General features: G+C 49.1%; 56 protein-coding genes, 1 tRNA gene and 2 pseudogenes (1 of these 59 running past the window's edge). 25 read left to right on the top strand and 34 right to left on the bottom strand.

All coding sequences use genetic code 11. The features are described from left to right. On the top strand, positions 1-410 hold the 3' end of the coding sequence (locus KZ771_RS03945; protein WP_133538537.1) for a DMT family transporter. It extends 448 nt beyond the left edge of the window; the window shows 410 of its 858 coding nt (coding positions 449-858); its start codon lies beyond the left edge, outside the window; the stop codon is at positions 408-410. Positions 411-615: 205 nt separating this feature from the next. Beyond that, on the top strand, positions 616-825 hold the full coding sequence (locus KZ771_RS03940) for a CPXCG motif-containing cysteine-rich protein (RefSeq protein WP_290654422.1): 210 nt from the start codon (positions 616-618) through the stop codon (positions 823-825). Here KZ771_RS03940 and KZ771_RS03935 read toward each other — a convergent pair. Beyond that, positions 822-1442 carry a riboflavin synthase subunit alpha gene (locus KZ771_RS03935; RefSeq protein WP_290654421.1) on the bottom strand — a complete coding sequence of 207 codons (621 nt, stop codon included), beginning with the start codon at positions 1440-1442 and terminating at the stop codon, positions 822-824. The genes KZ771_RS03940 and KZ771_RS03935 overlap by 4 nt on opposite strands. 93 nt (positions 1443-1535) lie before the next feature. Between KZ771_RS03935 and KZ771_RS03930 the strand changes: the two genes are divergently transcribed. The 3 genes from KZ771_RS03930 (at position 1536) to KZ771_RS03920 (ending at position 4410) form a co-directional block, all read left to right on the top strand. Then, complete coding sequence (locus KZ771_RS03930) at positions 1536-2522, top strand: DUF3080 family protein (protein WP_290654420.1); 987 nt, start codon at positions 1536-1538, stop codon at positions 2520-2522. Positions 2523-2570: 48 nt separating this feature from the next. Further along, complete coding sequence (locus KZ771_RS03925; RefSeq protein WP_290654419.1) at positions 2571-4232, top strand: isovaleryl-CoA dehydrogenase; 1662 nt, start codon at positions 2571-2573, stop codon at positions 4230-4232. Positions 4233-4333: 101 nt separating this feature from the next. Next, positions 4334-4410, top strand: a tRNA-Val gene (locus tag KZ771_RS03920). A 30-nt stretch (positions 4411-4440) separates the two neighbouring features. Here the strand turns inward: KZ771_RS03920 and KZ771_RS03915 are convergent. The 4 genes from KZ771_RS03915 to KZ771_RS03900 form a co-directional block, all read right to left on the bottom strand. Further along, the gene (locus KZ771_RS03915; protein ID WP_290654418.1) at positions 4441-6489 is read right to left on the bottom strand and encodes an EAL domain-containing protein; all 2049 of its coding nucleotides are present in this window, start codon (positions 6487-6489) and stop codon (positions 4441-4443) included. A 131-nt stretch (positions 6490-6620) separates the two neighbouring features. After that, positions 6621-8069: a trehalase family glycosidase gene (locus tag KZ771_RS03910; protein WP_290573637.1), complete on the bottom strand. Its 1449-nt coding sequence runs from the start codon at positions 8067-8069 to the stop codon at positions 6621-6623. After that, positions 8066-9304, bottom strand: coding sequence for an MFS transporter (locus KZ771_RS03905; protein ID WP_290573639.1), 1239 nt, complete (start codon positions 9302-9304; stop codon positions 8066-8068). The genes KZ771_RS03910 and KZ771_RS03905 overlap by 4 nt, the downstream gene beginning before the upstream one ends. Positions 9305-9394: 90 nt before the next feature. Further along, on the bottom strand, positions 9395-10417 hold the full coding sequence (locus KZ771_RS03900; RefSeq protein ID WP_290573636.1) for a substrate-binding domain-containing protein: 1023 nt from the start codon (positions 10415-10417) through the stop codon (positions 9395-9397). A gap of 294 nt (positions 10418-10711) precedes the next feature. On the opposite strand from KZ771_RS03900, the gene KZ771_RS03895 reads away from it, so the two are divergent. Continuing rightward, positions 10712-12988 (top strand): TonB-dependent receptor, encoded by a 2277-nt coding sequence (locus KZ771_RS03895; RefSeq protein WP_290654417.1) that lies wholly within the window; start codon positions 10712-10714, stop codon positions 12986-12988. A 53-nt stretch (positions 12989-13041) separates the two neighbouring features. Here KZ771_RS03895 and KZ771_RS03890 read toward each other — a convergent pair whose 3' ends face one another. The 4 genes from KZ771_RS03890 to KZ771_RS03875 form a co-directional block, all read right to left on the bottom strand. After that, positions 13042-13365, bottom strand: coding sequence for a helix-turn-helix transcriptional regulator (locus KZ771_RS03890; protein WP_290654416.1), 324 nt, complete (start codon positions 13363-13365; stop codon positions 13042-13044). Positions 13366-13368: 3 nt separating this feature from the next. Beyond that, a complete protein-coding gene (locus KZ771_RS03885; protein WP_290654415.1) occupies positions 13369-13764 on the bottom strand; it encodes a hypothetical protein in 396 nt (131 codons plus the stop codon). A gap of 309 nt (positions 13765-14073) precedes the next feature. Continuing rightward, positions 14074-15333, bottom strand: a complete 1260-nt coding sequence (locus tag KZ771_RS03880; RefSeq protein WP_290654414.1) for a type II toxin-antitoxin system HipA family toxin — start codon at positions 15331-15333, stop codon at positions 14074-14076. Between the two features lie 3 nt (positions 15334-15336). Beyond that, complete coding sequence (locus KZ771_RS03875) at positions 15337-15657, bottom strand: helix-turn-helix domain-containing protein (protein ID WP_290654413.1); 321 nt, start codon at positions 15655-15657, stop codon at positions 15337-15339. A gap of 166 nt (positions 15658-15823) precedes the next feature. On the opposite strand from KZ771_RS03875, the gene KZ771_RS03870 reads away from it, so the two are divergent. Then, complete coding sequence (locus tag KZ771_RS03870) at positions 15824-16822, top strand: NADP-dependent oxidoreductase (RefSeq protein ID WP_290654412.1); 999 nt, start codon at positions 15824-15826, stop codon at positions 16820-16822. 20 nt (positions 16823-16842) lie between these two features. On the opposite strand, the gene KZ771_RS03865 is transcribed toward KZ771_RS03870, so the two are convergent. Continuing rightward, positions 16843-17547: a uracil-DNA glycosylase family protein gene (locus KZ771_RS03865; RefSeq protein ID WP_290654411.1), complete on the bottom strand. Its 705-nt coding sequence runs from the start codon at positions 17545-17547 to the stop codon at positions 16843-16845. A 101-nt stretch (positions 17548-17648) separates the two neighbouring features. Here KZ771_RS03865 and KZ771_RS03860 point away from each other — a divergent pair, with 101 nt between their 5' ends. Further along, on the top strand, positions 17649-19667 hold the full coding sequence (locus KZ771_RS03860) for an AAA family ATPase (RefSeq protein WP_290654410.1): 2019 nt from the start codon (positions 17649-17651) through the stop codon (positions 19665-19667). A gap of 261 nt (positions 19668-19928) precedes the next feature. Further along, positions 19929-20054: a hypothetical protein gene (locus tag KZ771_RS03855; RefSeq protein WP_290654409.1), complete on the top strand. Its 126-nt coding sequence runs from the start codon at positions 19929-19931 to the stop codon at positions 20052-20054. 9 nt (positions 20055-20063) lie between these two features. Here KZ771_RS03855 and KZ771_RS03850 read toward each other — a convergent pair whose 3' ends face one another. Next, positions 20064-20393, bottom strand: coding sequence for a hypothetical protein (locus KZ771_RS03850; protein WP_290654408.1), 330 nt, complete (start codon positions 20391-20393; stop codon positions 20064-20066). Between the two features lie 142 nt (positions 20394-20535). Here KZ771_RS03850 and KZ771_RS03845 point away from each other — a divergent pair, with 142 nt between their 5' ends. The 5 genes from KZ771_RS03845 (at position 20536) to KZ771_RS03830 (ending at position 22502) form a co-directional block, all read left to right on the top strand. After that, positions 20536-20766 (top strand): CopG family transcriptional regulator, encoded by a 231-nt coding sequence (locus tag KZ771_RS03845; RefSeq protein ID WP_290654407.1) that lies wholly within the window; start codon positions 20536-20538, stop codon positions 20764-20766. Positions 20767-20768: 2 nt separating this feature from the next. Then, positions 20769-21056, top strand: a complete 288-nt coding sequence (locus KZ771_RS03840) for a type II toxin-antitoxin system RelE/ParE family toxin (RefSeq protein WP_290654406.1) — start codon at positions 20769-20771, stop codon at positions 21054-21056. An 8-nt stretch (positions 21057-21064) separates the two neighbouring features. Beyond that, on the top strand, positions 21065-21280 hold the full coding sequence (locus tag KZ771_RS03835; RefSeq protein WP_290654405.1) for a hypothetical protein: 216 nt from the start codon (positions 21065-21067) through the stop codon (positions 21278-21280). Beyond that, a complete protein-coding gene (locus KZ771_RS14315; protein ID WP_365996502.1) occupies positions 21277-21534 on the top strand; it encodes an addiction module protein in 258 nt (85 codons plus the stop codon). Before KZ771_RS03835 ends, KZ771_RS14315 begins: the two co-directional genes overlap by 4 nt. Before the next feature lie 113 nt (positions 21535-21647). Next, complete coding sequence (locus KZ771_RS03830; protein ID WP_290654404.1) at positions 21648-22502, top strand: restriction endonuclease; 855 nt, start codon at positions 21648-21650, stop codon at positions 22500-22502. 33 nt (positions 22503-22535) lie between these two features. Here the strand turns inward: KZ771_RS03830 and KZ771_RS03825 are convergent, their stop codons facing one another. Then, on the bottom strand, positions 22536-24143 hold the full coding sequence (locus KZ771_RS03825; protein ID WP_290654403.1) for a zincin-like metallopeptidase domain-containing protein: 1608 nt from the start codon (positions 24141-24143) through the stop codon (positions 22536-22538). 223 nt (positions 24144-24366) lie between these two features. On the opposite strand from KZ771_RS03825, the gene KZ771_RS03820 reads away from it, so the two are divergent. Next, positions 24367-24969: an outer membrane beta-barrel protein gene (locus KZ771_RS03820; RefSeq protein ID WP_290654402.1), complete on the top strand. Its 603-nt coding sequence runs from the start codon at positions 24367-24369 to the stop codon at positions 24967-24969. Positions 24970-25014: 45 nt separating this feature from the next. On the opposite strand, the gene KZ771_RS03815 is transcribed toward KZ771_RS03820, so the two are convergent. The 5 genes from KZ771_RS03815 to KZ771_RS03795 all read right to left on the bottom strand — a co-directional run bounded on the left by KZ771_RS03815 (position 25015) and on the right by KZ771_RS03795 (position 29143). Next, entirely contained in the window at positions 25015-26391 is a 1377-nt protein-coding gene (locus KZ771_RS03815) for a HipA domain-containing protein (RefSeq protein ID WP_290654401.1), read from the bottom strand. Then, positions 26375-26686 (bottom strand): helix-turn-helix transcriptional regulator, encoded by a 312-nt coding sequence (locus tag KZ771_RS03810; protein WP_290654400.1) that lies wholly within the window; start codon positions 26684-26686, stop codon positions 26375-26377. Before KZ771_RS03810 ends, KZ771_RS03815 begins: the two co-directional genes overlap by 17 nt. Positions 26687-26802: 116 nt before the next feature. After that, positions 26803-28518, bottom strand: coding sequence for a methyltransferase domain-containing protein (locus KZ771_RS03805; RefSeq protein WP_290654399.1), 1716 nt, complete (start codon positions 28516-28518; stop codon positions 26803-26805). A gap of 62 nt (positions 28519-28580) precedes the next feature. Then, positions 28581-28970: a type II toxin-antitoxin system death-on-curing family toxin gene (locus tag KZ771_RS03800; protein ID WP_133540432.1), complete on the bottom strand. Its 390-nt coding sequence runs from the start codon at positions 28968-28970 to the stop codon at positions 28581-28583. Beyond that, positions 28970-29143, bottom strand: coding sequence for an acetyltransferase (locus KZ771_RS03795; RefSeq protein WP_290654398.1), 174 nt, complete (start codon positions 29141-29143; stop codon positions 28970-28972). Before KZ771_RS03795 ends, KZ771_RS03800 begins: the two co-directional genes overlap by 1 nt. A gap of 236 nt (positions 29144-29379) precedes the next feature. Between KZ771_RS03795 and KZ771_RS03790 the strand changes: the two genes are divergently transcribed. Next, on the top strand, positions 29380-30411 hold the full coding sequence (locus KZ771_RS03790) for an IS110 family transposase (RefSeq protein WP_290654397.1): 1032 nt from the start codon (positions 29380-29382) through the stop codon (positions 30409-30411). A 282-nt stretch (positions 30412-30693) separates the two neighbouring features. Here KZ771_RS03790 and KZ771_RS03785 read toward each other — a convergent pair. Beyond that, positions 30694-31576: pseudogene (locus KZ771_RS03785) on the bottom strand (WYL domain-containing protein). A 193-nt stretch (positions 31577-31769) separates the two neighbouring features. On the opposite strand from KZ771_RS03785, the gene KZ771_RS03780 reads away from it, so the two are divergent. Next, the gene (locus KZ771_RS03780) at positions 31770-32051 is read left to right on the top strand and encodes a hypothetical protein (protein ID WP_290654396.1); all 282 of its coding nucleotides are present in this window, start codon (positions 31770-31772) and stop codon (positions 32049-32051) included. Between the two features lie 54 nt (positions 32052-32105). Here KZ771_RS03780 and ssb read toward each other — a convergent pair whose 3' ends face one another. Then, complete coding sequence (gene ssb, locus KZ771_RS03775; protein ID WP_365996501.1) at positions 32106-32489, bottom strand: single-stranded DNA-binding protein; 384 nt, start codon at positions 32487-32489, stop codon at positions 32106-32108. 167 nt (positions 32490-32656) lie between these two features. Between ssb and KZ771_RS03770 the strand changes: the two genes are divergently transcribed. The 3 genes from KZ771_RS03770 (at position 32657) to KZ771_RS03760 (ending at position 35772) form a co-directional block, all read left to right on the top strand. Then, positions 32657-32782: a type II toxin-antitoxin system CcdA family antitoxin gene (locus KZ771_RS03770; protein WP_290654395.1), complete on the top strand. Its 126-nt coding sequence runs from the start codon at positions 32657-32659 to the stop codon at positions 32780-32782. A gap of 121 nt (positions 32783-32903) precedes the next feature. Next, complete coding sequence (locus KZ771_RS03765) at positions 32904-33542, top strand: heme-binding protein (RefSeq protein ID WP_290654394.1); 639 nt, start codon at positions 32904-32906, stop codon at positions 33540-33542. Between the two features lie 76 nt (positions 33543-33618). After that, a complete protein-coding gene (locus KZ771_RS03760) occupies positions 33619-35772 on the top strand; it encodes an EAL domain-containing protein (RefSeq protein WP_290654393.1) in 2154 nt (717 codons plus the stop codon). A 2-nt stretch (positions 35773-35774) separates the two neighbouring features. On the opposite strand, the gene KZ771_RS03755 is transcribed toward KZ771_RS03760, so the two are convergent. The 7 genes from KZ771_RS03755 to KZ771_RS03725 all read right to left on the bottom strand — a co-directional run bounded on the left by KZ771_RS03755 (position 35775) and on the right by KZ771_RS03725 (position 44535). Beyond that, positions 35775-36479 carry a dUTPase gene (locus tag KZ771_RS03755; RefSeq protein ID WP_290654392.1) on the bottom strand — a complete coding sequence of 235 codons (705 nt, stop codon included), beginning with the start codon at positions 36477-36479 and terminating at the stop codon, positions 35775-35777. A 47-nt stretch (positions 36480-36526) separates the two neighbouring features. Next, on the bottom strand, positions 36527-37351 hold the full coding sequence (locus tag KZ771_RS03750) for a Wadjet anti-phage system protein JetD domain-containing protein (protein ID WP_290654391.1): 825 nt from the start codon (positions 37349-37351) through the stop codon (positions 36527-36529). Positions 37352-37434: 83 nt separating this feature from the next. Beyond that, positions 37435-37755: a type II toxin-antitoxin system RelB/DinJ family antitoxin gene (locus KZ771_RS03745; protein ID WP_290654390.1), complete on the bottom strand. Its 321-nt coding sequence runs from the start codon at positions 37753-37755 to the stop codon at positions 37435-37437. A 132-nt stretch (positions 37756-37887) separates the two neighbouring features. Further along, on the bottom strand, positions 37888-39141 hold the full coding sequence (locus tag KZ771_RS03740) for a hypothetical protein (RefSeq protein WP_290654389.1): 1254 nt from the start codon (positions 39139-39141) through the stop codon (positions 37888-37890). Next, a complete protein-coding gene (locus KZ771_RS03735) occupies positions 39142-39768 on the bottom strand; it encodes a hypothetical protein (protein ID WP_290654388.1) in 627 nt (208 codons plus the stop codon). It lies immediately after the preceding gene. Further along, the gene (locus KZ771_RS03730; RefSeq protein WP_290654387.1) at positions 39765-43424 is read right to left on the bottom strand and encodes an ATP-binding protein; all 3660 of its coding nucleotides are present in this window, start codon (positions 43422-43424) and stop codon (positions 39765-39767) included. Before KZ771_RS03730 ends, KZ771_RS03735 begins: the two co-directional genes overlap by 4 nt. 106 nt (positions 43425-43530) lie before the next feature. Then, positions 43531-44535, bottom strand: a complete 1005-nt coding sequence (locus KZ771_RS03725) for a WYL domain-containing protein (protein ID WP_290654386.1) — start codon at positions 44533-44535, stop codon at positions 43531-43533. Between the two features lie 145 nt (positions 44536-44680). Here KZ771_RS03725 and KZ771_RS03720 point away from each other — a divergent pair, with 145 nt between their 5' ends. Then, positions 44681-45961, top strand: a complete 1281-nt coding sequence (locus KZ771_RS03720) for a serine hydrolase domain-containing protein (protein ID WP_290654385.1) — start codon at positions 44681-44683, stop codon at positions 45959-45961. Here the strand turns inward: KZ771_RS03720 and KZ771_RS03715 are convergent. Next, entirely contained in the window at positions 45958-46962 is a 1005-nt protein-coding gene (locus tag KZ771_RS03715) for a hypothetical protein (protein WP_290654384.1), read from the bottom strand. The two genes, KZ771_RS03720 and KZ771_RS03715, sit on opposite strands and share 4 nt — an antisense overlap. A gap of 109 nt (positions 46963-47071) precedes the next feature. Between KZ771_RS03715 and KZ771_RS03710 the strand changes: the two genes are divergently transcribed. The 3 genes from KZ771_RS03710 to KZ771_RS03700 are packed head-to-tail and all read left to right on the top strand — an operon-like array spanning position 47072 to position 50396. After that, the gene (locus KZ771_RS03710; RefSeq protein ID WP_290654383.1) at positions 47072-47728 is read left to right on the top strand and encodes a c-type cytochrome; all 657 of its coding nucleotides are present in this window, start codon (positions 47072-47074) and stop codon (positions 47726-47728) included. An 11-nt stretch (positions 47729-47739) separates the two neighbouring features. Then, positions 47740-48729, top strand: coding sequence for a c-type cytochrome (locus KZ771_RS03705; protein WP_290654382.1), 990 nt, complete (start codon positions 47740-47742; stop codon positions 48727-48729). Positions 48730-48773: 44 nt separating this feature from the next. Then, the gene (locus KZ771_RS03700; protein ID WP_290654381.1) at positions 48774-50396 is read left to right on the top strand and encodes a methyl-accepting chemotaxis protein; all 1623 of its coding nucleotides are present in this window, start codon (positions 48774-48776) and stop codon (positions 50394-50396) included. Between the two features lies 1 nt (position 50397). Here the strand turns inward: KZ771_RS03700 and KZ771_RS14310 are convergent, their stop codons facing one another. The 4 genes and pseudogenes from KZ771_RS14310 to KZ771_RS03685 form a co-directional block, all read right to left on the bottom strand. Next, positions 50398-50775: a hypothetical protein gene (locus tag KZ771_RS14310; protein WP_365996722.1), complete on the bottom strand. Its 378-nt coding sequence runs from the start codon at positions 50773-50775 to the stop codon at positions 50398-50400. A gap of 72 nt (positions 50776-50847) precedes the next feature. Next, positions 50848-51267, bottom strand: a pseudogene (locus KZ771_RS14305) (cytochrome-c peroxidase); the annotation flags it as partial. Between the two features lie 17 nt (positions 51268-51284). Continuing rightward, complete coding sequence (locus KZ771_RS03690) at positions 51285-52157, bottom strand: thioredoxin family protein (protein WP_290654380.1); 873 nt, start codon at positions 52155-52157, stop codon at positions 51285-51287. Positions 52158-52288: 131 nt separating this feature from the next. After that, the gene (locus KZ771_RS03685) at positions 52289-53182 is read right to left on the bottom strand and encodes a LysR substrate-binding domain-containing protein (protein WP_133540452.1); all 894 of its coding nucleotides are present in this window, start codon (positions 53180-53182) and stop codon (positions 52289-52291) included. Positions 53183-53286: 104 nt separating this feature from the next. On the opposite strand from KZ771_RS03685, the gene KZ771_RS03680 reads away from it, so the two are divergent. After that, complete coding sequence (locus KZ771_RS03680) at positions 53287-54126, top strand: DMT family transporter (RefSeq protein WP_290654379.1); 840 nt, start codon at positions 53287-53289, stop codon at positions 54124-54126. 134 nt (positions 54127-54260) lie between these two features. On the opposite strand, the gene eda is transcribed toward KZ771_RS03680, so the two are convergent. Genes eda through edd form a run of 3 tightly spaced genes read right to left on the bottom strand, consistent with a single transcriptional unit; the run spans position 54261 to position 57660 of the window. Beyond that, entirely contained in the window at positions 54261-54809 is a 549-nt protein-coding gene (gene eda / locus KZ771_RS03675) for a bifunctional 4-hydroxy-2-oxoglutarate aldolase/2-dehydro-3-deoxy-phosphogluconate aldolase (RefSeq protein ID WP_290654378.1), read from the bottom strand. A 9-nt stretch (positions 54810-54818) separates the two neighbouring features. Then, on the bottom strand, positions 54819-55835 hold the full coding sequence (gene glk / locus KZ771_RS03670) for a glucokinase (RefSeq protein WP_290654377.1): 1017 nt from the start codon (positions 55833-55835) through the stop codon (positions 54819-54821). Beyond that, complete coding sequence (edd, locus tag KZ771_RS03665; RefSeq protein WP_053952283.1) at positions 55825-57660, bottom strand: phosphogluconate dehydratase; 1836 nt, start codon at positions 57658-57660, stop codon at positions 55825-55827. The genes glk and edd overlap by 11 nt, the downstream gene beginning before the upstream one ends. Between the last annotated feature and the right edge of the window lie 11 nt (positions 57661-57671).

Here is a 57671-nt window from a genome sequence, read left to right as displayed (position 1 = left end):
GTGGCGCGGCCGTCTGCCAGGCCAGCGGCTTGGTGATGGCATTTTCGGTACTGCAAACCGAGTCGGTCAATGCCATTGACGCCGCTTTTGTGCGCTTAGCAGCAGGCTCGGTATTATTGGCTATTATCGTCGGCTTATCACAGCGCAAAGCCTACGGAGCTATTGTTAGCCAGCTGCGTTCGATTAATCCGCTTCCTTTACTTGGTGCCATCGTTTTTGGGACCTTCCTAGCGATTTGGCTACAACAGATTTCCATCGCTAATATCAACCCGGGCCTAACACAAACCTTGCTATCAACCGCCCCGCTATTTTTAATCCCGATATCTTTGCTGAAAAAACAAAAGATTACGCCCCGTTCGGTCATCGGCGCACTGATCTCACTGGCTGGAATAGCGATTCTTTTCCTATAGTTTGAGTAGGCGTGCAAAGCGTAGGGGTGTCGTTCGCTGGGAGCTCGGTGGGGGGGGGCTGACACAGACACGCTACAAGTTCATCCCTGAACGCTTATCTCAGGCCATCCCTGGCCTTCGATAGTCTGTGTCAGCCCCCCACCAAACTCCTTTACGCGAACGGCACCGCTACGCTTTGCGGATACATCTTTTGGAGGAAATGATTATGCACGAAGAAGATCTTAACAGCGTGGTGGTGCGCTGCCCGCATTGCGGGAAAAGCACAGCACTGGATATTGATACCTCGGCGGGTAATCAGGATTATCAGGACGAATGCGCAGCCTGTGGTGATTTAATTCATGTGCAGTTGCAGGTTGACGAAATGAATCAGAAAACCCGCGTGCGCATTGACGGCAACGACGAGCAGTTTTATTAGCTCATTTGTTGTCCGCGCTGTTGCAGCACCCGCTCTACCGTTTCGACAATAGTGATGGTTTGCTGATCAAACTCGATATTGAGCTGCGTACCCGGTTGCGCTTGCGCCAAGTTGGTCAACCGCAGTGTTTCCGGGATTAAATGCAGGCTAAAACGGTTATCCAGCACCTCACCAATGGTTAAGCTGGCACCGTTAACCGCAATGAAGCCTTTAGCAAACAGATACGGCATAAACTGTTCCGGCACTTCAACCCAACCAGCCCAATTTGTCTCACTTTGCTCTACTTCCACCAGTGAGCCCTGACAATGAATATGGCCCGATACGTGGTGCCCACCAATTTCGTCACCGACCTTTAACGACCGCTCCAGGTTAACCAGGCTACCTTTGCCTAAATCGCCTAAATTAGTTAATCCTAGGGTTTCATCGATAACATCAAACTCAACCGTATCTTCGGTATAGTGAACCACCGTTAAGCAACAACCGTTTATAGCAATACTGGCGCCAATTTCCAGCTCGCGTAAAAACTGCGGTGCAACTTGCAACGTGATGTGGCGAAACTCATCGGAATCCTTAATATGAGCAACTTGCGCCTGAGTTTGTACAATACCAGTGAACATATGCGTTCCTAAACAGCTAAAGGGTCAATCATGCGAGGCAGTTTACTGAGGTTCATTAAAAGATGCCAGCCTTTATGGCGTCTCGGTTTCGCCTTGGGTTTGATCTGCATTAATGTATCGCTACCGGGCTGTTCGCAGCCGGATAATGTCGTCAGCTCAGTGCATACACTTAACCAACGTATTGCCAGTACATTAAACACCCCGCCCGCTACGCTGAACTACACGCCGCGGCCTGAGCCAATGCCAGCGGTGCGTGAACTAAAACCGACTGGCGAGCCCGCCGGCATGAGCTTTTTAATCAGCCTGCAGTTAGGCCACTGCAGCGCTGGTCAACTCATTGCCGAGCGCAATAGCTCGCTGGGGCGCCTGGAAGATGGCTTAATGCGCTATCAGGACGACCTGGCATTGTTAACCGCACTTAAATCTTGTGCAGAACACTCCGACTCAGCGCCGATCAAAACAGAACTAGAACAGGCCATCGCAGATAAACGACAACAACTGGCGTACGACAAAGCACAAGGTTTTGCGACTGATAAGGCGTTGCGGCATGCACTGACAGTAAGCAACACGCCACTCTCTGTTATTAGCGATAGCCGCTTTGAACCGCCCCTTAATGCCCTTAAACATCTGACTGAGTGGTTGAAACAGCCAACCGCCGATGCACAATTAGCCAACTGGCGGCAGCAATTAGCGCAATCAGACTACCTACCCCGCCTTATGCGTTCGACCATCGAAATGCGGTTGAAACTACAACAACTGCAGCAACAATTGCCATCACTAACCCAGGCGGCCGGTTGCAATGCCAAGGGCGTACCCGAGCGCGCGAGTATTCTACAAAACGTTTTTATGCAGTTTTTTATCAGCGATGTACAAGTCACGCTGGCGGCACTGACAACCCAATACCAGCAACTAAAACCCGTGTTAGAAAACCTTGCAGATCAAACGCCGCAGACGGCTTTGAAGCAATATTTAACTGAATTAAGTTTACAAGGCGAACAACTGACCGAAACCAGTAAAGCCTTTGTGCAGCCCTGGCAACAATTATTTGCTGACTGTGGCTTTACACCCGGCACCGATTAATCCTAAGCTGGGTTAATAAGCAACTGGTCTGACCGGAGTCATGCCATTATGAGCAAAACTGATAACTATTATGCACAAACCCATGAGGTGACTAACCAACCGCCGGCGTTAGAGGATTATAATCTGTACGCTGCAGACATCGCGCTACAAGAAGCTGTTGTACGCGAAGGTGCCGGCTGGGCCGAAACCGACATCGCCCGGTTTGGCGCCGAGTGTGGCTTCAGTGAACGGATTAAACTGGGCTTTGACGCCAACGCTAACAAGCCGCAACTACAAACCCACGACCGCTTTGGTCATCGTATTGATCAGATCGATTATCATCCGGCCTATCATCAATTGATGGATATCGCCATCACTGAGGGATTGCATTCCAGCCCCTGGCGCCAGCCGGGCAAAGGATCGCAGGTTGCACGAGCGGCCAAGTACTATCTGCATACCCAGGTTGAAGCTGCGCATGGTTGCCCGGTTACCATGACCTTTGCTGCTATTCCAGCGCTCCAACACCAACCTGAGCTGTACCGACAGTTTGCCGATAAGATCATGGCACCGTACTATGACTCGAATAACATACCCGACAACCGTAAAAACGGTCTAACCGTCGGTATGGCCATGACCGAAAAGCAAGGCGGCTCTGATGTTCGTGCTAACAGCACCACCGCCTACCCCATCGGTGCAGAAGGCCCGGCACAAGCCTATGAATTGGTCGGTCACAAATGGTTCGTGTCCGCCCCCATGTGTGATTTGTTTTTAGTGCTCGCACAAACGCCCGGCGGCTTATCCTGCTTTTTGGTGCCCCGTTGGCGGCCCGACGGCACCAAGAACGCGCTGCAGATCCAGCAGCTGAAAAACAAAATGGGCAATGTCGCCAATGCCTCCAGCGAGTGTGAACTGCGGGGCGCATTAGGCTGGATGGTCGGTAAACCCGGCCGTGGCGTGCGTACCATTATCGAAATGGTCGCCATGACCCGCTACGACTGTATGATCGGTTCGTCTTCGGGTATGCGCCAGGCTACCGTGCAGGCCATTCATCATTGCCGTCACCGTCGGGCATTTGGTAGCTCACTAGATAAACAACCGTTGATGCAAAACTTACTGGCCGACTTAGCACTTGAAAGCGAAGCGGCAATGACCTTAACCCTGCGAATGTCACGTGCCTTTGATCAGCAAAATGACGAACACGAAAAATTGTTCGCCCGCATAGCCACCCCGATTGGTAAATACTGGATCTGTAAAAGAACAACGCAGCACGCCTACGAGGCGATGGAAGTTATCGGCGGCATGGGTTTAATGGAAAACACCATCATGCCGCGGCTGTTGCGCGAGGCGCCGGTTAACAGCATTTGGGAAGGCAGCGGCAACGTACAATGTTTAGATATATTACGTGCCGTCCAAAAGGAGCCAAAGGTACTTGAGGCGTATTTTAACGAAGTGAGCAAAGCCGCTGGCAAACATCCGCTTTTAGATAAATTTGTTAATGCACTGCACAATGACTTTGAACAAACACCCAAAGACGACTGGCAATACCATGCGCGGAGTTTTGCTGACCGTATGGCGCTAGCACTGCAAGGCGCACTGTTGTTACAACATGCACCGGATTATATCGGCGAGGCATTTTGTGAAGCTCGGTTAAGCACCGGTCAGGCCGTGAATTACGGCACTTTGCCCGCTTCAGTTAACGCCCAAGGCATTATTGAACGCGCATTTGCCTAAAACATCGCCAGTCAGGCGGTTGCGGGTTAAAAAACACTTGCACCGCCTGCACTAAATGAATAATATAGCGCCCGTCTTCACGACACAGCACACCAAAATGTGCGTCCTTAGCTCAGTTGGTTAGAGCGCTGCCTTGACATGGCAGAGGTCGGTAGTTCGAGTCTACTAGGACGCACCACTTTACTTCCCCTGTTTATTTTATTGTCGACTAGCCCATTTGCGGAGCGGTTAATTGTTCACGTTCAACCGGTCTGCCAAAGTAGTAACCCTGATAATACACACAGCCTAATCGTTTTAGCAAAGCCAGCTCCGCCTCAGTTTCTACGCCTTCAGCAATAACATTAAGACCCAGACTCTGGGACAATAAAATAATGGCTTCAACAATGCGATAATTGCTGCTAGTCGGCTCGAGGTTACGAACAAAACTCTTGTCTATTTTTAGTTCCGCCAGTGGTAAACGACTAAGGTAACCTAACGATGAATAGCCGGTACCAAAGTCATCCAGCGAAAAGGTAATACCTAGCGCACTTAATGCCGACATTTTCTCGACGATATGATCAGTACTTTCTATCAACAAACGCTCAGTTAACTCGAGGTGTAAAAAGCGCGCATCAATGCCTGTGCGTTTAACCGCTTCGGCAATTATTTGCACAAAATTAGCTTGTTGGAACTGTACCGGCGAAATATTAATGGATAGCCGAGTTTCCCGAGCAGGAAAAGTCCGTTGATGCCACAATAAAAACTGACAAGCTTGCTCTATCAGCCACTCGCCAATAGTAACAATGGCACCGTTGCGTTCGGCAATCGGAATAAACTCATCGGGGCGAATCAAATCACCGTCACTGCGCCAGCGCAATAGCGCCTCATACCCCAGAGCAATGCCGTCGGCCTGCATCTGCGGTTGAAACTCTAAAAATAATTCACTAAGTAAATAAGGTGATTTTAACTTTTGATCAATAAGCGCCGAACTGCGGTAAGAGTCCCCTAACGAAGCTTCATAAAAATTAAGCCCACCACGATTACGCTGTTTTGACAGACCTAAAGCCACCTCGCAGTGGTGCAAGACATCCATCGAAGTCATATCACTCGAAACCAATACACAGGCGCCCGCTGATAAACGAATTGAACTATCCGCCACGCCCAGATCAATAGGGGCTTGTAACTCGTCTTTTAGCCGTTCGTAATAAGCTTCCACCTGCGCTCGGTTCTGCACCCCGTTAATTAAAATACCGAACTCATCTTCTTGTATACGGGCAATACAAATCGCATCCGCTGCAACGCGCTGTAAGCGCTGGCCAATTTCTACCAGCACGTCATCACCGCGATTAACGCCAAAGCCTTCGTTAATAAAGCGGAAATCATCAACATCTAACGACAACAAACAATAATGACCAGAAGTCTTACTGGTTGGTGCATTAAGGCAATAAGTAATATGCGATAGCAGCGCCGAGCGGTTTTTTAACCCAGTTAAGGGATCGGTGCTGCGTAAACTATCCAGCGCTTCTTTAGAAGCAATCGTTGGCCGCAAATCACGTAACGTACCCATAAAACGAAGCGCACCGTTTTCTACATATTCACAAATCCGCAACTCAACCGGAATATATTCCTGGCTTTTAGACACCACCTCGACCGAACGTGTCGAGCCAATAATTTGAGCCTGACGCGTTTCACGGTAGCTAGCCATATAATTATCGTGACGGCGTTTATGGTGTTGCGGCATCACCTGCTTAATGTTTTCGCCCTTAAGCTCCGACAGCTGAAACCCTAACAACTCTTCTGCCGACTGATTAAGGTAAAGTACTTTGCCGTGGGCATCGGTGGTAATGATCGCATCATGCATATTGTTTAATACATGATTCACATTACTCAAGTGGCTATTTAGCTTTTCCGTGGCGCGCTCGCGCGCTGTCACATCATAAACAAAGCCAGTCCATAACACGTCACCGTTAGCTTTTAGTTCAGGGGTAGAGCGTGCTTCCAGCCAAACTGTCTTACCGTCTGGGCGTTCAACGCTAAATACATAGTGAAACTCAGCTTGTTGCTGCGCAGAGTCGACAACACGTTGAAATAATTCCTGTTGATGTTCAGATGGTAGGCGATTGAATAATAGATTCGCATCCTTGAGGAGTTCAGACTTATCTACCCCGACAAATTGCTCTATACGGTCACCTAATTCAACAAAGTAATGATCACCATCGGGCCTGATAGCATAACGATAAAAAGCACCCGGCGTCAGGGCCGCAAAATTTTCCAGCATAGCAATTAATCCGTTAATCAACGATAAAGCACACTATTGCGCTTTTGACACGTCGTTAGAATAACGTAGCGCGACTAAATAAAGTTAAGCAAAACACCTTAATTTACTACATTTTGATTTAGATCATTTTATTAACGAAAAGCTCGATATACCCCATTGGTCCAACCGAAGCCCAGTTGTACTTCGTACTCACCACCGCTGGCCGGATTACTCGTGTCACACACGTTATACTTCTCTAACACTGCGCGGTTTTTGTCATAATAGTCACGAACCAGGTTAACCCAGCGCTGTTTAATATCTTTTGCTAAAGCGTCAAAGCCGTAATGTTCTAAACCCTTTGCGGCAAACCACTGCAGCGGCGCCCAGCCATTAGGTGAGTCCCATTGCTGCTGCGTTGACGTTAAGGTAGTGACCAAACCACCCGGGCGCAAAAACTTGCTTAGGTTATCTGCCACAACATCAGCTTGTTGCTGGCTTGCTAATTGCGTAAACAACGGCACCACAGCTGCTAGTGACCATATCGGCGTCTGCTGTTGTTGTTTGTGATCATAGTCAAAATAAAATCCCTGCTCGGCGTTATAACAGTATTGACTCAACGCCTGTTGACGCTTTGCCGCAGCCTCGGCATAAGCGTGCTGCTGGGAACGGTCTTCGACCAGTTGACTTAATCGGTCCTCCAACCGGTATAAAAGCGCGTTCAGGTCCACCGGCACAATATCGGTGGTTTTGATGCTGCTAAAATCATCGACATCGTCAAACCAACGCGAACTAAAGTCCCAGCCTGATTCACAAGCGGCGCGAATATGTCGCAAAAATTCCTGTGCCTGCTGACTGCTGAATCCTTTAACCTCGGAGGCGTCCTCACGAAATGATTCAGGCCTTGGCGAGTCGTCGGTATCGTAATAACGGTTTAAAATACTGCCGTCCGGCAACCGCACGCCACGCTGTTGCATCCAGAAACGATATTCCGTCTCAAGTCCTTTTATAGCCCGCTGGCGCTGCAGCCCGGTTAACTGGTCCTGCACCAAGTCAAATAACAGCACCAACACCGGCGGCTGGCTGCGGGTATGATAATAGGCGCGATTGCCGTTAGGTATGCAGCCGACCTGTGCCTGGATATCTAAAAAGTTTTCCAGCATGCTAACGACCAGATCATCATAACCGTCGGCCATCAGGCCCAAAGCGGTAAAATAGCTGTCCCAATAATAGATTTCACGAAAACGCCCGCCGGGTACTAGATAGCGATGGTGTAGCGGGATTAAACTATCATAACGATGAGTATCAGGGCTGCGCTGAAGTATCTGCCACATCGACGTAATGTATTGGTCGACATTATCCTGTTGAGCAGCGCTTAAATCGGTGTCTGCCGGCAACTGAAAGAGCCTATCCACAAAGGCCGCCAAATCAAACCCCGGCTGACCGCACTGCTGTCGATATAACGCACAAATATCAGGTAATGGGCGCTTGCCCTCCGCATCCGCAAAGGTTTTACTGTCGCTAAACAAACCTGCCATTTGCACGTCGTGAAATAACTCGCTGTTAAAAAACGTCAGCGCATCCTGCCAGCGACCGCTTCTCATAAAACGCCCCCTTCCGCCTTAACGGCCCGCGATGCACGCTTAAAGAAAAACAGCGTTAGCATGATTAGCGCAATCGGCACCAACAATAAATAAAACGCCTGTTGCCCGCCCATTGAATCAAATATCAAACCCGTAACAATCGAGCCTGTGGTGCCACCAAGAGCCGAGAAAACCACAATCAAACCGGTCATAGGCGCATGCTGTACGTTGGGCAACGAGCTCAGCATTACCGAATTAATAACCGGATATATCGGCGCCATGGTTAAACCAATCAACGGCACCAAAAATGCTGCCAAGGGCGCGTCCGTCCAGCTTAAAATGGGTGTGTCCCCAACGTGCTGTGCCAGCGGCAGGCTCAACAACATGGTTGCGCCCATGGCAAGCAGGCAGAGCATTAAAAACGGATACCAGTTCATCCGTTTAAGCACCGCACCGGCAGCCAAACGCCCGACCGCTAGTGAAATAGCAAAGATACTGGTAATTTGTACGCTGACCGCCACCGGCAACCCAAGCACCTCGCGGTTGAAGGTTGGCAGCCAGGAGCCGATGCCCTGTTCTATGAGCACATACAAAAATACCGATAAGATAAAAATCAACACCAGCGGCTGGTAAGTCAGCTTAAGCATGGTGACAAATTCTGATAACGGGTTGGCCGGTGCGACCTTGGGTTTTTCGACCGGTGCAATCAAGACCAGAACAAAGGTCACCGCCACGATCGCGGCAAGTAAATAATAGACATTAAGCCAGCTCAGCGAAGCCGCATTAGCTTCGTCAATAAAAGCAGCAAACACCCAATAGCCCGACAGCACACCAAGCATGAAAATGCCTTCAATGACGTTCATCAACGAGGAATGTGAGCGGGTATCCGGCGATAATTGCCCGATAATGGCGTAAACCGATACTTTAACCAGAGCAAATGCGGTGCCGACCCCGGCAAACAGTAATTTAATCGACCAGAACTCGGCAATACCCGGCGTGATCGCACAGAGCGCAGTAACCAGAGCCAGACCAATCAGCAACGCCAGTTTGTAACCCACACGCGGTATAAATGACGCCACCAAAAACGACACAATCGCGATGGAAAGATCTTTAAAGCCTTCCAGCGTACTTGCCTGCGGCTTGGATACGTCAAAGCTGGTAATGGATTGGAGAATAACCGTGCCGACACTATTCAACAATATCGCAAACACGTAATAACTTGCAGCAATCGCCGCAATAATCAGCAGTCTTGGCATCATAGCAGTAACTTTTTATTAACGTTATCCGCTGAGTCTAGCGCTGCTGAATCTGGATTGCAAACGATTGCATTTGTTTGTGGTAAATTCTTATTGCGCAGTCGAACGGCGCACAATCAGCCGCGTATCGACCACTTGTGATGCCCCGCTATGGCCTTCCAATTGATTAATCAGCTCACTGACCATCATCTCAGCCGCTTGTTGCGTGTTCTGCCTAATGGTCGTCAGCGAGGGATGCATCAGTTCAGCCAGCGCAATATCGTCATAACCGATAATACTGACATCCTGGGGGATATTGACGTAGCGTTCTTTCAGCGCTTTCAACGCACCCAGCGCCACCATATCACTGACACAAACAATGCCGTCAAAGTTAAGGCCATGCTGCAGAATGTGTTGGTTAACATAGTCATAAGCCGCTTTAGAGGTAATATCTATTGCGCCAAGCAACGCCGCATCAGGCTCAATGCCACGCTCTTTTAATGCATTAACATAGCCCTGATAGCGCTGGTTCATCTCGGCATGTTCGGGATCGCCTAAAAACAAAATACGCTCGCAGCCATGATTAAGCAGGTACCAGGTACTTTCGTGCCCGCCAAATAAATTGTCACCGCCCACCACCGGATACCGTGACGGTGTTTTCGGCTCACCCCATACCACCAGCGGTACGCCCGCTTCCGCCGCGGCATCGATCTTCGCCGTAGTTTTACCCTGGCCAATGACAATAATGCCGTCAGCACGCTGGCTACTAATAAAGTAATTGGCCCAGTCGTCGGTTGCCATAAACGAGTTCGACAACAATAATTCATAGCCGCGCGCGTTAAGCGCCATATTCAAGTCGCCCACGATTTTTAATAAAAACGGATCGGTAACGCTTTGTTCAGTGTGCTCAGCCAGGTTAAGAATAACCGCGATAACATGGGTTTTCTGCGTGCGCAGACGGCTAGCCGCGGTATTAATGCTAAAGTTATGTTGCCGCGCCAACGCCTGGATCTTATCCCGCGTTTGCTGTTTTATCAGCGGGTTATCCTTTAATGCACGCGATGCCGTCGAGGTAGACACACCCGCCAGTTCCGCCAGTTTTGCTAATGTCAGCCGAGATTCTCTTTTAGCCATAAATTATTATTCGAAATTTTTCATCACTATAGCCGTTATAACGACGTGTTCCTACCCCAGCTACTCGTAGTAGCCTTTATGTCACTTATGTTGCGACCTGCAGCAACAGTTGTAAACACTGATTAACAAAATGCGAATAAAAAAACTGCAATCGATTGCATTTTGGCTATTGCATACGATTGCAAGGCGTTCTATGTTGACGTCACGGTTTTGATGAGCGACCAAAAAACAAACAGAAAGCGCATCAGCAATAACAAAAAATTTACTAAACAGAACATCAGTCAGGAGCACACCATGAAAACGTTGTTCTCGAAAGGTCTGGTTGCCAGCGCCATCTCTCTGGCACTAGCGGGCACCGCAACGGCACAAGATAGCCAAAACGACACTGAACAGAAGCAAGCAGAAAAGCCCGAAGTCATCGTGGTTAGTGGTACCCCCGGCGGTGCCGGTATCCGAAAAATCGATGCCAGTTTCGCGGTCACTAACATTGATGCCGCCGACATTGATAAGATCTCGCCGAAATCAACCGCCGACTTGTTAAAAGCGATTCCCGGCGTATGGATAGAGAGTTCCGGTGGTGAATCCGGTGCCAACGTCTGGGTTCGCGGTTTTCCAGGCGGTGGTGACGCCCCCTTCCTAACCATTGCTTTAGAAGGCTCACCTGTTTACCCGCCATCGACCTTGTCATTTTTAGAGAACACGCAAATATTCCGCATTGACGAAACCATTCAAATGGTCGAAGGTCTGCGCGGCGGTCCGAACCCCATCGTCAGTAACGGTCAGCCCGGCTTAACAACCAATTTCCGCTTAAAGCAAGGCAGTGAAACCACCGAGGCCATGGCCAAATACTCAATTTCTGATTACGGCCTGAACCGTCTGGACATGGTAATGAGCGGCGAACTGGCTGATGATCTATTTTACATGGTCGGTGGTTACGTTAAAAGCTCAGAAGGCATTCGCGAAGCGGGCTTTAACAGCGAGGAAGGTAATCAATTTACCATTAACCTGACCAAGAAGTTTGATAAAGGCGAGTTGAACGTATACACCCGCCAAACCGATGATCATGGCAGCTGGTACCTGCCTACCCCGCTTAATATCGACGGCATTGATGCAAGCTACACGCAAATCGGTCCGCTCAACCGTCAGGCCAGTATTAGTTACGGTCCCGATAACGGCACCACCGAAATGTTCGATTTTGGCGACGGTCGCGGCTGGGACGGTCACATCAGCGGCGGTAGTTTAAAACTTGAACTGCCTAACGACTGGCGTCTAATCGATCGTTTTAATCTAACCAAAGGCGAAGCCAATACCTACGGCCTGGTGCCTGCAGGCGGTGCTACCACCGTCGGCGCAGTCGCTGATAACGGCACCTCAGCAACGGGAACAGTAACCGGTACAGAATACGGCGCCGATACCCCCGTACAGCAAATCGGTCGCTGGGTGGTATTAAAAGACATCCAGTCTTTTACCAACGATTTGGCTATATCCAAACGCTTTGACCTCTTTGATGTGTCATTCGGTTTGTACACCGCCAACACCAAAGCCGACGACTGGTGGAGCATTGGTAACGAAGCTTACTACGTATTGCAGCCGGGTGGCGAAATGCTTAGCGGAATCGCCTGTAACGACGACCCAGCGGTCAGTTGCGGCTTCAATTACGACATCAGCTCGGTTGGCGATGCCCAAACCACCGCGTATTACACCACCGGCTCGTGGTACGCCACCGATGATTTAACCATCGACGCCGGCCTGCGCCGCGAAAATCACGAAGTTAATTATACCGTTGACGAAGGCTTAGACGGCACTATCGATAAGCCGGTAACCTACGACGAAGACAAAACTTCCTGGACCTTGGGTGCAAACTACGCGTTAAACGACTTTAGCGGTGTGTTTTTGCGCGCCAACCGTGGTTACAAAATGCCCTATTTTGACGACTTCCGCGACAACTACGGCGCTTACACCAACGACAACAACCCGTTGATCAAAGAAGTCACCCAGGGTGAGCTGGGCTATAAATTCATGAACGATGAAATCCGCTTCTTTGCTACTGCTTTCACCAACGAGGTCAAAGGCGACACCTTTGTACGTCGCCCGGGTGTGCCGGCCGAGATCTTAACCAACGAAGCTTACGGTATCGAGCTGGATGGCCGCTATGACCACCGCTCAGGTTTCTCACTGGCCGTTAACGCCACGTTCCAGGAAACTGAAATTACCGAAAGCCCCAGCAACGAAGGCAACGAAGCGCAACGTCAGCCAGGCTGGCAGCTGCGCGTAACGCCAAGCTATGCCTTTGACTTCGGCGATATGCCGGCTTCAGTCTACGGGACGTTAACTGCCGTTGATGACCGTTTTGGTAACAACGAAAACACCGTGGTGCTGGAAGGGTATGAGAAAATCGACCTGGGTTTGATGTTTGAGCCTACGTCTTCAATGCGCGTGCAATTGGCGGTGGATAACCTTACCGATGAACTCGGCGTAACCGAAGGTGACCCGCGCAACCCGGACGCACCTAATGGCCGTTACATCATGCCGCGCAGCATCAAACTGAGCCTGTCTTATCAGTTTATGTAAGCGCGCTTACGGTAATATGCCGACATGTAGCTTGCGCCTTTGGCGCAAGCTTTTTATTTCGACAACACTAACACCGCCAACAAAGCCCCCAGAAAAATTCCCGTCACTAAGGCTACCATCAAAGGTAGTGCCTGTAGCCAAACCGGTTTGTCAATCTGCGCCTGGTGCGTTGCTTTTTTTGTTATATCTTGGCTTTGCTGACTAAGCTCAATGTCTAGCACCGCATTTAACGCCTGCACGGTCTCGTTTGACGCTTGGCCATCACGCTCAACACGCTGTACAGTGCGCAAACTAATCCCACAGGCATCGGCTAAGTGTTGTTGCGTCCAATTACGCTGCTTACGCTGGTCGATAATAAGCGACTGATCAACTACCATCACTCACCCCATCATCATCAGCGCGACTTTTGTCACAGAAAAGCCACTGATTAAACCCAGCCCGAATAGAATAAGTACCATCTTAACCAGGTCAGCTTTACTCTCAATCGAACGCATGTGTTGGGATTCAATCAGCTCGCCATTTTTAAATAACTCGCAAGTGACCTCGCAAAAGACCGAACCGGTGACCACAAAGCGGATTTGATAGTCATCATCCCCGACCGTAAAACTATGTTCACTGCGCTTCGCTATGACCCGTTGTTCACAAACAACCTGGTCATCAACCCGCACTACCTCGTTACCTGTGATGCTGTTGGCCGATGCGGTAATACGGCGGCCGTTATCCAAAAAGTTAAAGTTAAAGCGAAAAGTTAATTGTTCAATTAGGCTACGTTTCATTTTGTGCTCGTGTTGGTGAATGTCGGCAAAACATTAGCAGCCCGATGGTAGCCTTGATACGACAGTTTTGCGACTGTCGGGTGGCGGGCGGTTTGTTTCTTCCGCACTCGGTTAAACGTAGTCGTTCGCTCACGCCATCAATGCTGCGTAGGGTTCGGCAATCATGCGCTATAACAGACGTAGGATTCATTCCTTCAAAGGTTATTTTTTCCGTACCCTTAAGAGCCACTAGACTAACCTGTGCCGGGGTTCGGAGATGTGTTTATTGCAGACATAACACTGCGACACTTTATGTCGCAGTGTTAGTCATCATTCGATTTTAAAATCCTGGTTGAGCAAACGCCAGTGCTGCCGAAGCTTCGCTTTATGTTCATCAAGCATCGGTAAATCGTTCAGCATCGTCGGCCAGAATTCGCGCACACGTTCCATAACGTCCAGTAAATGAATCTTTATCGCCGACCAAGGAACATCAATACGTTTTGCCCAAGCCTCAAACGATGCCATTGTCATGCTGTACCACTGCTTATTTTTAGCCATATTTAATGCCAAATAGTCATTATCAATATAAGCCTGGGTAAAAACTATATCGTATGCCGGAGAAAGCAACGGCCCCGAACCAGTTGGGTAGAACATTGACCAGTTTTTAATATGTGCATCTCCGTTAGCCAGCAAAATATTCACTAACAACCGGCGCGCTAACTGCTGAGTATCTTTTAACCCTTTTTCACCCGCTCGATAAATTGCAGCGCCAATTTGCTCATAATTCACCCTGTCGTATTTGTGCAAAGGATAATGACCCATTATCTGAGCAAAGTCCTCAGCATGTACTCTACCCGTTGGCGTTCGATCAAAACGTTTAATGGCATAGACATGTGGCTCGTCAGGCATTGGTATGTCTGGCATATCAACGAGGTTTTTGCGGGGTACCAACCTGACTTCCGGGATATCTATACCCACGGCTGCGGCAAGTAACATAGCGGAGTATTCGTTTTGCACCACACCCTTATGAGTGACTGAAGGTGTTTTTATGATCCAGCTATCGCCATCAGAAGCGTCGCTAACAGCAAATCTCGAGCCGTCACGCAGGGACGAAAATTTCATTTGAACGCCGGCTAGTGAAAACTTCCTAGCCGTTTGCGAAACAGGCACCCTCACCGCTTCTACTTTATCTCTTGGCGATAACGCCCAATCGGGGATCGCGTCTGGTGCCAATGCCGATGCGCATAACGCACCGGGTAAATCACGACCAGTCCAGGCCAACATAGGAAACTCATCGTAGCTATCAACCTTTAATTCATTAGCCATCCAGTTGCGCAGCGCCCCCTCGGGCAACAAGTTTGATAGCAACGGCGGTAATTGTTGCGAATGGATCAGTGGCTTAGCAAAGAAGTCAGGCTGAATAAGCTCCCGCATACTCAGCAAAGGGGTTAGATTTTTGCGGCGCCGTTCAACAAATACCGGATTAAATGTCAGTATGTTTTTGCCACCACTAAAGTGTGCAATGACCCCCACCTGTTCATCGTGCAGCGTCAGCGATAAGGCCTCTACTTTCTCCAAACGCTTAGACATAGTCTAATCATCACCTAAAGACTGAATAAAATCCCAGTCGCTCTGCCGTTGTTGTTCGCTTTTTTGCGCGACGTTGTCGGCGTTTAGATGTATTAACTCATGCTCAAGGGCGCGTGCTTGTTCTTTGGGCGCAATCAGTAATTCTAAACCCAAACCTTCGAGCACACGTAAAAGTGTAGACAGCCGCGTGTCACTACCGGCCTCAATTCGCTGGTATTGTTGCTGACTCATGCCTATTTTTAAACGCATGTCTTGCTGACTTAAGCCAAGTTCCTCGCGTCGCTCGCGTAGCAGTGAGCCGTATTGTGCAAGTTTAGTTATCATAAATTACAACTATTACGTTGTTTAAAAGTCTTTATACATCATATTAGTTGTTATTTTTGTTTTTTACAATATTTTTGTTGTAACTTGCGCTTAAAGCGCAAGCTACCCACAAGGTTAATCACGCGTTATGCTATCGACACATATTAACGACGTAGTAAGGAACAACATGACAACTTATAAAGCAATTAATCTGGTTAAGCGCCCGAATCCGGGTCCGGTGAGTGCCGATATTTTTGAAGTGGTGGAAAAAGAGCTACCCACGGTTAACGACGGCCAGTTTTTAATCAAGCAAACCCACATGTCGCTAGATCCCGCTATGTTCGGCTGGATGAGCCCCGACACCGAAAGCTATATTCCACCAGTGGAGCTGAATACCGTAATGCGCAGCTCCGGCGTTGGCGAGATCGTAGAAAGCAAGCACCCGGATTTTGCCAAAGGCGATCGCGTGATGGGCATGATGGGCTGGCAAGAATACGCGATAAGCGATGGCCAGGGCATCAATAAAGTTCAGGCTGACGTGCCTGACGAAATGGTTTTATCCGTGTTCGCCCTACCCGGCTTAACCGCCACCCAAGGTTTATTTAATGTCGGCGAACCAAAATCAGGCGAAACCCTGGTAGTCACCGGTGCAGCAGGTTCTGTCGGCTCTATTGTCGGGCAACTCGCCAAAGCCGATGGTTTGCGGGTAATCGGTGTGGTCGGCAGCGACGAAAAAGCCGACTGGATAACCAATGAATTAGGCTTTGACGGGGCTATTAACTACAAAACCGACGACTTGAGCACCAAGCTAAAAGAGCTCACCCCGGACGGTATCGATTTGTACTTCGAAAATACCGGCGGCCCCATTCAGCACCATGTGATGCAACACATGAATGCGCACGGGCGTATCGTGGTTTGCGGCATGATTGCCGACTATGACAAGGCTGAACCCGCGCCCGGTCCGAGCTGGATCCCGATTATTAAAAAGCGCCTGAAGATCCAGGGCTTCACCATGCCGGACCACTTCCACCAAGTGCCCAGCCTGCTGGAAAAACTCACGCCTTATGTGATGTCCGGCAAAATCAAATACCGCGCGCACACACTGGAGGGCCTTGAGTCCGCCATTGACGGCCTGAACATGTTCTTTAGTGGCGATAATAAAGGCAAGTTATTGGTTAAGCTTTAAACAAAAACACGACCTTGCGCCTAGCGCGTAAGGTCGTTGATATACTGTTTTAGCAACTCTTCGTTGGGCTTAACATTGTAATAACTGAAGTGTGGAAGGCCCAATACAGCAACATCTTGCCCGCCCTCTGAAAATCGAAACCCTTTTAAGCGGAAATTGCCATGATTAGCTTCCTTACTAACCTTTGATGAAGGGTCAATCGCATGGCGTTTTTGCTGCAGTAACTTGGTATACGCCGAACCTGCATTGGCATTACCCACCGCAACAATAATTTTGGGTTTCACGATGTTCAGCATCTTTTCGTGAATGGGCCAGCAGATACCACTATCTCGTTTATAATTGACCCCTTTTTCAGCATGGCTCTGAAAAAATATTAAGTTGGTCATAAATACCTGGTCAGGCTGATAACCCAGAAGCCCAGTAAATTCGTTAAGACCTCTCTGATAACGCGTCAAACGCTTAACATCACGATGCCGCAGCGTGCCATCATCGTTCGTGCCGTTGCGATGCTGCCAGGTCTGCTCATAACCACTGACATCCTTGCCAAAATGATTGTCCAATTCGTCACTAATGGGAGGCCCGCTATCACCGCCTGGGTTGTACCCCATTAAATATACGTCGCCACTTTTAAGTAATTCAGGTTTACTGTAAAAAATACCGCCCGAACGCTTGGCTTCTGCGCCAAGTTGTTCACGGCAAAATTGCGCAAGTTGTTGAGGAGTCATTAGTGCGTTCCTTGCAAAATAGTAAAATCCAAATGCGACATCAGATGTCGCAGTGAGTCGCTAACCTAAGCTTAATAATCAATATATAGCAAGAGGTAGCAATGGCTCAATACCCAAAATTCAAACTGAGCAACAATAGCCCAGAACTTCCGAAAATACCGGCGAAAATCGCCAAAAGCGAGCCCTATACCTTTGATCAACAGTGGTTTCCGCTAATCTTTTTCTGGCTGTCCAGGTGTTTAACCTTGATTGCTGATAAAAAGGCCAGACAGAACTTTGCTTCTCGTTTGAACAAGGTTGGCGTGCTATATGAACTGCACGACAACCTGTTTGAGCAGGTCAACGAGTTCAGCGGCGTTAATAGCGATTGGCGAATCCGTACACCCGAGCTTTTAGGTGTACAGGCGCTAGAAAAGCAACTTAATTTAACCGTTGATGAATCACGTTGTGTTGCATTCGCTTACCTGTGTAGCAAATCAAAGTTACTCGAGGCGATGCTGGATATAGTTTACCGCTACTTTGTATTCCCTGAGGATTTCGAACTATTAAGTAAGCTCGTCGGGGTTGATGCCATTACGCTTGAGGAGTTGCTGATATCCGATAGACGTTTAGGTGTAATGCAAATGACCGAGTCGCCGCAGCGCTTTCCGGGACAGTTTTTTCGCATGAGCAAGGCGGTATCAGATCGTATCGATGCGTGTCAGTCCACGGATGATGACATACTAGTTGACGTACTCGCGTTCGCTTCGCCAGCCACCATTGAGCTCGAACAATTTAGCTACCTAAATGAATTACTGATCCTGTTAAAAAGCTGTGTTGAGAAAACATCGACAGGCACCTGTGCGCCGCTCAATATCCTATTTATTGGGCGGCCCGGAACCGGGAAAACGGAGTTAGTCAAAGCATTAGCTAAGCATGCGGGGGCGGGTTTGTTAGAAGTACCGGTGATTGCTCCCGACAACCGCAGAGATACCAGCACCTACCGATTAACCGAGTTTGAAAGAATAAGCCTCATGATAGACGGGGCTCATCGGTATCAACTTTTGTTCGATGAGGCAGAAGACGTGCTCCGTCAGGGATTATTCGATGAAACACGTAAAGCCTGGATAAACCGGATTTTAGAACAACGCCATACCAGCTCGTACTGGATCTGTAACAGTACACGCGACTTCGAAGCGTCTTTTTTGCGGCGCTTTGATCACGTGATAACCATGCCGGAGCCGGATTTTAACGCCCGGATAGCACTATTAAAAAAAGCGCTACCTACTGACTCTGTTACACCGCAGCTATTAAGCTCGTTAGCCGCCAGCGACGCTTTGGTGCCGGCCGATGTTAGCCAGCTAGGGAATTTGGTTAAGCGGTTTGCCAGCGAGCAACTACCCGCTGAAAAACTGATCAAATTCGCTACCCCTGAATTACCCTGTGTAGAAAGTAGCGAATTAGGCACTTTCGATTTTAAACTAACGCCAATTAAAACAGACTTGTCGAAAGCTCGCATCGAGCAACTCTGTAATCAAGGAGCTGATATCAAACTGTCGATTACAGGTGTCAGCGGCAGTGGTAAAACTGCTCTGGCAAGGTACCTCTGTCACCAGTGCAACGGCAGCACGCTGTTTTTTGATGCCTCGACACTTATCGATTCAATACCCGATACCTTTGATGCCAACCTAAACAGCATGTTCCAACGGGCTGCTCAGGCGAATCAATTACTGGCTATCGACAACCTCGATCATTTATTACGCGCTATCCAGCGTGTGATGCCATCACCTGAGACGACATTGCGCGAATTGGCGGCACGCATTCGTAATGTGAGCGTTCCACTTGTTATTGCATTAGACTGCCACGTAACTTATAACGAGTTTCCGATGTTCGAAGCAGCCATCGATTACAACATACAGATGGAGTTGTGGGACGCGTCGATTATCAGCGAGCATGTTAACCTCTGGGCTGTTGCCAATGGCTTCAAAGCACCAACGATTGGCAGTCATTGCAGCGCAACACCGAGGCAGCTTATTAAGGCTTTACGTGCTTGCCGATTTGAAGATGATACCAGAAATCTGAGTATGCGATTATCAAGCAATGACGAGCGCAATCAGCGATTATTAACGCGTGTGTGTTAGATAGGAAGTGTAAAAATGGCAAGCATCGGGATATTTTGGGTATTTGAGGGCATAGTATTTGGCGAGCGGGTTGATATTGTAGACGCATCAGAGCGCGTGATGGGGCTCTTGGATTCTGACATTGAGCATGTCAATAATTGGCCTCAACAACAACGTTCGAATTCGAAGCTGACAGCCTACGAATATCAAGACATACCGCGAGGCAGAGTTTTATGTCAATGCAATAAAAAGCGATACTTAGTCTACCTGGATATATGCCTAATGACAAAAGCAACCAAAGCAGCTATCGCTAGCTACTTTGGTTTTAGTGTACAACAGGCGGACTGGCGCAGTGACACGCATTACACAACAGCGTCAGAGCGGCTAGCACGGTTGTTTAATGATTAACCCCTGCTTTTACGACGCAGCAATCGAAATTCGACCATCTTTGACATAAAGAATGCGCGGCGGCAATTCAGCAATGCGGTAGCTTTCGATAAGTTGGTGTAGATAATAACCGACCTCCCGCTGAAAACATTCAATTTGCCGCGCGCTGTAGCCTGACAATTGGTACTCTGCATACAAGCTCTCAGGATCGGTAAAATCATAGGTAATTATACCCTCCAACCCATTCACAACATGGTTAAACTGATTAGCCAACGCATCCAGTCGCGACTGCAACCACAATCGCGCAGGATTAGGGTAAGGACATGCTAAAACTGAAGTAGAATTGCTTAAGTCATTCATAAAACACCTGTATTTGGGGAATAAACCAGTACAGACGTTTTTTCAGGATTTAGAAGCCTATGTGCATTCGGTTTAAGCAACAGTGACATATGAGCAATTTTGGTGTAAATTTGCATCAATATTGCTCACAAAGGTAATAATCATGAGTAGACAAAGTATTACGTTAACCGACAAAAACGACGCTTGGTTGCGTTACCAAGTGGAGGAAACCGGCGAATACAACACGAAAAGCGAGCTGATTAATGACTTAGTCCGCCGGGCACGACGCGTTGAGGAAATCAACAAAAAGCTTGAAGCTTCTGAAACTAGCGGGCTTGTCGAACAATCATCTGAAGACATGCTTAAAGAATTCAAATATCGTATAAAACGATAACATTGAGGTCTTACAAGCTTACTGCCCATGCAAAAGAAGATCTTTACCGTATTTATTTGTACGGTGTTGCGACTTTCGGTGAACAACAAGCAGATACTTATTTTGTTAGGTTAACAGATGCATTCGCGAACATTGCATACAATCCTTTGCTCTACCCTGCTGTTGATCACATCCGACCTGGCTATCGTCGTTGTCCGTGCGGTAGTGAAAGTATTTATTATCGAATAAAAGCAACGCATATTGAGATAGTCGCAATCATCGGCGACCAAGATGTTGGTGTCTGGCTTTGATTCATACCATGCCAAAATACCTGGATCTTGAAATTTCGCTAAACGATTCACCCTACCCGATTACCCGCAAGCTCAGGGGGCCGGCCGAGACCGGTTTGCATCAGTTACATCATTACTTGCAAATCGCCATGGGCTGGCAGCTTTCCCATCTTTATCTACTCGAGACCGCCCAGGGCAACTTTAGCAGGTTTTATCGTCGGCATAGCACAGGAGCCCATGAGTGAGGCATATCCTGAAGAGTTGGACCCGGAGCAATGGAATTAAAAAAATTGAAAAAGAAACGGTGCATCTATCTGCGACAGTTAAGGCGCACCTCATTCAGAAACTAGTACAGAGTATCGACTCACCCTCGGTTGATGAGCATAAGTCAAAATGGCTGTCAGTCGCTAGGGATCGAGCGGCGCAATTAGATTCAGGCACAGTAACTCCTGTTCCAAGCGATGTTGTATTAAACAAAGCTCAAGCTCTGATTAAATGAGACAATGCGAACCGACCAAGATAATTAGATCTCAATACTCTCGTAGCAGTCAGTATTTTTTTGTATTAAATTATAAGCCTAACCAACCATTAACAATTGCCCAAGGAAGGACAATGGCACGCGGACGACGTGGTAAATCTTTTATCGAAGGACTGCTTAACCTTTTTGTGACTTGGCCTTGGTATGTCAGTCTTGCTCTCGCAATATTCATATTTTTTGGCATTGATATTTATCAGCAATTAACGCCGGAACCGGCTGTTCAACCTAAAAGCAGTAATGCGGGTGATGTTGTCGTTGCCGCATTTGAGCCTGCAAAAGCAATGGCGCTTACGTTGGTAAAGGTCTTTTTGCCTGTGCTATTAACAGTTGCCGGTCTCGTGTCGTTAGTTAAATCACTCCAAACGCGAAAACATTACTCTCATGTCGAGCGCTCGCCGTCGCCGGCCTCCCTTAATGAAATGTCCTGGAGCGATTTTGAGTCGCTAACCGGTGAATATTTTAAACGTGAAGGCTATACCGTAAAGCCGACTAAGCGAGGGCCTGATGGCGGTATCGATTTACGCATTAAAAAAGACGAGCAACTCTACTTAGTGCAGTGCAAGCAGTGGAAAATGCGCAAGGTACCCGTAGCGGTCGTTCGAGAGCTTTTTGGGCTCATTACCGCTGAACATGCCACCGGTGGCTTTATCGTGACTTCCGGTGAATTAACCCAAGAAGCACGCAACTTTGCGATAGGCAAACCCATCCACATTATTGATGGAACCACCTTTCACCAATTTATCCGCCAGCGCGATAAAGAAGCCGCCAGCTTTCCGCCAAATCATGTCAGCATCGTTAATATTGTGCATTGCCCAAACTGCAACAGCCCGATGGTTAAACGCACTGCACGGAACGGGCCAAATGCGGGGCAGCAATTTTGGGGTTGCCGACGCTTTCCACAGTGTTATGGAACGCGGGATATTTATTAACTAGCAACACGACTTATTATCTCTCTGTGGATTTTAGGGCTCCTCGATTGCTGGTAATTGTTTAGCCAAGCGCTCGGACGTTTTTTCTACAATCGGCTCGATTTCATCCAATGCTTTATCTATTGCTTTTACAAGTAATTCGTCATCTTGATACTTCTCACTGGTCAGTTCATGAGAAAATATAGCAGTATGTACCGACGACCAACGCTGACTATTCGTTTTTCGCGCACCATCAACCTGAGCCAAAATATCAATCAAATTTTGACGAAATGCCTGTTCCCCTGGCGCCACGACCGCCCTGAAATAAATTTTCTTGCCGCCGTAACCAAACTCATATAAAAAGGCTTCTTTCTGCGGCCAGCCCCGCTCGCTATTGCGCGGTACTATTGGATCCAACTCTTTTGTCAAAAAGCGTGTATAGCCCTTACCAGGCGAACCCAATATATAACCTCGCTGTTTTACCCGTTCAGCAAAGATTTGATCTACCTCTAGCAACCGATCAGGTTTGTGCTCGAAAATAAAGTCCAGAGCTTCCCTGTGGTTCTGGTAAATTTTTTGCGCCAGTTTTATCGCCTCGTCGTCTTGCATAACGTGTCTCTTCAAAATATTGATATAGTCAGCAATGTAACCGAATACTCTATCCGGCATAGTCGCCGAGTAGATGTCACAGGCCTGCTGCAACAACTGAACGATCGCGCTGTCGGTTTCCTGGTCCGGCTCCGGCTCTTGGCTTTTACTTCTCGGATAAACACCAGTGTGCAAGTACAGCCAATTCACCGCATTTTGAGCAGACGCAAAAGCGTTATAAAAGTTATCAATATCATCTTCGAGCACTTTTAACCATGAGCGCAGGTATGCAGCATTCTCTTGTTTGGGTGCCAGGTGTACGCCAAAGTCACCGCACAAAATAACGGCGCCGAGTTCGGCGATGAGCTCTTCATAGGCATAGTCGAGTTCGCTAACACCAAAATAAACACCGCGAGCGAGTCGTGAATGGTGCCCTGTCCAATGCACAAGCTCGTGCAACAACGTTGAGTAAAAGCTTTCGTTAGCCGTTGCCCGCGCTGTCGACACAAAACTGCTGCGCTTGGGCATAAATATCTCATCCGAAGCCGGGAAATAAACGGCGCGATGACCACCATAGTGAATAACAGCCTGGCTTTTTTCGATGAGTTGATTCAATGCATCGTGGTCAGTCACATAGTGTTTGTGGGCGGTGAAGAGATCGGGATGCTCTGGGTTGTAGTTATCGATGTCTTGTTCATTAAAGACATAATAACTGTTAAAGCCGGTTAATATCGGCGTTTCCTTACCGAACAAGTCCATGCTGTCAAAGGTTTTTGGCTTGAATATACGCGTACCCTTGCTACGAATTCGGACTTTGCCTTTGAGCTTTCGCCACTGCTTTAAAGTTGCCCATTGATTGTGATTAACGCCTTTTTGAATGGCCGCCTTCCACAATAAATCCGCGTTTCGACCTTTAAACAGGTTGCCGGTTACCGGATTGGTCGGCGCTTCTAACCCTTTATGCCATGGCATCAGCCAGCGCTCAGAGCCGGCTTTAATCTGCTCAAGTAAATTATTTGCCGAAATGGGCTTATCGTCCTGATGTTGCATAGTGGCGTGTAATGAATAGTCCATGACTCCAGCATACTATGCGCTTTTATATATTTGAAAGAATATTTTTGGTAGCATCCCTGCTCTCTCACATCCCTTGTGATGTCCATATTCCTCACGCTAACGTCTTGCTACGTCATTTTACGTCGCAACCGAACAATTTACCTGCGACCCAAAATGACGCACCCGGCTGTTTTACTGCACGGATTCACCACGATGGTGATAGTTAATCAATAAGGAGATACCCATGAAAAAATCAATCTTAGCGTTGGCATTAATTACAGCATCAAGTGCGGCGACGGCGCAGTCGCCTAACTGGAACAAGATCGATGTGTCGTACCTTGATACTGATATAGATGTAAATATTGGCGAGGCCTCGTTGGACGGCTTTGGCCTGAATGGCTCGGTTGCGCTTAGCGACAACTGGATGCTGTTTGGCGATTACAAAGCGGTATCGGAAGATGCCAATGGTGCCAGCTTGGATCTGGATTTGCTAAGTGCCGGTGCCGGCTTTTACCAAAGTGTGTCGGATAACACCGATATGTTTGCAACGGTATCGGTGGAGCGACTGGAAGTATCCGGTTCCGGTGGCGGTATTTCTGGTTCTGACGGTGAAACTGGCTTCGGTTTGGGCGTTGGCGTCCGTTCGATGTTAACGTCATCCTTTGAGTTAGGTGGCAAGGTGGATTACGTCAATATCGATAGCGAAGATATTGTGCGTGCCCAGGTCAACGCATTTTACTACTTCACCGACAATATCTCGGTCGGCGTGGGTTACGAAATGTACCGCCCCAACGACGCTGATTTGGACATCGACACCTTAAGCGCATCATTCCGCTACGCGTTTTAAGTTAGTAGCCTCGTAAAACAATTAGCCCGTAGCTATTGCGGGCTCTTACAAGCGTTTGGACATCTCTGGGATTAAAGCGATCTGCTCGGTTAACTGGGCACTGGCCTGCTGAATAATAGCGATACAATGATCAACATGCGCCAATTCTGCTGTCGAAATATCTTGATCCACCGTCGCTGCACGCGCTGAACTTATCCCTTTATGTACCGCATCAATGGTTTGTTCAGCCAGTAACTGCATGCGAGCCGGCGAAAAGCCAAATTCCTCTGCCATGTCGGCTAACATATAGGCGGTTATAGGCTCGGAGAAATTCCCGGCTGTTCCGCTCTCATACTCACCCATCGACATGGCATAATGCTGGTCAATGGGAGCGTCCTGTTGGCGTTTTTCGATTTCATCGATAATGGCTTTAATATTGACCAAATCGTAGAACGGCGCCAATGTCAGACCATTTTTGCCGACATAAAAACTGATGTTTTTACCATGTGCGTCGTAGTTGCGCACCAACACATTAAATATCATCCACCGGATCAGTTGTGCCCGGTAATGTGCTTGATTAGCGGTATGAATTGCAAAGAGTTTCGGGAAAGAGACGCCATCGCGAATGTACCGCCCATCGCCCTCGTCGCCATGCTGACGTTCATATTTATAAGAAGGAGGTAAGTTAGTCGCCTGGCACCCATCAATCACATGACGCCGAAAAACCCGCTGACTACGGGTATCAAGCTTTCGGTCAAATCGTTCAACAACCAAGGTTCTGACACCACCATAGGTGCGCAGCTCAGTTGCGGGGGCCGGCAAACCAGCGTACTGAGCCAAATTCAGGGTAAAGAACTCGTTGACGGCAATAAACGGTGCCCGCCCTGATTCAAATTTAAAAATTTTAGTCGAGCACAGATCGCCCTCGCCAAACCCTGTTTGTCCGTCAATTTCCAATAGGTTAAGTTTGTCCTGAACCCCTGCTACCGATAACCGCACACGGCCATCCCAATAGGCTATTGACTCACCTGTCAGGCGATATCTTTCCAGTCGCTTGTTCAGTTCATCTTTTGTGATCAGGCGAAAGTCTGTTTTGGTCTTGTCTTGGGTATCGCTAATAAATGACAATGCGCCGGAGGTGTCAGTACCAATAACTTTGATAAGGCCAAAAGTATTATTACGCGAGATGGTCGTATTGCTGGTGAGCTCTTCCAGGCCTTTACCTTCGGGCAACATATTCTGTAAAAAATGACGAACCGCACGGCTATCGAAATTACCGGATAACGGCACATGTGGCGATATTGCAAAACCGTCAATAACCCAATCGGGCTCATAGGTTAACATCAGCTCAGTTTCAGAGCCTACCGGCAACGTTAGTGTTGCTATTACCCTTTGATTACCTAAAAGGACCTTAAGCTGAGGCGTATTAAAACCACTCGTCATCTGCATATCCTTCGTTTGCGCTGTGTTCAATGTCGTCAGACACCACGGCAAAGGTCAAACCGAGGTATTCCATCACCTGAAGCAATGTAGAAAGCTTTACGTTGGTATCCGCCTTTTCTATTCTTATTAAGGTGGGCTTAGAAATCGACAAGGCATCCGCGACTGTCTCCAGCGACAACTTCATTTTAGTGCGTTTGGCTCGGATCGCGGATGCTAATTGCTGCGGCGAAAATTGCTGTTCTAAGTTAGGCATCGCTGTCGCTTTGACGCTACGCCCGGTAGGTTGTTTAGACATAATGGTTAACTTTAGTTTACTTTTAGTAGAAAGCTTAGACGAGAGAAGCTAAAAGTCAAATATAAATTACTTTTAGTTGCCAGTCTGTAATTTTATCTTTAAAAGTAAAGTACAGATTACCTTAAGAAAAGTCCGCCTACCCCCCACTCCGCCAACTGCTGGATGTCTTTAATGCGGTCGCGTTGCAGCGCAAAGGCTTCGAATACATCGTCGAAGCTTTGGTTGTTGTGGTTTAAGTTGGGTAGTGCCAAATTGGCTTGCGTGAAGAACTCCCGGTGGTTGTTATGCCAGCCTTGTTGCCACCAGTGCAGTATCAGTTCGCGCGAGGCTATGAGCTTGTCGCTGCTTGGCAGACGGTCAGATTTATTGGCGTTTACCGCTGTGCAGGTGGGCAGTAAGTTCCATAAATCGTTATTGGGCCAGCGGGCAAACGGGAAGGCATGATCCACGGCGTAATCGCTGGGTTTTATCTGTTTGCCGGACCAACAACAGGCGACGTCATCGCTGGCGAGCAGTTCGTTAACGCGGTTGCGCACACGGTTAGTGCTGCGGGTATCGTCTTTCCAGTCCAGCGCCTCTAAATAATCATTGCGGGTAAATTGCTGCCGATTGACGTCATAACTGTGCATCAACGCCGCCCATTCGTTCACCAGCGCCGGCTCTATCCATACACTAAAACGGGTTAACGAATCCCAGATGTGTTTGGGTACATAAAAGGTCCCCAGCGAGGCTAAAAACGGCAGATCCAGGGTCAGGCCAGTTGTTGGCTTGGTGGTACGATTCAGCTCAACCTCAAACACCGCGGTATTGCTACCGGGCAAGGTGGTGTAAGTGGCCGGGTTCTTTTTAATGGTGGCGGCGATGTCTTTCAATGTCTGATAAAGCGGTAACGCCTGCTCTGCGCCGCTGTAGTGCGCGCCAATAGCGTAATCGGCGGCCGTGGTATGTTGTAATAAGCCCCAGCCTCGCGGCTGCACGAAGCCCAGCCCCGCCGAGGTGTTGTTGTTTTGGTGCATGCCGTAATGGTCAATTAAGGGTTTATAGAGCTTTAACCAATAAAGCGCCACCAGTCCCATGGGTAGTGCGACGTGATCTTCGGTTTGATCCAATACCGCACCGGGATGGCCTTCGGCGATACGAAGCAAGCTGCGTAACAGTGCAACTTTGTAGGTGGAGGTCTTTCTGTCATTAACCACGATATTGCGCAGCAGCGGAAAGGCGCCGGTGCCGTCATCGGGTAAGGTCAGCAGTACGGTTTGCCAGCTGACATCGCCACGGCCAAGCTCGTCGGTTTGTTGCTCGGGTGTGAGTAACTGATAGGTTAAGCCAAAGCGGCTGGCTAATTGCGCCAGTTCGTCGGCGGAAACCTCGTACATGGTGCGTTCGTCATGGCAGGCGCCGTGACGCAGCGAAATCACCAACTTGCCGTTAGGTTTTAACAGGGAACTTAACTTGCGCAGGCTGCGTTCACGTTGTGACGACGGGATGTGCATCCATACAGCGCTTAATAAAATAAGGTCAAACTTGGTTTGCAGTGCAAATACCTGGCTGAGATCGGGCAGGCTGTCGTTAAGCCAGTGTACCGGTTTGCCGACGGTGTAGCCTTGTGCGACTTCACGAATGCCCTCGGCAGGCTCTACGGCCACGACGTTTAAGCCTTTGGCGGCCATAAAACGGGCATCGCGCCCGGATCCGGCGCCGACATCCAAAACCATGCCCTCTGTTGGCAGCTCGTGCAGCCAATCTTTGTGCACCGACTCAACGGGTACGCTGTTGTAGTTGTCCGCCAGGGTTTCGGCGTTTTTGGAGTAATAGGTGATGTTTTTGGACATTTTGTGAGTCTCGGGCGACCCTGTTAAAGTATATTTCAAATTATTTTGATATATTCATAAAATTACGAGCCATTGATAAAACAGTCGTACAGTAAGTCTGCAAACTGTTGTTCTGTAATTTGTCCCAAAACCAGATCAACCATCGCATCAGCAAGCTCTTCGCGCTCAATTACCACTTCATAATCATTTAACGCCAAATATTCTAGGGCAACCATTAGCCCTGTGCGCTTGTTAGCGTCTGAAAGCGCATGCGCTTGTGCAATGACGAGTGCGTATTTGGCCGCAACTTCAAATATGTCGTCTAACCCCTCGTAGGCAATGGCATTATCTACCCGTGCCAAAGCCCCCTCTAGCTTACCTTTATCCGGTGTTCCCTTATTTCCTGGTTCGGTCGACAGAATAAACGCATTTATTTCAATAACTCGGCTGGCTTTGAATTGAATAAGGTTCATTACATGGATGCCAAGCGCCTAAACGTGTTTTTATGCTTTGCTAAGATTAGCCTGGCCTCGGCATGCACTAAGTGCTGACCCTCGGGTGTATCGAGATTCAGTTGTTTTATCGGTTTAATTTTAGGCCGATTAACTGGCTGACTAACCCCATACTTTGATAGTTTATTTTCCATTTGAATATCCCTAGCTATTGCTTTAATGCAAGTTTATAACTGCGCAACGTCTCTGTCGATAGCGTGATAAAGTTATTTACCCACCTTATACCCTGGTGCGATGGCCTTGCGCCTGAGGCGCAAGTTACGATTTGCTTACCGGTAGCTTGATGAGATGGTCCCCTCCCTCCTAAACGGCATCGCAATGTGCCAATATAGAGTTTCGAAGATTCTATAAAGAGGAAAGGAGAGGACCAATGGCTATTGTAAACAGAATTGCCCTTGATTTGGCAAAAGATTTTATTCAGGTGTTGGCTCTGGATGAGAGCGAGCAGGAAGTATTTAATAAAAAGCTTCGCAGTAACAAGGTGTTAGCTAAGCTGGCCACGCTGAAAAGAACCGATGATTGCGAAGTGGCCGTTGAGTCCTGCGGAATGAGTCATCACTGGCGACGGGAAATCGAAAAGCTGGGTTATAAAACGGTGGCGTTGCCACCGCGATTTGTAAAAGCTTACCTGCAGGGTGAGAAAAACGATGCGAATGATGCACGGGCGATAGCCGAAGCGGCATCGAGACCGAACAGGAAGTCGGTTCGGATAAAAAGCATCGAGCAGCAGGACTTAGCGCTCATGGTTAGTCAGCGTGACAGTCGTGTGCAAACACGAACACAGGAGGCTAACCGCTTGCGTAGCGTGTTGGCTGAATACGGCATCACCATGCCGCAGCGGATAAGCTCGATACTCAAACGGGTGCCGGAGATATTGGAAGATGCGGACAACGCACTGACAGCCCGAAGCAGAGACCTTGTGTTACGCCAGTATGAACTGCTCAGAATAATGGACGAAGAAGTCAAAGCCATGGACAAGCTGTTGTCGGCTGAAGCAAATAATACTGACGACAGTCGACGTCTTATGACGATACCGGGTATCGGCCCGGTGACTGCGGTGTCGTTGCTGGCATTAATCGGGGATGTGAGCGATTTTAAGCGCGGGCGCAACGTGTCGGAATATCTGGGGCTTGTGCCGCGGCAAAACAGCAGTGGCGGTAAAGACCGGTTAGGTGGTATCACCAAAAAAGGCAATACCCGGTTGCGAACATTGCTGGTGCATGGCGCACGCTCAGCGCTACGGATGGCGCATAAACGCAACGACAAACTGAGCCTGTGGGCGCAGGATGTCGCAAAGCGGCGGGGCAATAACATTGCCGCCGTGGCACTGGCCAACAAGCACGCGCGGATAATCTGGGCGATGCTGACACATAAAGAAGATTACCGGATGGCTGCTGCTTAAACGGCAACCACCGATAACGAGGTAAACGAAGGTTCAAACCTTCCGGAGTTGCTAACTTCAACAGGATGGTAAACACGGGTAAACCGGCAACGGCTGAGACTGACAAGGCGCTGTTACTCAGATAACGTTAGCTTGATAAGCCAGTCGTTGGGCGGAGTTCATCCAGGCCAGGTGACAAGTCACCAGAAACAGGCCGTATATATGCGAGCACCCAACATTTACCACAACGTTGACGTTGCAAAACGGGAGGGGACCATATATGCGCCTCTGGCGCAAGTTACGTCACCTCACCTTATACCCCGGAGCGATAGCCAGGTTGCTGGTGTTCATCAAACTCGTGCGATTGCGAAGCCACAGTTGGTATTCGGGGCCGAGCAAAGTGCCATCTTCGGTGCAATCGACGTTCCAGCGTCGCAGCAAGTAGCCGGCCATAGCGGCGCGCACGTCGATGGTCAGTACGCCGTTGCTCATGCCGTAATCCATTTCGATGGCTTTGTTATGCGCCACGTTATGCGGGTGCGGTACCAGCTGCAATGGGATCATGCGTTGCCATTCATGATCGGGGTCGCCCTGCTCTTCGGGCTCGGCGGCGGTCTCAAACTTGCCGGTTAATTTTGCCTGGCTGATGCGGGTTAACACAAAGTCACGGAAGCTTTCGGATTTGCGGTCATAGCCGCGTACGTGCCAGCGCAAGCCGTTATCGACAATGGCATGCGGCACGATCTCGCGTCTGGACTCGCCACTGCTGAGCGAGGTGTAAGTAATTTGCAACGCCTGCTGCTTGAGCGTTGCCTGGACAATACTGGCGACAATAAAAATATCTGGTACGTTCAGGCTCGATGGTGCTTCGACCGGAAAATGAACATCGCCAATCGCATCAAAACCGTCGCTGATGTCGTTAGCCAGTTTGACCAACGTGCGTTTGGCATCGTGTTTAAACACACGGTTTAAAGGTTTCGGTTTGGAAGTAGCGCTTTTGGTGGTGATCGTACACCAAATTTTGCGGGGCAAGTTGCTTATAAATCGTAAAGTCACGCGACCCCGCCGACAATCCCACTTCAAAGCGCTGGATCAGATCCTGCCGGTAAATCGCGCCCTTAAACAGCAAACAGAAATCAATATACGCCAAGCGCTGACGCTGCGCGTACGAGAGCTGATCTAACATCGATTCGTTAATAGACTTTTTAGCAACCGCTTCGGACATGATGGTGTTGTTATTGTTATGTGGATCATAAACCTAGTGTGGTTTGTTTTGGGTTTGGTGTAAAGGGGGTTAATTACAACGAACCCCCTGCGACATAAACTGACGCAGCTACCGCTAAACTGGCTTCAAGTTAACAATACAGTGGGCAAGACGAATGTTTAAAAGAATGCTTCATGGGATCTTTGATCACCTGCTAGAACTGCCTTGGTACGTCAATTTTTTGGTCGGTGTAGGCATTAAAATTATAGTGAGCAGTTATTATGCGCAATTATTCCCGCACGAGCTATGGATTAGCGAACTGTCGCCCTACTCGCTTAGCGAAAAGTTGGCTGCAGGAGCGTTGGGTGCGGTTAATTTAGTAGTGCCGTTTGTCTTTATCTGGGCCGGGGTAATGGGTGTGATTTTTAAATTGCGTGAAAAACATCATTGTTCTTGATGTTAGGCATAAAACAGCCGCGCAGTTTAACTAAAAACTGGCGGCTGAGTACGCTCAATTAACGCTGTGCGTGGCGGGGTGATTGTTATCGGCTTTGTTTTTGCTGTCCAGCATTTGCAGGTTACGCACGATAATCTCCGTGCTATATCGGTCCGTGCCGTTATCGTCGCGCCATTTATGGGTCTGCAATTGCCCTTCGATATAGACCTTACTGCCTTTTTTAAGGTACTCACCAGCGACTTCCGCTAACCGTCGATACAGCACACAGCGGTGCCATTCGGTTTGTTCTCTAGCCTCACCGGTGACTTTATCCTTCCAGGATTCCGAAGTCGCGACATTGAGATTAGCAACTGCGGTATCATTTTGCGTATGACGCAGTATCGGATCGGCACCTAAATGACCGACAATAAACACTTTATTTACGCCTCGTGATGACATCAGCTTTTCCTTTTTTGATGAAAGTGAAAAAGCCTAGTTAATCTCGGCCGCATTGCTATTGGCGATGGCGGAAATGGTTGTAAGCAAACGATAACGGCGGATGCTTGCTTTTAGTGGTTGTTGTTCCATAATGAATTTTTTGGATAGTGAAGTTACCGGGGGACCTTGTGAATACGACTCACGAATCAGAAGAACAAGCACAGTGGCTAAAAGAAAATGACGAAGCCATCCAAGCGTACAATGATTTTGTCGAGGAAAACGGTAGTTTCAGCGACAGTGTGCGTAAGTTCTGATTACTGTAATAACTGCTTAGCTACTATTTCGGTTGCTCTGGAAAATTCTTCCCTAACAAAAACTTTTCCAGCGCCACTGCGTATCATGATTAACTGCAATTTTGCTTTTACCGAGGTTAACATGAAACGCTTTTTCGCCCTATTTGCGCCGCTAGCTCTGGCGGGTTGTTCGGTATTTGGTCAGTCCGATGTCGAGACGGCACCTTATGAACTCGTCGAGGCTGTTGCCGATAAAAATATTGAGGTACGCAACTACTCATCGTTGATACTGGTTTCAACGCCAATGAATGCGGGCGAAAACAGCGCCTTTCGGCGACTCTTTAATTATATTTCCGGTGCTAATACGAGCTCTGAGGAAATCGCCATGACTGCGCCAGTATTCATGAATGAAGGCGGTGAGCGCGAGAAAGATGGCGAAAAGATAGCCATGACCGCCCCCGTTTTTATGGGGCAAGGCGAGCAAAATATGATGTCCTTTGTCATGCCCAGTCACTTTACTCTGCAAACCACACCGCAACCGACCAATCCGGACGTCCGCATCAGCGAAGTTACTGACTATAAAGTGGCGGTTATCACGTTTAGCGGCACGCTGAGTGAATCCAATGTGAGAGAAAACACGCAAAAACTAAATGCCTGGCTTGCGAGCAGTAATTACACGGCAACGGGCCCCGCTATCGAGGCGGCATATAACGGTCCCATGACACTGCCAATGTTTCGGCGTAACGAGATCATGGTGCCGGTTAAGTTCAACAGCGACTAAAACATCAACCTAGAAATGTGCGCTATAATCCTCTACATTAGGCTCTATTAAAAATGCTTTTAAAAAGAGTCTTAATATGGATGTTGCGATAACTTCAACGGATTTTTCGGCTATTTTCGACCATACCTTATCGCCGGTGGTAGTCTTTGATACCACGTTTAAGGTTGTTGCTTGCAACCAAGCATACGAAAAGATGCTGAATACCCAACGTAGCACGATAATCGGCCACTGTTTAACCGACGTGTTAAGCAGTGGCAACGAGCAGCAGGACCAGGATCTGATAGATTCGTTTAACAACGTGATCGCCTCAAAACAGCCTGATCGCATTCCTTTTATTCGTTACGATATCCCTAATGCTACCGTTGTTAATGATAACAAGAGCGACGAACGCTATTGGGCCGTTGTAAATACGCCCATACTCGATGAACACGGCGCAGTAAAATACATTCTGAACCAGCCAACCGATATTACCGAGCTGGTTCAAGCTCGCGAAAAACAAGAGTTGATACCTTTAAGCGGTGCGACAGACGCAAGCCAGTTTGAACTGGGCCTGAGCTTTCAAGATCTACTCTACAAAGAGCGCGCCCGGGTTCATGAATTGTTTCAGCAAGCACCAGGGTTTGTGTGCATTTTAACTGGTAAAAACTATACTTTCGAAATGGCCAATAAGGCCTATGTTGATTTGTTTGCGCACAACAAGAACATCATCGGCAAACCCCTGGCGGAGGCCATGCCCGAAGCGGTAGAGCAAGGTATTTCGGTGTTACTGGATGAGGTTTGTGCAACGGCTAAGCCGTTTTTTGCCCGCGCCATGGAGTATCAGGTATACCCTGATGGCCCCGATAACCCCAAAACCATTTATATTGATTTTATTTACCAGCCTATTCGTGACGCTAATGACGAAATCAGTGGCGTTTTTGTGCAAGGTTATGACGTCACCGAGGCTCACAATTTAAATCAAAAAGTCAGTTATCAAGCCACTCATGATCCGCTGACGGGTTTATATAACCGCCGTGAAATAGATCATCGTAGTCAGCAATTGCAGAGCCAGCCTGGCCCGCATGCCCTTATTTATATCGACCTTGATCACTTTAAGATTGTTAATGACCGCTCGGGCCATCATGCCGGTGATGAGCTCTTGCTGCAGGTTGCCGACGCACTCAAGCAAGTCACTGATAATGGCTTACTCGCGCGCATTGGTGGTGATGAGTTTATCTTTTTGCTGGAAAATTGCAGTTTGACCAAAGCCAAAACTCTGGCCAGGAAAGCCGCACGACACATTAATGATATTGTATTTTATTGGCAGAAAAGCCGCTATAGCATTACCGCCAGTATGGGTATCGCTGAGTTTGGTAGCGCTATCGATACCAGCTATACTGATGCGTTGAGTTTAGCTGACTCCGCTTGCTTTTTAGCTAAAGACAAAGGTCGTGACCGTATTCAAGTCAGTCACCCCGATGATGCGGATATGCATCAACAGCAGAGTGACATGGACTGGGCGACACGACTAAAAGAGGCGATGCGCGAAGATCGTATCATTCTCTATGCACAAAACATTGTCGCACTTAGTCAGGTGGATCAGGTTCATCACAAAGAGATCCTAAGCCGTCTGGTCGATAAAGACGGTACCATTGTGCCCCCGGGAGCTTTCATTACCGCGGCCGAGCGCTATGGTCTTATTGAACAATTAGACCGACACATTATTCGTAAGGTATTTCAAAGCATTGTCCAATTGCAGAAAAACCAGCAAACCGTTCCGCACTTCTTTATCAATGTGTCTGGCATTAGTTTGAGTAACCCGAGTTTTAAAGGCTTTATCGAAGCCTTACTGCGTGAGTTTATGCATGTTGATGGCACTAAAATCTGTTTTGAGATTACCGAAACGGCGGCCGTGGCGAACCTAAATCGCACCGCTAAAATGATGAACCATATCAATAAGTTGGGTATAAAGTTTGCCTTAGATGATTTTGGCAGCGGCGTGGCGACGTTTGATTATCTGGATAAGCTACCCATTACTTACATTAAAATTGATGGCGCTTTTGTCACGGACCTCAAAACCCGCCCCATCGGTGAAGCGATTGTGCAGTCCATTCAGAATATTGCGCAGATTATGGGTGTTAAAACGATTGCCGAGTGCATCGAAGACGTGGAATTAATTCCTCATTTACGCAAGCTTGGCATTAATTACGGCCAGGGCTATGGTATTCATCGCCCTGAGCCGTTGTTATAGTTTTATTTAGCAACGTGGGTATCGTAGTAATCCAACAGCAGTGCCACGGCGTCGTCGAGTGGCGTGTCACTGTTTAGGATACGGTCGCTATCGAGCAATAAACGCACCATCACTTGGTTGTCTTCTTCGTGTTGCCACATTTTGATGTAAGTGCCCTCTTTATAACCGCGCTGCTGACGCACGTGGTTCAGGGCGTTTTTGCCGATGTAACTGACGTAAACGGCTTCGGCGCTGCCGTAGGCTTGGTATAACAGCGACAGCAGTTGCGTCAGTGATTCGTTGCCAAAGCACAGTGGACGTTCTAAATCAGGGCGGCCCTCTAGTGCAGTGTGGCGCAATAACCACTTGGCGTTTTGCGCATCCTTGGCTTGGGCGCGAATACTGGCTTCGGCGAGTTTTAAGCCGGCGGTTTCTACCGGATTTTCAGCCCCGTCAACGGCTAACACTTCGATTACGTCCGATAGGGCAAAATGCAAAACGTCGATAAGTTCCATATTCGCCTGTGCGGTGTCGGGGGTTTGTTTTTTCCACCATTTGTAGCCTAGGTGATCATAACGCTCGCCTAACTCGACGATGACTGCGGCCATATCGTCGCGTACCAGCGTTGGTGCGGTTGGCCAGTTGGCGTCCAGGCCTTGGTTAAACTGGGTTTGGAGCTTGGCGATTTGTTGCGCTTGCTTTACCGAAAACTGCGTGTCTTGTGACATTAAAAGATCCTGTAAATGACGTGCCGTAAAATGTTGAACAAAATACCTTAGGTTTCGCACCACTGCAACGGCGTGTTTTGTAGCCATTGTTGTAAGATAGCGCGGTGTTGGTTTTTTAGCAGCTGGTGGTATGGGCTTAGCGCGTTTTGGCTGTTAAGTGACGCCAGTAGGTTTGCCTGGGCTGGGTTAAAGGCGCTGCTGTTTGCGTTGGCTTTAAACCATTCGTAAGCGGGGACGGCGATATGGGTGAAGCCTTCGCTTTGGGCAATGTGAAAACCTTTTGCGTCCAGATCGCCGAAATATCTTAGTGGTTTGCCGGTGTGGCGCCATTGTTGCAGTAGCGCTTTGCGGCCTGTGCTATACGCGCTGTCACCGCGGTATACAACGAGCGAGTCGGTGGCAATATCGAGAGCGAAGTTTTCCATCGCATAAAAACAATCCAGGTTTTCTACGACGATAATTTCACTGATGTTGTCGAGCTCGAGTGCGCGATAGTCGCAATCGATAATGGTCCAGCTTTGTCGTGATTTTTGCGCTGTCAAAATACGATGTGCGCGGGGGTTTTCGCGTACTGATTTTGTTTCGGCTGCGCCCTGCTCGGCTTGTTGCAGGCTGCTAACCGCTTGATCGGTTTCGAACGGTGCAAAGCCAAGCTGTTGTAGGCGCTGATTTATGTTGTTTAGTAGTGACACGGTGTAAACGAACACTGGCGCGTCGGCCTCAGCGTTGCTGATGAGATCCTGCTCTGCGCACCAATTTAGCAACTGGCGATCGGTCGCTTTGACTTTACGTTTTTGGTGTGTCGACGTCCGCAGTTTTTCTGCGATGTTTTGCAGTAGCCGGCGCTGGTTGGGGGTGAGGTTTTCTGACATATAGCTACTTACCTAAGGCCACTTCTTTTTCGCGTGAAGTACGCGAACAATTTTTAATAGGTTTGAATTCAGAAATTGGTAAATCACCCCTCGCTGGTTGAGTCCATTCTATCTTTATCACTCTCGTTTCCGTCTATGATCGCTTGAATGTCATCCATGACATTTTCATGTTGATAGGTGTTTACGTCTGCGGCAAGCGCCTCTTCAACCTTTGATTTAAACCAACTGTCGTATTGTTCATCAGTGCTGACCAAATTTGGAGGCATACCACCCTCTTTGCTTACTCGGGTTAGAAGAATACGAACTGCCTCTGAAATCGTCAAACCGACATTTGCTAGTTTTTCTGCGGCATCGTTTTTTAATTGCTCATCAACACGAACATGAATCATTGATGTTTGCGACATAATGGCTTTCACCTCACTCTTTTATTAAGTTAGTATGTAACTCAAATGAGATACCGTCAAGTTTCTTGCGCCAAAGGCGCAAGGTACGGATTGGGCGATAATGACACTTGCGCCGAAGGCGCAAGGTACGCATCAGGGGGTGAACCGCAGGGCGATGTCTTCGATGACGATGACTTGGTTGTAGCGGCTTACCGGGTGTTCGCTGCGTTCGATGCTAAACAGTTTTTGTTCGTTTCGCGGCAGGCTGTTGTATTCGCCAATCACCTGAAACAGCCAGGCCTCCGGTGGCCATTCGAGTGTCTGCTGGTGCAGGTAATCAAGCGCCGATAGCGGCGTTTTGCTGTCGCAGGCGGCCATAAAGTATTGCATGGCATCGTGTTTAAGTTGTTGTTGTCGTGCTTCCACCGCTTGCTGTTGCGCGCTGTTATCAACTGCCTGGGTATTGGAGTCGGCATCGTCGGTTTTGGCCTTTATCGCCAGCTCTTTATAAAGCCCGTGTACGATATGAGCGATATCTGCGTGCTGATCACGTCGATCCAGTGCTACGGCAGCGGCTGGCTTTATCGCCGCGGCAACATTCACCAAGCTCGGCACCTGACTGCGATAGGCATAATCGCCTACGGTAAAGCCCGGATGTTCACGTAAAAAGCCGGCCATGTTGGTGACTAACAAGCTGCGCTCTTGTTGCTCGCGGAAGCGCGTCATTAACTCGACCAAGCGCTTTTGTACTTCCAGCAAGCTACCGTGATGACCGTTAATCTGTGTCTGCAACTTGGTGACTAACAATTTGCGCAGCGCCGGGTTACCCTCGGCTAATTCAATCAACTCGTCAAAGTCAATTAATGAAAGCCCTTCTATCAGGCGCCTGATCTGCTCCTGAGCGCGGCTGTTTTCACGGATTTTATCGCTGAGGTTACTGACAAAACCAAAATTTGAATTAAGCCGATGCCACAAACTAAAAATGGCTTCCTCAAATTGCGAGGTCAGATCATAGACTGCCTCTTCGGTGCGTTGCAGCTGGTTATCGGCACGGATCACATCGCCGCTGCGCTGCGCTTCCCGAAAACCTTGCACAAAACCGCGGATACTCTGTAGTTTATCGGCGATATCGGCATTAACCTGGCGGCGGCTTTCGTCGGTAACCATGGCGGCGACCAGTTGCACCACAGGATGGCGTAGTTTTAGTTCGTGGCTATCATCGGGCTGATAAATAATCCGCGCATTGATGAGCTTTTTCAGCGCTTGCTCGCTCAGTCCCGAGGCATCGATGCCGCCGCTTAGGTACCCTTGCATCAGCACCTTAGCATGGTTGCCAATTAATTTTAGCCGCTCGACCCCAACGTCGAAAACGTTGCTTAGTAGCTGCTCGTCGTTTGCCTGCGCCATTTACAACAGCTCCGCCTGACTACTGGTATCTTCCAGTGGAATATTTTCTTCGTCTTTGACAAAGCGCACCAGTTCAAGCAGGTAATCAATTTTGCCGGTGACGGTAAAATACAGGCGATTCGCATGGGGTTGCAGTAAATAACCATGTTCGACTAGGCGTTTAGCTACTTGCTTAGCCTGACCATCGACCGCGTCCGACTGTGAATTAAAAAAGCGATCATTGGCCAGACTTTGCAAGCGTTGACGCAGGCTCGGATTGTCTTCGGTTTTTACTGTTAACTCTTGCAGTTTTAGGGTATCGCCGGCCGTTAAAATACCGTCGCTGCCCATGGCTTCCTGCACGTATGTTAACCACTCTAACAATGGCAACATCGAGCCCATCACTACACCGAGTTGCTGCTTTAAGTGCTCACGCGCACCGTCATCGAGATCACGATACGCCAGAAAATACACACTGCCTTCGTCATTGGCCGCCAGCCGTCGGTTTAATGGCTTTAGATACGCATCAATACTGTCGCGCGCCTCGTCGTCTTGTAACTTTGCAAAGTTGGCTTCGTCGCTAATCGCGCAAATAAATTCACCCGCCAATAGCTTTTCGATTAAGGGTCCATATATTGGCGAAATCATGCGTTAGCCTCCTTGCTGTCTTGTCGCAGCGCCTGCAACTTTTGGCTGAGCTCAGATACCCTTGGCTTAATCCGTTTAAGTTGGCCTTTGTTGGCAAATTCTTTGTGCGGCTCAATCAAATAGCGGTGCTTAAACAGCAGTAACACATCCGATTCCGGGTTCGGGAAGGCGCCAACAATATCGATGTTGTTGTTATCGCACGCAACAAAGAGCTTTTCGACGTTGTGGTAAGCCAAAGTACCAATTTCGTCGATAGGCCAGTGAATGGTGACGCCGGCCTGCTCCGGCCGCAGTAAGCGGGTAAAGGCCAGCAGGAATTTACACAAGATCAGGTAGGCCATGCCGTGGCTGGACGAATCGGTTAACTGGCGATCGTTGCGAATAACCACCGGCTCGCCGTTCTCGACCAGATTTAACTGCAGTTTGATCAGCGATTCAATGCTGTATTCCTGATTGGCTTTGAGCAATTCGGCAACGTCGGTTAAGTGGTCAATATATTCTGCCGGCGGCGTTAACGCGCCGGATTCTATCCACTGCCGGTAGTGCTGCGTCATTTGTTTGAGCGGTTGCCAAAAGCTGAGCTCGTCGATGGTTGAGCTGATTTTAACCTCGGCTTTATCGATGCCATCTAAGGTTAACTCATCGGTCACCGCTTGCGTTAAACGTCGGCTGTAATCGCTGACACGTTTGTGGATATCGTTAAAGACGGTGAAAAACTCAAACAGCCCTTTGCCGATGGTTTTACCCTGATCAATGGTTTGATCGCGCTTGCCTTCTAATACTTTGAGTAACTCGCTTAGGGTGTTCACCTGTACTTGCAGATCCGGCGCTTCGCCCTGCTGTGCCAACGACTGCTCGATAAAGCGCAAAAATTGCAGGTCGGCATCTTCGCGTAACTCGGCTTCTAAGCGCGGAATGCGCTGCTCCAGATCTTTGTCTTGTTTTTGCTTTTCATCCAGCAATTTATAGCTGCGGGCACAATGCTCGCTGACATCGCCCTGCGCTGCCGCTGACTCTTGCGGAGGGTTCAGCGACGCCGGCAAATCGGCCATGCGTTGCACCAACGACTGCAGATCTAACACCACCTTCTCGGTTTTCTCGAGCGTGTCTTTTAACGTTTGCAGCCGGGCTTTTAGCTGTTGTTGCTGGGCTTTAAACTGGCTTTCGTGCTGTTCTAATTCGCTAGTTGCTTTGCGCAGCGCTGCCTTCGCTTGTTGCTCTTGCTCCAGCCATTGTGGCCGTTGCTTGTCCCAGGTAACCCGCATAAAGGTTTGATATTCGCTGTATTCATCGCGGCGGCTGTCGGTATCGCGAATCTGCTGCTGTAACTGACTGATTTGTTGTTTTATTTCGCGCAGCTTGTTCTCATCAACGCCCTGATCTGCGAGCTTTTCGCTAAACGCCTGCTCCAGCTCTTTAATGCGTTGTTTAGCGGCATCCTGCTTGCGACCTAATTCCGCATTAAGATCGTCGATGGCTTCTTGCAGTAATTGTGTTTTTTCCTGAAATTCTGCGGTGACTTCCAACACTCGTGCGTTATGGTCATCTTGCAGCTCTTCTAATGCTTCGCTGCGCTGAGCCTTGGTGTGCTCGAGTTCACGTTCGAGTTGCGTGATACGCTCACGGACTTGTTGTTTGCGCTCTTGCTCCAACTTTTGCTGAGTGTGAGCCAGTCGCGCTTTGTTATCGCGGGCATAGTCGACATCACTACTCAGCTGACGTTGCTGTTGTTTCGCCGCATCTAATGCCTGTTGTTTCTGTTTGGCTTGTTCGACCGCATCAGCAAAGGCTTTTTCAGCGTTTTTTAGCTGTTGTTGCTGCTGTTGCCAGTGTTCGGTTGCCAGCTCTAACTGTTCCCGCAAGCGCTCTTCGCCGGCGGCATGCTCCGGCAGTTCGATGGCATGTAAATCCAGCTCAACGCCAAACAGGCTGTCGTTGTGTTCGTTTGCTGTCAGCCGTGGGGTTAAGTCGGTGCGTTGCAATAAAGGCTCCGACACTACGCGGCCGAAAGATTGTTCCCAGTGCTCGACGTTTTGTCTTAAAAACTGACGTAAACTGCCTGCTGCTGGTTGTAGTCGTTGCTGCAACTGTTCAATACGTTGCTCGCTCTGCGCCAGCTGCGTGCGGGCCTCTGTTACCTGGCTATCGAGCCGTTCACGCTCGCTCAACGCAACATTAAGCTGCTCTTGCTGCTGGCTAACCACCTGCTGGTGTTGGTTGAGCTGTTCCTGTGCCTGATCAACACGCGCCTCGGCGATCTGCATTTCGTTGCGTTCATCGTCAGTTAGCGTTGATAATTCGCGTTGCGCACGTTTGGCGGCTAGTTCGTTTTGCTGCTGCTCTAGTTGCGCTTCGTACTGCTCGCGCACCGCCTGCTGCTGTTGTTGCAGTTGCTGGTTTAACTGTTTAGCGGCATCGAGCTCTTGCTGCATCACGGCCGTTTTTTGCGTGGCTTTGTCTTCGATTTTACGGCGCAGTTTGGTGCTAAGTTGCTCCAGCTCTTCTTTAATCTCTAATTTGTGGCTTTGCAACTTTTGCGCTTCGTCTTTGTGCGCGTCCATCATGGTGGCGTAATGCTGTTCCAGCCCCTGGAGTTCGCTGCGGCGCTCGGGCAAGGCTTCGAGCTCACGCCCTAATCGCTCGATATCGTTGTCGCGGTAATTGTCGTACTGTTGCTGGGCGTCGTTTAACTGCTCTTCGAGTTTTTTGAGATCGGCCTGGGCATCGCTTTTGCGATCGCGCAATTCACTGCGCAGCGTCTCGTAAGCATTTTGTGCCTCGTTAATTTCGCGTTTAAGGGTTTGAATAGCCGCTTCGGTGTCGGCTTTTAGACGCTTTTGCTCGCTAAAATCGTTTTCGATAACCGCTTTTAAGTGCCACAGTTGCTCTAACGTGCGGGTACGATCAGCGCTAATGCGTTCGATATCCGCCAGGCTTTTTTGTAGCCGGTCAACTTTTAAAAATTGCTTCATGTCGCGCAACCAGGCGCGGATCTTATCGCCGGTAAAGGTGTTATCCGGGCGCTTGTAGCCGTCTTCTTCTAAGATCGCTGCCAACATGCTTTTTAAGGTATCCATTTTGCCTTCTTTCGCATGCACGGCAGAGACGAGTTTTTCGATATGGCGGAGGCGAAAGTTCTCGTTGGCCAAACCATAGCGCGCTGCTAATTGCCGATGTTTAAGGCTTTCGCTGCGGCTGCTGCGGTCGTTTTTAATGTCGTTAAGGATAATGTTGCGGTATTCGGTGGTGCTGGAAATCTTGGCGCTCATGTCAATGCCGCGACCGCGCATTTCCTGTGCCCAATCACTGTATTCACGAGCAACAACACCGTCTTTTTTGTCGTACAGATAATGTTCAGCATCGTAGCCGTTGTCCACAAAACGGTAATCAACGCCGTCGGCGCGCTTAGTCAGCACCACTTGTGCTGTTCCGTTTGCGGGCCGCTGGTATTCGTAAATGACGTAGCTGTTTTTGTACGGCAGGTAGTATTTGTCGAAGTTTAACCGCGTTTTGGGTACCACACGGTTGGGCAGCTCGCCGTAAAATACCGGGATCATGCGCTGCAAGGTGGTTTTGCCGGAAGCATTGGAGCCACAAATATTGGTGTGTCCGTCTAAATCAAGCTCGACCACACCCGGCAGGTGCCCGTTTATCATTATTATTCTTAGCAGTTTTGCCATGGGTATCCTTACGCAACGCCAATATTAACAACATCAGCTCCAGATTATAACGCAACCGCCGCCGGCTGCCACCCTCACGTAGCTACTGGTATGCGCGGAGGGTTTCGGCTAGTTCACCGGCGATGTCTTGGCGCAGCGCGGCGGGTTCTAGGATTTCGATTTGGGCGCCCATGGATTTAATCCACCAGCGTAGCTGCCAGGAGTCGTTAACCGTAGCGGTTAAGATATTACCCTGCTCACTGGCTGCAATCGCCTGGTCCTCACTCAGTGGCGTTTCGCTGATATGCATCGTCAGGTTATCGTTAATACGTGCTTTTAGTGCCAACTTTACGCCATCGGAAAACTGCAGATTACCGTCTGACAAATAGTCTTTTAAGGTAAAGCCATCAGGAACGTTTATGTGTTTATCATCGCGAGGACTCGCCGCTTGCATCCGATGCAAAGCAAACAAGCGGGCGTCATCATAGGGGTCGACTGTCGCCACTAAATAGGTGCTGACGCCTCGTTGTACTAGCCCCAATGGGTGCAGCGTATAATTTTTTGCTGCTTTACCCGCAGGTTCATAACTAACGTCTAAGCATTGGTTATGCAACAGCGCTAACTGGGTAGTATTCAACACGTTGTCATCGATATGAGGCGCCTGCTGTTGCAATGTCGCCGGCACATACGCCACTTTGTTTTGCCAGTCACCAAAAGCCTGGCTTTGTTGCAATTTGGCTAGTTTGTCTTTGGCCTGGTTTAAACGCGGTGCTATGGACTGTAAAACAGTCCCCGGTAGCAGCGGTTTTAACACTTTTTCGACCATGGTCAAAGACAACGCCTCGGCAGCTGAAATCGCCGGCATGTCCGCCCCTGCTCCGGCCATCCAGTGCCAGCCATAGGGTTTACCTTTGTCGTTGCAGACCAGGGCAAATGACTGAGACAACTGTTCCAAATCGCGCTCTACTTGCCGCTTGGACACGTTAAAGCCTTCGTCATTAAGCAGCTGACAAATATCGCGCGCGGTCATCCCCGGCGCTCGGGTTGGTAGTAATTTGAGCATTTCCCACTGGCGTACCAGTGTTTGACGTGATCCTGTCGTCGACATTGCAATTCCCTTTGTCAGTAAGCCGCCGCTATTAAACTACTATATCTCGTGAGTTAATCAATACGGCATGTTGTAAGTGAACTCACTGTACATACGTGTATTTTTGCTATAGTTATCACCAGAACAAAAAAAAGGTATCAAAACGATGTTAAAACGCCTGTCATTATGCAGTTTTATTCTGTTAGCATTTTCGGCCCAAACACAGGATTTTGCCAATAGTTACTCCGGCGACTTAGTGGTAAATGAAAGCACATCCTTACCATTGCAACTTAATCTGGATGAACAAGCCGCAACACTGGATAGCCCTGCGCAAGGCGCATTTGGTATTCCGGTAGAAGAAGTTGACATAACTAACACCCAACTGACTTTTAGCTCGTCGGTTATCCAGGCATCATTCGATGGTAAACGTCAGGAAAACGGCTGTTACCAAGGCCAGTTCAAACAAGGAATGAGTTTAGCGCTGACCCTGTGCCCGGTTGATGAGTCGCAACAAAAAACACCAACGCAAGAACTTGCTGAATTGCCGGTCGAAGTTGCTGTTGTTGAGTTTACTGATGGGCAATGGAATGTTGAGCGTTTGACCTTTAACGTTGACGACAACAAGCAATATGAAATTGGTTCAGTGACGAAAACCATGGTCGCTTGGTTGTTAGCCAAAGCACTGCAGGATGGCGTCGTGTCTGAGCAAACGCCATTAAAAAAATACTGGCCAGATGCTAATCCGCACGTTGGTGACATAAAGTTGGTGGACCTTGCGACGCATCACTCGGGTCTGCCGCGGCTCCCCAAAAACTTAGCCCCGCAAAACATGGACGACCCTTATGTAGATTATGGGATAGCTGAGTTAACAGAAGCGGTTAAGAGCAGTTCTGTTTCGCTGCCAGCGCAATACGAATATTCCAATTTTGGCTACGGCCTGTTAGCAGAAACGTTGGCCAAAGCCTATGACGAGCCTTTCGACAGCCTGATTCAGGAAAAACTCTTTAATCCGCTGGGTATGTCAGAGACTTACATTGCGCTGGAGCCCATTGACAATCCGCAACTGATTGCCGGCTCCCGCATCGATGGCGAGCAGGTTCCGCACTGGCATTTTGACGCCCTAGCCGGAGCCGGCGCGGTTATTTCGACCGTTGACGATATGGCCAATTATTTAAAGGCTCTAATGCAGCCTGATAATGACCACCTGCCTTTGGTAAACACATTATTTGAAGATCGCAAATCGTTGGGCAAAAATTCAGCTCAAGCGCTCGCCTGGATAAAGGAACAACGTGGTGATAAAACGCTGATATGGCATAACGGTCAAACCGCTGGCTTTGCCAGCTTTATTGGGTTTTCTGCAGACGGAAAGCGCGGCATTGTCATACTCAGTAGCCGCGCCCGCAGTGTAACCGAAATTGGTAAAAAGCTCTTAACGAATAACCCTTAGAAATTCCACATGGTCCACACACCAAACTCGTTGGAGTCCCGATCGACTGTCGCTGACGTTTGCTCTTTATGTTTGGCAACAAAGGCGACAGTCAAATAGGACGTTGCCTTCCAGTCCCAGCCGGCTTGAATGTAGTCTTTTTCTAAGCTGGGATTAAGTCGGCGACTGGGGTTGCTGGTGTCGTAACGTAAGAACACCGAGTACTTGGGTGCGTAGCGATAACTGACCCAACTGCCCCAGCCACTTTTAGCATCTTCGATGGGAGTAGCGACTTGATTCCAGTTATTGCTATGCACGTACTCAACACCAAAACGCCACTGTTTCGACTGATAATTAACAGAGGCATTAAAGCGCTCAGCGGTATTTAGCTTATTCGCTTCGTCTTTATCCTGTGCACGTGAGCCCGTGTAAATACCCACCGCAACGTCCCAGTTAGCCGTTGCGTGCCATGCTGCGTAGGCTTCTACGTCAGCCGAGTCACCAACTGTAGGCTTTTTAAAACCCCCGCCGGTTACGACTGATGCACCATAGCTGAACTGCTCACCTTTTTGATAAAAGTGCACACCCAAATCTGTTGGGCCGGCGAAACCTTCCATTGGGTTAATGCTGGGATCCACGTAGCGGTAGCCGACTTTGCGCGCCACATAGTCAATCCAGGGTAGCGGAGCGACACCCAGCCAGAGCTTTTTATCGTCGCCGATTTTACGCTCGACATAGGCATGACGAAACCATACGTCCGTAGGATCCGCCTGCCGGCGCCATTGCACATCCGTTGTTATGACTGCGCTCCAGGTTTCGTTAAATTGATGATTCAAATCAAGATAGAAGCGTTTTAGGTCAAATTCCCAACCTTCAATCGGCACGCTGACGTCACTTTGCTGGATATTGCTGAAGTTAGCAAAGATCTGGCTGGACAGCTCAGTTTGCTGTTCAGCCGCTGCGTTTGCGCTGATGCCTAGCGCCAACAAGGTGATTGCTAACTTTGACAAACGTAGGTTCATACGCTAATCCCTTTAATTAAAGTCCTTACAGTTTGTAGAATTATAATATATATTCTGCTAATATACTAACCATCATATGCATATGCTCATATCACATAAGGAAGTCGTTATGAAAAACTTCATTCGTCGGCGTAGTTTAATCCTCGGCAGTGCGTTTTTGATATCACTGTCAGCCAGCGCCGCTGATGGCAATATAGACAATGGTCAACAACTGTCAATGCAAGGTGATGGTAGCGGTGCCCCTTGTATGGCTTGTCATGGCCCTAATGGTGAAGGCAATGCGGCAGGCAATTTCCCCTACATTGCGGGGTTAGACGAAGGCTATTTATTGCGTCAGATGCTGGCCTATCAAACAGGCGCCCGGACTAACGCCGTTATGAGCATGAATGTCGATAACTTTGACGAGCAACAACTGGCTGATATTGCCGCTTATTACGCGAGCTTACCCGCGCCGACCGCAACCGCAGAAATCAGCGATAAAAAACAAGCGGAACTGGGCGAGATGTTAGTCAATAACGGCAATTGGGATGAATACATTCCGGCCTGCAGTACATGTCATGGCCCCGGTAATCGTGGTGTTGACGAAAATTTCCCTGCCCTTGCCGGACAACATGCGGGTTACATTAAGCAGCAGCTTAAAGCGTGGCAAAACGGTACCCGTAAAACCGACGAAGTGCAGTTAATGGAAGCTGTCGCTAAACGCTTAAGTGACGAACAAATTGATGCGGTTGCAGCCTACCTCGCATCGCTACCTGCCGCGAAATAAGGAGTCAGAACATGGATAAATCATTAAAAGTTGCCTTATCGTTACTCGGCGCTTCTGTTGCCGGATTAGCTGTTGCGGCGGTTCAAGATCCCGGTGAAGTAAAATTACCTGAATATAAAGAAGGCGCTTATGTTCACGATGCCCCGACGCTAACTGACATTAAGACGGATCCTGATTTACACCCGGAGCTGCGCCAAGTGATCCTCAAAGGTCGTGACATGTTCATGAACACCCAGAAATATCGCGGCGAATATGTCTTTAACGACATGAGTTGTAAGTCGTGTCATATGGGTGAAGGGCGTATGCCATGGGCTGCACCGGTGTGGCCTGCAGCGACGACCCTACCAGACTTTCGTGGTAAAAATCAGCATGTTAACTCACTGGAAGAGCGCATTGCCGGCTGTTTTGCATATTCTATGAACGGTACACCGCCGGCCTATGGTAGCGATGACATGTTGGCGTTAGTGGCTTATCACACTTATATGGCCAAGGGCGCTAAGGTGTACGATAAAAATATTGCTGCACGAGGCTTTAACCACTTAGGTAAGCAGGTGCCTGAGGACATCAGTTATGACGCTGGGCAACAGGTTTATACGGACAACTGTGCGGTATGCCACGGTGATAATGGCGAAGGAAAACGTGTTGATGGTGAGGTTGTTTTCCCCGCGTTGTGGGGCGATAACTCCTACAACTGGGGCGCTGGAATTACCCGTATCTTTACGGCGGCATCTTTTATTCAAAACAATATGCCGTTAGGCCAACCCGGACGCTTATCGGATAAAGAGGCTTGGGACGTCGCTTATTTTATTAATGCGCACGAACGCCCTCAAGATCCGCGTTACACTGGCGATATAGAAGAGACACGCAAAAAGCATAATAACTTTTATCAGTGGTCGTTATACGGACAGGAAATTAACGGCAAAGTGCTGGGTGATCATAACAACACCGGCGAAAAACCGTTTCTTAAACCGGATAACTTAAAACCACGGACATTTGACTAAATCGCGTTTAGCGCGAGTTTAGCCCCTAAACAAGGAGGTATTGAGTGTTCTTATCATCCGTTAAAGGCCGTATGCTCAGCGCTATCGTAGTGACGGTGGTGCTGATTATTCTAGCCTTGGGTTTTACCCTAAATGGTGTGCGTAGCGTTAACCAGGATTTTGAGCAGTACTTACAGGTTAACCAGGCGCGCATGGATGCACTCAATACCATGTATGGCGAGGGGTTACTGGGTGGCGTTGCCTCACGTAACAAAATCTTTAACCCCGAGCTGGAATTACCTGCCAAAGTGGTCGAAAGGACCAATAAATTATTTACCGAATCGCTAAGCTTTATTCGCTCGACCGATGACCAAGTGCATTTGAATAACGACCAGGCCTTGACCATGATCGAGCGCAACTGGGGTATTGTTATCGATGCCCGGCGCCGAGTATTACAACTGGCCGAGGCTGGCGAACAACAAGCTGCCGGCCGTTTATTAGCTACCGAAGAGAACCCCGCCTGGCGCGAAATTCGCATTGCCGTTGATGAAATAATGCAAAAAGAGCAGGCATTAACAGAGCAAGTGCAGGAGCAGGCGCAAACACAGGTTAACACCACCTATGCCACTGGCTTGATTATTGGGTTATTGGCTATCTTGGCTATCGTAGCGGTCAATTACTTTATTATCGGTTCGGTGTTGCGACGCATTCAGGCCACTCGCGAGCACCTGCAGGAGCTGTCTGCCGGCGAAGGCGATTTAACCAAACGCCTGGAAGCGGATGGCAACGACGAAATCAGTGACATGGCGGTGAGTGTTAATCGTTTTATCGAGAAAGTGCATGCTATTGTCAGCGAAGTTCGTGACTCAACTTTGCAAGTCGCCTCCGCTGCTGAAGAAGTCGCTGCGGTGTCGCACGAATCATCACGCGCTATTCACACGCAACGCAGCGAAACCGAGCAAGTCGCCACAGCCATGAACGAAATGACGGCAACGGTGCAGAACGTTGCTGAAAGTGCACTGGATGCTTCCTCTGCCGCGAACGAAGCGGATGAAGAGGCTAAACGTGGCGAGCGGATCGTTGAAGAAACTCAAACCACGATTAAATCCTTGGCCGAACGGGTCGAAAATGCCGTATCGTCGATGGAGGATGTTAATTCCAACAGCGAGCGCATTAGCGGTATTTTAGAGGTGATTAACGGCATTGCCGAGCAGACCAACTTGTTGGCGCTTAACGCAGCTATAGAGGCGGCCAGAGCCGGCGAACAAGGTCGTGGTTTTTCTGTTGTCGCCGACGAAGTACGCAACCTGGCCCATCGCACTCAAACCGCGACCCAGGAAGTGTCTGACATGATTGAGTCATTGCGCAGCGCAACCGGCCGCGCTACCAATATTATGACCGAAAGTCATGCGCAGACCGACGAAACGGTTAGTGCCGCACGCCAGGCACAAGAAGCATTACAGGTCATTGCCACCGCGGTTTCGCGCATTAACGACATGAATACCAGCATTGCTAATGCCGCCGAAGAGCAGTCGGTGGTGGCTGACGAAATTAACCAAAATGTTAACCGTATCAACGATGCCAGCGAACAAATTACCGCGGGCTCAGAGCAGACCGATACGGCAACCGCTGAATTAGCCCGACTGGCTGAACAGCTGCAATCTCAGGTTAATCAGTTTAAGTTGTAAGTTAGGGCTCAACGCTCCCGTCAAGGCTGTGTAAAAACGCTTGCAGTTGAGTGAGCTCTTCTCGGCTTAGGTTAAGTTCGTTAATTAATGGCGATAGTTTGGCGTAAGGTATGCCACTATCGTCATTAGGATCCGGCGCATTTTGCCACCAACCATCGTTATACAGGTTTAACAGCGCCTCCAGACTGCGGGCAAAGCCGTTGTGTAAATACGGTGCCGTCGCGCTTACCCCGCGCAACCCGGGGGTACGAAAAGCGCCGACGTGCTCAGGCTTGGCGGTTACCGCATAACGCCCTTTAAAGTTGCCCTGGTGATGAAAGCTAGAACCTAAATGATGAAAGTCATTATCGGTGAGTAGCGCGCCATGGTGGCAATTCATACACTGCCCTTTAGTGCGGAATACATGCAAACCTTTAATTTCTGGTGCGGTTAAGGCTGTGCGATCGCCCCGCATAAACTGATCAAAACGCGTGTCGGTTAGCGTGATGGTGCGCATATAGTTTGCTATCGCGGTCGCTATTCGGCCGGCATTGATTTGCGTGTCGCCAAAAGCCGCCTCAAACTGAGCGCTATAGTTACTGTTATTTTGTATGCGTTCGACCGCCGCAGGTATGTTGGCCGCCATTTCGATGGGGCTTTGCCAGGTTTGTATCACCTGCGCTTCGAGCGATTTTGCCCGACCATCCCAGAATATCTCTGATAAAAACGCCACATTAATGATGCTGGGGGTGTTGAGATCGTGTTGTTGCTGTTGATGCCCGATGGCCTTGCGCTTGCCATCGGCCCAGCCCTGCTCGGGATCATGGCAGCTGGCACAGGAAATTTGCTGCGACTTAGACAGCAGCGGCTCAAAAAACAACGCTTTACCGAGCTCACGCTGAGCTCGGTTTACGACTTTTTTGCGTGGGCTTCCTGTTGTCGTGGTAAGGCTGCCAACGGCGTCGCCGTTACATTATTGTCAACCATTGCCGCAGGCCACTGTGATTGAGGTCCCCGATAGATTTGTACCAACGGGTCCTGTTCCGACTCCCAGCGCTGTTGCGGGTACGACGGTAACGGCAAAGGCTGTTCGGGGTTTGCGATGCCCTGCTCGATGGCGGTGACGATATCGCTATGCACTTGATTGCGGAATGTTGCGACTGCCATCCATTTATCGACAAACGACTGCGGTGGCTGTTTGGCGCCTGAGTCTTTATAAGCTTTTAAATGCGGAGCAACCCAGTCGTAACCGGCTTTTACGCGCTGCGCCTGCCGTTGGCTAAAGTCGTTAAGTTGTTGTTGCTGTGCCTGGCTTAACTGGCTTTTATCAACAGCCTGGTAGGACTGCTCGATAAAATACTGGGTGAATTCCTCTGTAGAATGCTTTGACGCATTGGTCCAGTGTTGCCAATCGCCAAAATTATCGATGGCGCCGGTTTCCGCATCGATAATCATTACCGTGGGTGTGCCGTAATACATAGGTTCATCATAAGCTTTTACGATATCGTAGCCGCGTTCAAAGTAGCCGACGTCAACCGGCTGCACTTGATAGTTTTGCTGTAGTTTTTGACTAAATTCCGATTGGTTAAACTGTTGCAGCAATGCGGTGCTGTCACCACACCAATTAGCCCCTAACACCAGCATCAGGTCTTTACCTTCTGCCGCAGCTTGCTGCTGCCATTGTTTTAGCTGCTGCGAATTCGGATTCTGACCATCAAACTGCCACTCTTGTGCTAGTGCTGATGTACATACTAATGCGACTACGACCAATAAATACTTCATGCTTGCGCCTTACCACCTAATACTTTGTGTAAAAATATACCGTACTTTACGAACGATTTATATCATGATTATTAAAGCGTTTTTCTCTGTGGCCTCTGTGCTCTCTGTGTTTCAGTGTTTTTGTTTTTTTGTCAGCGGTTTTTGCATAGCGCGACCAGCCAGTCACCGAGGGCTTGCAGGCCGGGTGATTTGGGCGTTGATGCGGGGTACACAAAATAAAAGCTGTCGTCGGTGCGAATGCCGTGAAACGGTAATTCGAACAGGCTCTCGGCACGCTCTTGCTCGGTCGTCATAAACTCGTTAAGTAAGGCAATGCCCTGGCCGTATTTGGCGGCTTCGGCAGCCAGTAACAAATGACTAAAATGATGCACTTTCGCGTCAGTTGGCAGCACAATACCGGCTTTTTCGAACCAACGCTGCCAGTCTGTTCCCGGCTGACCGCTGGCAAACGCAGAAATCGCCGATAACAACGGAAACCGCCTCAGATCGGCCACGTCTGATAACCGACTGGCTTCATTCCAAAGGGCTTTTGAGCAATAAGGTTTTAGCGTTTCGTCATATAAATGATAACGCACAAAACCCGCGCCGGGCGGCATCGTGGTTATAAAGCAGTCGGCCCACTGACTATCAAAGTGGCCGTCTTTCGTCAGCATTTGCAGTGTCAGTTCAACATTGGGATAACGCTCACGAAAGTCATCCAGTGCCGGGATTAACCATTTTACCGCCAATGACCCGTGTACAGCCAAACGCACCTGGCGTGAATCATCCTGCTGGAAGTTGCGGGTGGCGTGTTCGATGCTGTTTATGGCACTGGCCACCTCGTTAAAATAACTCTCACCGACCGCTGACAACAAGGTTTGTCGGCCGCGACGTACAAACAGATCCGCACCTAGCAGCTCCTCTAGTAAGCGTACCTGGTGACTTACCGCACTTTGTGAAACAAACAGCCGTTCTGCCGCTTTCGAAAAACTTTCGCAACGGGCGACTTCGACAAAGTAATGAATGGCTCTAAACGGCAAACTCATCTATCTAATTACCTCATGTTTAAATGACTTTATATCATTTTATTTAATAACTAGCCTGACCTAAAATAGCCGTCAATTCAAGGGTGACTATCAGGGAGGTATCTATGGATCGTTCATTGGTTTGGGCTATTTTGTTGTTAGTGTTAGGCAATAACGTGGTGATCCTGTCGGACTCGTTGATTAAGTTACTGGATGGTTTTGAGGCGCCGTTTCAGTTTGTTTTGTATCGTCAGCTAAGCGCAACCTTGATGTTGCTGCCGGTTATCCTGCTACTTAAGCGACCACTGTTACCGAAAAATTTGCGCTGGCATGCGACTCGCGCGCATATTTTCCTACTGGGCACGGTGTTTATGGTGATTTCGCTAACCACCCTGCCGCTTGCTACGGCTAACGCCATATTTTATGCCGCGCCGGTGATTACCGTCGTGCTGGCTCGGTTGTTGTTTAAAGAGCGCGTGACGATTTTGTCATTGTCTACAGCTGCCCTGGGCATGGTGGGTGTGTTGGTTATCGTCAATCCGACCTCGGCCAATATCTTTGCGCTGGCGGCGCTGGTGGCAGCAACCACGCTGGCGTTGAATAATTTGCTGATTAAAAAGTTGCCATCGGAGCATGGCATTATTGATACGCTCTATTTAACCAACTTGTTGGGGATACCGACGGCAGCTGCGTTTGCATTGTTCGAGGGCGCTGCATTTAACCTGGATACGCTTTTGATTGCGGTTGGATCGAGTTTATTTGCGATGGTGTATGCGGGCACTTGTGTGTATGCGTATCGGGCGGCTGAGAGTAATAAAGTGACCAGTGCGGAATATACGGGGTTAATTGGCGCCGTGCTACTCGGAATGTTGTTTTTTGCCGAACAGCCCGACGCGCGTTTTTACATTGGTAGTGTGCTGATTATCGTGCCGTTGACTTTGCTGACGCTTAAGTCGCGAGCCTGACGTGCGCCAAAGGCGCACGCTACGGGGTGTTTCGCGATTACAGGGCCACGCCGATCTGTAGTTCGCGTCCTGATGCGACAAATGTTTTCCGTGCGTCAGGACGCACGCTACAGAAAGCCCTGACGCACGTGGTCTTAGATGATCCAACTACCGCCTACGCAGGCTACGTTAGTCAGTGCCAGGTAGTCTTTGTAGTTTGATTCGTTGATGCCGCCGGTGGGGCAAAAGGTGATATCGGCGAGCGGTGCGCTAATGGCTTTTAACAGTTTAACGCCGCCGACTGCTTCGGCCGGGAACAGTTTGAATTCAGTATAACCATACTGCATGCCATTCATGGCCTCAGAAACCGTCGCAACCCCCGGAATCAATGGGATATCCGCTTTGGCACCGGCTTTTAATAAATCGTCGGTAGCGCCCGGGCTAATCGCAAATTGTGCGCCGGCAGCGATGACTGATTGCAGCTGTTCGTCGTTAAGCACAGTGCCGGCACCTACCAGTGCGTGTGGCAATTCACGACGCATTTCTTCAATCGCATGAATCGCCGCTGTGGTTCTTAGCGTAACTTCAAGCACTTCGTAGCCTTGCTTATAAAGCTTGCGGCCCATTTCTACCGCGCTCTCAACGTCGTTGACGGTCATCACCGGGATCACCGTCGCACGTTCAAATATATCTTTTGCTGTCATTATTAATTCCTAAGCGGTTTGCTTGCGCTTCGCACGATGCTGCAAGCGCTGTTTTAAATATTGTGCGACCCCGCGCATACCCGCGTGTTCGGCGGTTATGACGTAACAGGGGATAGACTCTGCTAAATTACAGAAGCGCCCTTTTTGCTCGAAGCGCGCACGAAATTCTGAGTTCGCCATCATTGGCAGTAGTTTAGGCACCACGCCACCGCCAATATAAACGCCACCACGGGTATTCAGCGTTAACGCCAAGTTACCGGCAAAACTACCTAAGCTGGCAAAGAATTGTTCTACTGCTTCTACCGCAATCGCGTCACAGCCGCTTAGAGCACGAGCGCCAATGGTCTTAGCACGCAACGGCGGTACCGGGCGATCATGATAGGCCGCGATGGCCTGGTACAAATTTTCTAAACCTGGTCCTGACAGAACGCGTTCTGCCGATACACGACCTTCAAAACGATGTGAGAGAAACTCATAAATCGCCCGCTCTTTCTCGTTCAGCGGAGCCCAGTCTGCATGTCCACCCTCACCGGGCAGCGGCATTACGTCACCATTGGGCAAGGTGATCAGATGGCCCACGCCTAATCCGGTACCGGCACCCAGTACGGCTTTGGGCGCATCATCATGTTTGTGACCGCCGCCGATTTTCTTCTGCTCTTTTTTATCCAATGTAACCAAACTCATCGCCGCAGCAGCGAAATCGTTTAACACGATAAAGCTCTTAAGCCCCAGCGCGCGCTTAGTTCCCTGCACAGAGAACTGCCAGTGATGGTTGGTCATTTGAATAGAGTCAGACTCAGCCGGACAGGCAATAGCGATGGCGACGTGTTCTAACGGCACATCCTGCTGCTCGCGATACGCAATCATAGCGTCGGTCAGATTCAGGTAGTCCGCACAAGGGAATACCTGAATACGGTCTAACTCGAAAGTTTCTAAATTAATGCGGCCAAATCGGGCGTTTGTGCCACCGATGTCCGCGACTACCGCGAAACCATCGATAATTGGCGTATGTTCGCTACTCACCATGCTCTTTGTCGTCCTTAAATAACACACTAGCGCCCTGCTCGGCACCACTAAAACTGGCGCGTAGATTACCAAATAATTCACGTCCCATGCCAAAGTGGCTGTCAGTTAAATCAATTTTTTCTGGTTCGCGCTGTTCAAGCTCGTTGCTATCGACTAACAATTCCAGCTCGCCGGTTAAAAAGTCGAGCTTAACCATATCGCCGTCTTTAACCTTGGCAATCAAGCCGCCATCGACCGCTTCCGGCGTTACGTGGATAGCTGCAGGCACTTTACCTGAAGCACCCGACATGCGACCGTCAGTCACCAACGCCACCTTATAACCACGCTTCTGCAATACGCCCAGTGGCGGTGTCAATTTATGCAACTCCGGCATACCTATAGCCTTGGGGCCCTGATATTTGACCACAACCACACAATCTTTATTTAAGTCGCCAGCGTTAAATGCCGCGTCCAGATCGTTTTGGTCGGTAAATACAACCGCGGGTGCCGTTATAGGCTCGGCTTGTTCAGGCAATGACGAGGTTTTGATAACAGCACGCCCCAGGTTGCCGCTTAATACTTTTAAACCACCATGGTCGCTAAACGGATTACTGACTGGGCGCAGCACGTCCTCGTCCAGTGATTCTTTATTGATCTCAACCCAATTTAACTTACCGTCCTCGCCCAGTTCCGGCTTCTTGGTGTAGAGATCCAGTCCATGACCAACGACCGTTTCCACGTCGTTATGCAACAGACCCGCATCGCGTAGTTCGCGCGTCAGGAATGCCATGCCACCGGCACGCTGGAAGTAGTTGATGTCAGCCTGACCATTGGGGTAAACACGCGTCAGCATCGGCGTGACATCTGACAAGGCTTCAAAGTCACTCCAATTGATATCGTATCCCGCCGCCTTAGCAATGGCGACTAAGTGCATCGTGTGGTTAGTCGAACCACCCGTCGCTAACAAACCGACAATACCGTTTACCAGTGTTTTAGCGGTTACAATTTCGCTGATCGGACGGTAATCACTGCCCAAGTCGGTAATACGAGTCACGTGCTGAGCGGCTGCACGGGTCAGTGCTTCGCGCAAGTCGTTACCCGGATTAACGAACGAAGCTCCAGGCAAATGCAGGCCCATCAACTCAACCACTAACTGATTGGAGTTAGCCGTGCCATAAAACGTGCAGGTACCAGCCGTGTGATACGAGGCCGACTCGGCATCGAGTAGTTCCGCTTTACCAACTTTACCCTCGGCATACAATTCACGAATACGGGCTTTTTCGCTATTGGGAATACCCGATGGCATAGGCCCCGCCGGTACGAAGATAAACGGCAAATGACCAAAGCTCAGTGCGGAAATAAGCAATCCCGGTACGATTTTATCGCATATGCCCAACATTAAGCCGCCATCAAACATGTTGTGCGACAAGCTCACCGCACTGGCCATGGCGATCACATCACGGCTGAGTAGGCTCAGATCCATGCCCGGCTGGCCCTGCGTTACGCCGTCGCACATAGCCGGCACGCCGCCCGCTACCTGTGCAACACTGCCTACTTCACGTATCGCCTGTTTAATTTTATCAGGATAATCGTGGTACGGCTGGTGCGCCGACAACATATCGTTATATGCCGTGACGATACCAATGTTGGCTTTGGTCAGACTGCGCAGCTCTTGTTTGTCGTCTTTACCACAGGCGGCAAAGCCATGGGCTAAGTTACCGCAAGACAATGCGCCGCGATGCGGCCCTTGTTTGCGGGCTTTTGCCATGCGTGCCAGGTAATCTTTGCGACTGGCCGCGCTGCGTTTTTCGATACGCTCGGTAACGGCGGCTACTGTTGGATTCATAATTGCTCCTG

The organism is Idiomarina sp., assembly GCF_019431395.1.
Lineage (GTDB): Bacteria > Pseudomonadota > Gammaproteobacteria > Enterobacterales > Alteromonadaceae > Idiomarina.
This window is presented reverse-complemented; position numbering and strand designations above follow the sequence as displayed.

Coding starts and splice junctions, on each gene's coding strand:
- KZ771_RS03940 (WP_290654422.1), top strand. CDS start 616: ATGCACGAAGAAGATCTTAACAGCGTGGTGGTGCGCTGCCCGCATTGC.
- KZ771_RS03935 (WP_290654421.1), bottom strand. CDS start 1,442: ATGTTCACTGGTATTGTACAAACTCAGGCGCAAGTTGCTCATATTAAG.
- KZ771_RS03925 (WP_290654419.1), top strand. CDS start 2,571: ATGAGCAAAACTGATAACTATTATGCACAAACCCATGAGGTGACTAAC.
- KZ771_RS03915 (WP_290654418.1), bottom strand. CDS start 6,489: ATGCTGGAAAATTTTGCGGCCCTGACGCCGGGTGCTTTTTATCGTTAT.
- KZ771_RS03910 (WP_290573637.1), bottom strand. CDS start 8,069: ATGAGAAGCGGTCGCTGGCAGGATGCGCTGACGTTTTTTAACAGCGAG.
- KZ771_RS03905 (WP_290573639.1), bottom strand. CDS start 9,304: ATGCCAAGACTGCTGATTATTGCGGCGATTGCTGCAAGTTATTACGTG.
- KZ771_RS03900 (WP_290573636.1), bottom strand. CDS start 10,417: ATGGCTAAAAGAGAATCTCGGCTGACATTAGCAAAACTGGCGGAACTG.
- KZ771_RS03895 (WP_290654417.1), top strand. CDS start 10,712: ATGAAAACGTTGTTCTCGAAAGGTCTGGTTGCCAGCGCCATCTCTCTG.
- KZ771_RS03890 (WP_290654416.1), bottom strand. CDS start 13,365: ATGGTAGTTGATCAGTCGCTTATTATCGACCAGCGTAAGCAGCGTAAT.
- KZ771_RS03885 (WP_290654415.1), bottom strand. CDS start 13,764: ATGAAACGTAGCCTAATTGAACAATTAACTTTTCGCTTTAACTTTAAC.
- KZ771_RS03880 (WP_290654414.1), bottom strand. CDS start 15,333: ATGTCTAAGCGTTTGGAGAAAGTAGAGGCCTTATCGCTGACGCTGCAC.
- KZ771_RS03875 (WP_290654413.1), bottom strand. CDS start 15,657: ATGATAACTAAACTTGCACAATACGGCTCACTGCTACGCGAGCGACGC.
- KZ771_RS03870 (WP_290654412.1), top strand. CDS start 15,824: ATGACAACTTATAAAGCAATTAATCTGGTTAAGCGCCCGAATCCGGGT.
- KZ771_RS03865 (WP_290654411.1), bottom strand. CDS start 17,547: ATGACTCCTCAACAACTTGCGCAATTTTGCCGTGAACAACTTGGCGCA.
- KZ771_RS03860 (WP_290654410.1), top strand. CDS start 17,649: ATGGCTCAATACCCAAAATTCAAACTGAGCAACAATAGCCCAGAACTT.
- KZ771_RS03855 (WP_290654409.1), top strand. CDS start 19,929: ATGACAAAAGCAACCAAAGCAGCTATCGCTAGCTACTTTGGTTTTAGT.
- KZ771_RS03850 (WP_290654408.1), bottom strand. CDS start 20,393: ATGAATGACTTAAGCAATTCTACTTCAGTTTTAGCATGTCCTTACCCT.
- KZ771_RS03845 (WP_290654407.1), top strand. CDS start 20,536: ATGAGTAGACAAAGTATTACGTTAACCGACAAAAACGACGCTTGGTTG.
- KZ771_RS03835 (WP_290654405.1), top strand. CDS start 21,065: ATGCCAAAATACCTGGATCTTGAAATTTCGCTAAACGATTCACCCTAC.
- KZ771_RS03830 (WP_290654404.1), top strand. CDS start 21,648: ATGGCACGCGGACGACGTGGTAAATCTTTTATCGAAGGACTGCTTAAC.
- KZ771_RS03825 (WP_290654403.1), bottom strand. CDS start 24,143: ATGGACTATTCATTACACGCCACTATGCAACATCAGGACGATAAGCCC.
- KZ771_RS03820 (WP_290654402.1), top strand. CDS start 24,367: ATGAAAAAATCAATCTTAGCGTTGGCATTAATTACAGCATCAAGTGCG.
- KZ771_RS03815 (WP_290654401.1), bottom strand. CDS start 26,391: ATGACGAGTGGTTTTAATACGCCTCAGCTTAAGGTCCTTTTAGGTAAT.
- KZ771_RS03810 (WP_290654400.1), bottom strand. CDS start 26,686: ATGTCTAAACAACCTACCGGGCGTAGCGTCAAAGCGACAGCGATGCCT.
- KZ771_RS03805 (WP_290654399.1), bottom strand. CDS start 28,518: ATGTCCAAAAACATCACCTATTACTCCAAAAACGCCGAAACCCTGGCG.
- KZ771_RS03800 (WP_133540432.1), bottom strand. CDS start 28,970: ATGAACCTTATTCAATTCAAAGCCAGCCGAGTTATTGAAATAAATGCG.
- KZ771_RS03795 (WP_290654398.1), bottom strand. CDS start 29,143: ATGGAAAATAAACTATCAAAGTATGGGGTTAGTCAGCCAGTTAATCGG.
- KZ771_RS03790 (WP_290654397.1), top strand. CDS start 29,380: ATGGCTATTGTAAACAGAATTGCCCTTGATTTGGCAAAAGATTTTATT.
- KZ771_RS03780 (WP_290654396.1), top strand. CDS start 31,770: ATGTTTAAAAGAATGCTTCATGGGATCTTTGATCACCTGCTAGAACTG.
- ssb (WP_365996501.1), bottom strand. CDS start 32,489: ATGTCATCACGAGGCGTAAATAAAGTGTTTATTGTCGGTCATTTAGGT.
- KZ771_RS03765 (WP_290654394.1), top strand. CDS start 32,904: ATGAAACGCTTTTTCGCCCTATTTGCGCCGCTAGCTCTGGCGGGTTGT.
- KZ771_RS03760 (WP_290654393.1), top strand. CDS start 33,619: ATGGATGTTGCGATAACTTCAACGGATTTTTCGGCTATTTTCGACCAT.
- KZ771_RS03755 (WP_290654392.1), bottom strand. CDS start 36,479: ATGTCACAAGACACGCAGTTTTCGGTAAAGCAAGCGCAACAAATCGCC.
- KZ771_RS03750 (WP_290654391.1), bottom strand. CDS start 37,351: ATGTCAGAAAACCTCACCCCCAACCAGCGCCGGCTACTGCAAAACATC.
- KZ771_RS03745 (WP_290654390.1), bottom strand. CDS start 37,755: ATGTCGCAAACATCAATGATTCATGTTCGTGTTGATGAGCAATTAAAA.
- KZ771_RS03740 (WP_290654389.1), bottom strand. CDS start 39,141: ATGGCGCAGGCAAACGACGAGCAGCTACTAAGCAACGTTTTCGACGTT.
- KZ771_RS03735 (WP_290654388.1), bottom strand. CDS start 39,768: ATGATTTCGCCAATATATGGACCCTTAATCGAAAAGCTATTGGCGGGT.
- KZ771_RS03730 (WP_290654387.1), bottom strand. CDS start 43,424: ATGATAAACGGGCACCTGCCGGGTGTGGTCGAGCTTGATTTAGACGGA.
- KZ771_RS03725 (WP_290654386.1), bottom strand. CDS start 44,535: ATGTCGACGACAGGATCACGTCAAACACTGGTACGCCAGTGGGAAATG.
- KZ771_RS03720 (WP_290654385.1), top strand. CDS start 44,681: ATGTTAAAACGCCTGTCATTATGCAGTTTTATTCTGTTAGCATTTTCG.
- KZ771_RS03715 (WP_290654384.1), bottom strand. CDS start 46,962: ATGAACCTACGTTTGTCAAAGTTAGCAATCACCTTGTTGGCGCTAGGC.
- KZ771_RS03710 (WP_290654383.1), top strand. CDS start 47,072: ATGAAAAACTTCATTCGTCGGCGTAGTTTAATCCTCGGCAGTGCGTTT.
- KZ771_RS03705 (WP_290654382.1), top strand. CDS start 47,740: ATGGATAAATCATTAAAAGTTGCCTTATCGTTACTCGGCGCTTCTGTT.
- KZ771_RS14310 (WP_365996722.1), bottom strand. CDS start 50,775: ATGAATTGCCACCATGGCGCGCTACTCACCGATAATGACTTTCATCAT.
- KZ771_RS03690 (WP_290654380.1), bottom strand. CDS start 52,157: ATGAAGTATTTATTGGTCGTAGTCGCATTAGTATGTACATCAGCACTA.
- KZ771_RS03685 (WP_133540452.1), bottom strand. CDS start 53,182: ATGAGTTTGCCGTTTAGAGCCATTCATTACTTTGTCGAAGTCGCCCGT.
- KZ771_RS03680 (WP_290654379.1), top strand. CDS start 53,287: ATGGATCGTTCATTGGTTTGGGCTATTTTGTTGTTAGTGTTAGGCAAT.
- eda (WP_290654378.1), bottom strand. CDS start 54,809: ATGACAGCAAAAGATATATTTGAACGTGCGACGGTGATCCCGGTGATG.
- glk (WP_290654377.1), bottom strand. CDS start 55,835: ATGGTGAGTAGCGAACATACGCCAATTATCGATGGTTTCGCGGTAGTC.
- edd (WP_053952283.1), bottom strand. CDS start 57,660: ATGAATCCAACAGTAGCCGCCGTTACCGAGCGTATCGAAAAACGCAGC.